General features: G+C 71.8%; 38 protein-coding genes (1 of these 38 only partly in view). 18 read left to right on the top strand and 20 right to left on the bottom strand.

The features are described 5' to 3' along the window. From ACZ6CV_RS29705 to ACZ6CV_RS29695, 3 genes are all read right to left on the bottom strand, one after another. The coding region (locus ACZ6CV_RS29705) for a TetR/AcrR family transcriptional regulator (protein WP_469253932.1) at nt 1-470 on the bottom strand (470 nt) is incomplete at its 3' end. Nucleotides 471-505: 35 nt separating this feature from the next. After that, on the bottom strand, nt 506-2,584 hold the full coding sequence (locus tag ACZ6CV_RS29700) for a YhgE/Pip family protein (protein WP_469253930.1): 2,079 nt from the start codon (nt 2,582-2,584) through the stop codon (nt 506-508). Next, nucleotides 2,556-3,332: an ATP-binding cassette domain-containing protein gene (locus ACZ6CV_RS29695; RefSeq protein ID WP_380934269.1), complete on the bottom strand. Its 777-nt coding sequence runs from the start codon at nt 3,330-3,332 to the stop codon at nt 2,556-2,558. The genes ACZ6CV_RS29700 and ACZ6CV_RS29695 overlap by 29 nt, the downstream gene beginning before the upstream one ends. 235 nt (nt 3,333-3,567) lie before the next feature. Here ACZ6CV_RS29695 and ACZ6CV_RS29690 point away from each other — a divergent pair, with 235 nt between their 5' ends. From ACZ6CV_RS29690 to ACZ6CV_RS29675, 4 genes are all read left to right on the top strand, one after another. Further along, the gene (locus ACZ6CV_RS29690; RefSeq protein WP_469253928.1) at nt 3,568-6,099 is read left to right on the top strand and encodes a discoidin domain-containing protein; all 2,532 of its coding nucleotides are present in this window, start codon (nt 3,568-3,570) and stop codon (nt 6,097-6,099) included. Between the two features lie 114 nt (nt 6,100-6,213). Beyond that, nucleotides 6,214-6,849: an ATP-binding cassette domain-containing protein gene (locus ACZ6CV_RS29685; RefSeq protein WP_469253926.1), complete on the top strand. Its 636-nt coding sequence runs from the start codon at nt 6,214-6,216 to the stop codon at nt 6,847-6,849. Beyond that, nucleotides 6,846-7,715 carry a metal ABC transporter permease gene (locus tag ACZ6CV_RS29680; protein ID WP_469253924.1) on the top strand — a complete coding sequence of 290 codons (870 nt, stop codon included), beginning with the start codon at nt 6,846-6,848 and terminating at the stop codon, nt 7,713-7,715. The genes ACZ6CV_RS29685 and ACZ6CV_RS29680 overlap by 4 nt, the downstream gene beginning before the upstream one ends. Further along, the gene (locus ACZ6CV_RS29675) at nt 7,673-8,488 is read left to right on the top strand and encodes a metal ABC transporter solute-binding protein, Zn/Mn family (protein ID WP_469253922.1); all 816 of its coding nucleotides are present in this window, start codon (nt 7,673-7,675) and stop codon (nt 8,486-8,488) included. Before ACZ6CV_RS29680 ends, ACZ6CV_RS29675 begins: the two co-directional genes overlap by 43 nt. A 127-nt stretch (nt 8,489-8,615) precedes the next feature. Here ACZ6CV_RS29675 and ACZ6CV_RS29670 read toward each other — a convergent pair whose 3' ends face one another. Beyond that, the gene (locus ACZ6CV_RS29670; protein ID WP_469253921.1) at nt 8,616-10,289 is read right to left on the bottom strand and encodes a class I adenylate-forming enzyme family protein; all 1,674 of its coding nucleotides are present in this window, start codon (nt 10,287-10,289) and stop codon (nt 8,616-8,618) included. After that, complete coding sequence (locus ACZ6CV_RS29665) at nt 10,286-12,184, bottom strand: CoA transferase (protein ID WP_469253919.1); 1,899 nt, start codon at nt 12,182-12,184, stop codon at nt 10,286-10,288. Before ACZ6CV_RS29665 ends, ACZ6CV_RS29670 begins: the two co-directional genes overlap by 4 nt. Before the next feature lie 125 nt (nt 12,185-12,309). Here ACZ6CV_RS29665 and ACZ6CV_RS29660 point away from each other — a divergent pair, with 125 nt between their 5' ends. The 3 genes from ACZ6CV_RS29660 (at nt 12,310) to ACZ6CV_RS29650 (ending at nt 14,682) form a co-directional block, all read left to right on the top strand. Then, nucleotides 12,310-13,488, top strand: coding sequence for an acyl-CoA dehydrogenase family protein (locus tag ACZ6CV_RS29660; RefSeq protein ID WP_469253917.1), 1,179 nt, complete (start codon nt 12,310-12,312; stop codon nt 13,486-13,488). A gap of 142 nt (nt 13,489-13,630) precedes the next feature. After that, the gene (locus ACZ6CV_RS29655) at nt 13,631-14,263 is read left to right on the top strand and encodes a TetR/AcrR family transcriptional regulator (protein WP_469253916.1); all 633 of its coding nucleotides are present in this window, start codon (nt 13,631-13,633) and stop codon (nt 14,261-14,263) included. Then, nucleotides 14,260-14,682: a Dabb family protein gene (locus tag ACZ6CV_RS29650; RefSeq protein WP_469253914.1), complete on the top strand. Its 423-nt coding sequence runs from the start codon at nt 14,260-14,262 to the stop codon at nt 14,680-14,682. The genes ACZ6CV_RS29655 and ACZ6CV_RS29650 overlap by 4 nt, the downstream gene beginning before the upstream one ends. A gap of 53 nt (nt 14,683-14,735) precedes the next feature. Here ACZ6CV_RS29650 and ACZ6CV_RS29645 read toward each other — a convergent pair whose 3' ends face one another. The 7 genes from ACZ6CV_RS29645 to ACZ6CV_RS29615 form a co-directional block, all read right to left on the bottom strand. Beyond that, nucleotides 14,736-15,644, bottom strand: coding sequence for a phosphatase domain-containing protein (locus tag ACZ6CV_RS29645; RefSeq protein ID WP_469253912.1), 909 nt, complete (start codon nt 15,642-15,644; stop codon nt 14,736-14,738). Next, nucleotides 15,644-16,732: an RNA ligase gene (locus tag ACZ6CV_RS29640; protein ID WP_469253911.1), complete on the bottom strand. Its 1,089-nt coding sequence runs from the start codon at nt 16,730-16,732 to the stop codon at nt 15,644-15,646. Before ACZ6CV_RS29640 ends, ACZ6CV_RS29645 begins: the two co-directional genes overlap by 1 nt. A gap of 127 nt (nt 16,733-16,859) precedes the next feature. After that, on the bottom strand, nt 16,860-17,924 hold the full coding sequence (locus tag ACZ6CV_RS29635) for a sugar ABC transporter permease (protein ID WP_469253910.1): 1,065 nt from the start codon (nt 17,922-17,924) through the stop codon (nt 16,860-16,862). 647 nt (nt 17,925-18,571) lie between these two features. After that, nucleotides 18,572-19,711 carry an MFS transporter gene (locus ACZ6CV_RS29630; RefSeq protein WP_469253974.1) on the bottom strand — a complete coding sequence of 380 codons (1,140 nt, stop codon included), beginning with the start codon at nt 19,709-19,711 and terminating at the stop codon, nt 18,572-18,574. Nucleotides 19,712-19,971: 260 nt separating this feature from the next. Continuing rightward, nucleotides 19,972-20,742, bottom strand: coding sequence for a hypothetical protein (locus tag ACZ6CV_RS29625; RefSeq protein ID WP_469253909.1), 771 nt, complete (start codon nt 20,740-20,742; stop codon nt 19,972-19,974). A gap of 233 nt (nt 20,743-20,975) precedes the next feature. Beyond that, a complete protein-coding gene (locus tag ACZ6CV_RS29620) occupies nt 20,976-22,097 on the bottom strand; it encodes a hypothetical protein (protein ID WP_469253907.1) in 1,122 nt (373 codons plus the stop codon). Nucleotides 22,098-22,182: 85 nt separating this feature from the next. Then, a complete protein-coding gene (locus ACZ6CV_RS29615) occupies nt 22,183-22,677 on the bottom strand; it encodes a hypothetical protein (RefSeq protein WP_469253905.1) in 495 nt (164 codons plus the stop codon). Between the two features lie 136 nt (nt 22,678-22,813). Here ACZ6CV_RS29615 and ACZ6CV_RS29610 point away from each other — a divergent pair, with 136 nt between their 5' ends. After that, complete coding sequence (locus tag ACZ6CV_RS29610; RefSeq protein WP_469253904.1) at nt 22,814-23,833, top strand: LysR family transcriptional regulator; 1,020 nt, start codon at nt 22,814-22,816, stop codon at nt 23,831-23,833. A 15-nt stretch (nt 23,834-23,848) separates the two neighbouring features. Here ACZ6CV_RS29610 and pgl read toward each other — a convergent pair whose 3' ends face one another. The 6 genes from pgl to ACZ6CV_RS29580 form a co-directional block, all read right to left on the bottom strand. Then, nucleotides 23,849-24,610 (bottom strand): 6-phosphogluconolactonase, encoded by a 762-nt coding sequence (pgl, locus tag ACZ6CV_RS29605; protein WP_469253972.1) that lies wholly within the window; start codon nt 24,608-24,610, stop codon nt 23,849-23,851. A 309-nt stretch (nt 24,611-24,919) separates the two neighbouring features. Next, nucleotides 24,920-25,582 (bottom strand): hypothetical protein, encoded by a 663-nt coding sequence (locus tag ACZ6CV_RS29600; protein ID WP_469253902.1) that lies wholly within the window; start codon nt 25,580-25,582, stop codon nt 24,920-24,922. Nucleotides 25,583-25,835: 253 nt separating this feature from the next. After that, nucleotides 25,836-26,438: a nitroreductase family protein gene (locus ACZ6CV_RS29595; RefSeq protein WP_469253900.1), complete on the bottom strand. Its 603-nt coding sequence runs from the start codon at nt 26,436-26,438 to the stop codon at nt 25,836-25,838. A gap of 101 nt (nt 26,439-26,539) precedes the next feature. Further along, nucleotides 26,540-27,097, bottom strand: coding sequence for a GNAT family N-acetyltransferase (locus tag ACZ6CV_RS29590; protein ID WP_469253898.1), 558 nt, complete (start codon nt 27,095-27,097; stop codon nt 26,540-26,542). A gap of 40 nt (nt 27,098-27,137) precedes the next feature. Then, the gene (locus ACZ6CV_RS29585) at nt 27,138-27,845 is read right to left on the bottom strand and encodes a TetR/AcrR family transcriptional regulator (protein WP_469253896.1); all 708 of its coding nucleotides are present in this window, start codon (nt 27,843-27,845) and stop codon (nt 27,138-27,140) included. 54 nt (nt 27,846-27,899) lie between these two features. Beyond that, on the bottom strand, nt 27,900-28,850 hold the full coding sequence (locus tag ACZ6CV_RS29580; RefSeq protein ID WP_469253894.1) for an alpha/beta fold hydrolase: 951 nt from the start codon (nt 28,848-28,850) through the stop codon (nt 27,900-27,902). A gap of 350 nt (nt 28,851-29,200) precedes the next feature. On the opposite strand from ACZ6CV_RS29580, the gene ACZ6CV_RS29575 reads away from it, so the two are divergent. Genes ACZ6CV_RS29575 through ACZ6CV_RS29565 form a run of 3 tightly spaced genes read left to right on the top strand, consistent with a single transcriptional unit; the run spans nt 29,201 to nt 31,840 of the window. Next, entirely contained in the window at nt 29,201-29,839 is a 639-nt protein-coding gene (locus ACZ6CV_RS29575; RefSeq protein WP_469253893.1) for an HAD family hydrolase, read from the top strand. Nucleotides 29,840-29,870: 31 nt separating this feature from the next. After that, the gene (locus tag ACZ6CV_RS29570) at nt 29,871-31,091 is read left to right on the top strand and encodes an acyl-CoA dehydrogenase family protein (protein ID WP_469253891.1); all 1,221 of its coding nucleotides are present in this window, start codon (nt 29,871-29,873) and stop codon (nt 31,089-31,091) included. Next, nucleotides 31,088-31,840, top strand: a complete 753-nt coding sequence (locus ACZ6CV_RS29565; RefSeq protein ID WP_469253890.1) for an SDR family oxidoreductase — start codon at nt 31,088-31,090, stop codon at nt 31,838-31,840. Before ACZ6CV_RS29570 ends, ACZ6CV_RS29565 begins: the two co-directional genes overlap by 4 nt. A 124-nt stretch (nt 31,841-31,964) precedes the next feature. On the opposite strand, the gene ACZ6CV_RS29560 is transcribed toward ACZ6CV_RS29565, so the two are convergent. Continuing rightward, nucleotides 31,965-33,218: an MFS transporter gene (locus tag ACZ6CV_RS29560; protein ID WP_469253888.1), complete on the bottom strand. Its 1,254-nt coding sequence runs from the start codon at nt 33,216-33,218 to the stop codon at nt 31,965-31,967. 452 nt (nt 33,219-33,670) lie between these two features. On the opposite strand from ACZ6CV_RS29560, the gene pstS reads away from it, so the two are divergent. Both pstS and ACZ6CV_RS29550 read left to right on the top strand, forming a co-directional pair. Then, nucleotides 33,671-34,756, top strand: a complete 1,086-nt coding sequence (gene pstS, locus ACZ6CV_RS29555; RefSeq protein WP_469253886.1) for a phosphate ABC transporter substrate-binding protein PstS — start codon at nt 33,671-33,673, stop codon at nt 34,754-34,756. Between the two features lie 185 nt (nt 34,757-34,941). After that, on the top strand, nt 34,942-35,223 hold the full coding sequence (locus ACZ6CV_RS29550; RefSeq protein WP_469253885.1) for an SCO0607 family lipoprotein: 282 nt from the start codon (nt 34,942-34,944) through the stop codon (nt 35,221-35,223). Nucleotides 35,224-35,763: 540 nt separating this feature from the next. On the opposite strand, the gene ACZ6CV_RS29545 is transcribed toward ACZ6CV_RS29550, so the two are convergent. After that, nucleotides 35,764-36,453: a YoaK family protein gene (locus tag ACZ6CV_RS29545; protein WP_469253883.1), complete on the bottom strand. Its 690-nt coding sequence runs from the start codon at nt 36,451-36,453 to the stop codon at nt 35,764-35,766. Between the two features lie 187 nt (nt 36,454-36,640). Here ACZ6CV_RS29545 and ACZ6CV_RS29540 point away from each other — a divergent pair, with 187 nt between their 5' ends. The 5 genes from ACZ6CV_RS29540 to ACZ6CV_RS29520 form a co-directional block, all read left to right on the top strand. Beyond that, nucleotides 36,641-37,099, top strand: a complete 459-nt coding sequence (locus tag ACZ6CV_RS29540; protein WP_469253882.1) for a four-helix bundle copper-binding protein — start codon at nt 36,641-36,643, stop codon at nt 37,097-37,099. A gap of 57 nt (nt 37,100-37,156) precedes the next feature. Beyond that, complete coding sequence (locus ACZ6CV_RS29535; protein WP_469253880.1) at nt 37,157-37,708, top strand: GNAT family N-acetyltransferase; 552 nt, start codon at nt 37,157-37,159, stop codon at nt 37,706-37,708. 209 nt (nt 37,709-37,917) lie between these two features. Beyond that, the gene (locus ACZ6CV_RS29530) at nt 37,918-39,117 is read left to right on the top strand and encodes an acyl-CoA dehydrogenase family protein (protein WP_362362135.1); all 1,200 of its coding nucleotides are present in this window, start codon (nt 37,918-37,920) and stop codon (nt 39,115-39,117) included. A 285-nt stretch (nt 39,118-39,402) separates the two neighbouring features. After that, nucleotides 39,403-40,050 (top strand): hypothetical protein, encoded by a 648-nt coding sequence (locus ACZ6CV_RS29525; RefSeq protein WP_469253878.1) that lies wholly within the window; start codon nt 39,403-39,405, stop codon nt 40,048-40,050. 126 nt (nt 40,051-40,176) lie between these two features. Beyond that, a protein-coding gene (locus ACZ6CV_RS29520; protein WP_469253876.1) for an oxygenase MpaB family protein crosses the window boundary here: on the top strand, nt 40,177-40,719 show its 5' portion. It continues 450 nt past the right edge of the window; only the first 543 of its 993 coding nucleotides appear in the window; its start codon is at nt 40,177-40,179; the stop codon falls past the right edge of the window.

Here is a 40,719-nt window from a genome sequence, read left to right as displayed (position 1 = left end):
ATGTCGATCTCCTCGCTCAGCTCCCCCTCCGCCACCGCCTCGCGCAGCACGTCCTCCACCACCGTGATGGCCCGCTCGCGCACCACCATCAGCGTCGACTGCCAGGCCCGGTTGGTGCGCCACAGCTCGGCGACGTAGAGCTGGGTGAGCGCCGGGTAACGGGAGATGAAGTCCAGCCCGGCCCGGATCATCGCGTCCAGTGCGTCGATCCTGCTGCCGCCCCGTCCGGTGACCTCCTCTGCGGCCGCCTGCAAGGAGGTCGCCAGCATCTCGATGCCGTGCCGCAGCAGCTCTTCGAAGAGAACGTTCTTGCTCGCGAAGTTGTAGTAGACGGTGCCCTTCGCGACGCCTGCCCGCTCGGCGATCTCGTCCACCGTGGTGGAGGAGAAGCCCTGTTCGGCGATGAGCGTGACCGCGGCCTCGAAGAGCTTGCGCCGGGTGGCGTCGCGGCGTGTGTTGGAGCTGTCCATGGGGGCGATTGTGCCGGTCCCCGGTGGGTGCGCGCTCACAGGCTCAGCTCGGGGTGAAGGTCCTTCATCCGCACCACCTGGCGGCCGCGCGCCGTCAGGGACGTCAGCGCGAGCGCCCCCGCGGTGAACGCCAGCAGCACCACACTGCCCTGCCATACGGGCGCGAGATCCCCTCCCGTGATGAGCCGGCGCAGCCCCTCCACGATGTAACTCATCGGCAGGTAGGGGTGGATGGCGGCGAAGAACCCGGGGCTGGTCTGCACCGGGTAGGTGCCGCCCGCCGAGGTCAGCTGGAGCATCAGGACGACCAGGGTCAGCACCCGGCCGGCCGGTCCGAAGAACGCGCCCAGCAGCTGGATGATGGCGGTGAAGCAGGCCGTGGCCAGCAGCAGGAAGCCGACGGTGCCCGCCGAGCGGGCCATCTCCAGGCCGAGGCCCCAGTGGAGGACGGCCATCAGCGCCAGCACCTGCACGACGCCGATGGCGTAGGCCGGCAGCCATGAACCGAGGGCGATCCGCCAGCCCGGGGCGCCCGCGGCCAGTGCGCGCTTGCCCAGCGGCTGGAGCAGCATGAAGGCGACCATCGCGCCGACCCAGAGGGAGAGCGGGATGAAGTACGGCGCCAGGCCGGTGCCGTAGTTGGGCGCCTTGTGCATCGACTTGGCGGCCAGCTCGACCGGGTCGGCCATCACCTCGGTGCGGGCGTCGCGGTCCTTCTTGTTGTAGTCGGGGATCTTGGTGACACCGTCGTGCAGGCCGTCGGCCAGCTGGTTGGTGCCGTCCTTGAGCTTGAAGAGACCGCCGGTGAGCTTGTCGGCACCGTCCTTGGCGACGCCCAGACCGCTGTGGAGCTTGTCGGCGCCGTCGGCGAGCGAGCCGATGCCGTCGGCGAACAGTCCGGCGCCCTGGGAGACCTTGTGGGCCCCGGCGTTGAGCTGGTTGATCTGGCCGATCGCCTTGTCCGCCCGGTTCGCGATGCCCGGTGCCTCGTTGGCGACCCGCACGGCGCCGTCGTGCAGCTCACGCACCTTGGTGCGCAGCTGTCCGAAGTCCGTGTGGGCGACGGTGTCGTTGACCTTCTCCGCCGCATCGGCGGCGAGGGCACTGCCGTCCGCGAGTGCCTTCAGCTTGGTGCAGTCGGGGTCGGTGGAGACCAGGCCGCCGCAGCGTTCCCGGTACAGGTCCGCGGCGTTGTCGGCGTTCTCGCGTGCCCGGGCGGCGGCCTTGGCGGAGTCCCCCGGCAGCTTGCCGAGGTCCTCGTCGAGCCGCTGGCTGAGGTCGGCGACGATCTGTGCCTTCTCGCCGATCTCCTTGCCGTGCTCCCTGAGGTAGGGGAGGTCCTTCTTGGCGATGCCGTGCACCTTGTCGGCGAGCATCTGCGTACCGTCCGCGACCTGGCCCGCGCCCTGGCTCAGCTGCCGGGCCTTCGCGGCGGCCTGCGCCGCGCCCTTGCTGACCTTGTCGGCGCCCTTGTTCAACTTGCCCAGACCGTCGGCCAGTTCACCGGTCTTGTCCTTGGCGGTGCCGAGCCCGTCATCGACCTTCCCGGCCCCGTCCGCCGCCTCGGCGGTCTTGTCGTGCAGATCGGAGAACGAGATGAAGATCTTGTCGAGCATGGCCCGCGCCGAGGTGGCGGAGGTCTTGGCCCGGACCTCGGAGAAGACCGTCTTGGAGATCGAGCCGACGACGTAGTTGTTGGCGTCGTTCGTACGGACCTTGAGCGCGCCCGTCTGCGGGGTGTCCCCGGAGCTGGAGACGATCCGCTTGCTGAAGTCCTTCGGGACGGTCAGCGAGAGGTAGTACGTGCCGTTCTCAAGTCCCTTGGCGGCGTCCGCGGAGCTGACGTCCTCCCAGTGGAACTTCTTGCTGTCCTTGAGGTTCTCGGACAGGTCGTCGCCCGCGGCGATCTTCTTGCCGTCGGAGGTGGCGCCCTGGTCCTCGTTGACGAGAGCCACCGGGATCTTGTCCAGACGGCTGTAGGGGTCCCAGAAGGAGCACAGGTACAGGGCTCCGTAGAGCAGCGGTATCAGCATCAGGGCGACCAGGCCCAGGCGGGGAAGCTTTCCCCTGCCGAAACGCTTGAGCTCAAGCGCGGCCAGTCTCGGCGAACGCATGCGCTGCCTCCTCCTCGGTGGTGTCGTCCTGGAGCGGGGTGGGGGCGGCGGCTTCGGTGTCCGGCTGCCTGGTCCGGACGGTCAGCACGTCCGCCGGTGCGTCACTGCCGGCCGCCACGACGGTGGTGCCCTCGCGCGCGAGGCCGCGCAGCAGCTGCCAGGCCTCGGTGCGCTCGGTCCCGGTCAGCTTGAGGTCCACGTCGTCGACGGCCAGCAGCTGCGGGCCGTGCATGACCCCGAGCGCGACGGAGAGCCGCAGCGCCTCGATCCGCTCCAGGTCGCGTACGGCCGTCCGCAGTCCCCTGGCCAGGGTGGCGGGGTCGAGCCGGACGGCCGCGAGGGCGGCGTCGATCCGGGCCCGGGTGGCCTCCTTGTGGCGCTTGCCCCAGGGGAGCGAGCCCTGGAGGCGGTGGCCCAGCAGGGCCTGTTCCTTGAGGTGTTCGCCGACCGTGAGGGCCGGTTCGAGGTCGGCGACGCCCGGTACGTGGGCGATGGCGGTACGGGCGCGCACCGAGCCCATCCGCTTGGGCAGCGGGAATCCGGCGACCTCCGCGTCGCCCTCGGTGATCCGCATCCGGCCGGTGAGGGCCAGCAGCAGACAGGTGCGGCCGGAGCCGGACGGACCCTGGACCGCGATCAGGGTGCCCGGTTCCGCGGCGATGTCGACGCCTCTGAAGGCCCACCCCCGCGGGCCCTCCACTCCGATTCCCCTGGCGTTGACCGCCGCCCCCTGGCGGGTGGTGTTCACCGACACCCCTCCCCTTTTGATCTGACTGGTCAGTCTAAAAGTGTGCCGTATGCGGGGCCTTCTTGGCCAATCGGGGTGGGGAGGTGAGCCCTCCGGGCAAGTTCGTACGGATCGACCCGTGACCCGGACGGGGGAATCGTCCTAGGGTGCCGTGCAGGCGGGGGCCTGATGATGTTCAAGGTGATGCCCGTGTCGCGAGGGTGCGGCACGGGCCGCGCACAGACGACGGAGAACCATGGAACATTCGGCACAGCACCCCGTGGACCCGCCCCCGCGGCAGCCCGCGGGGCAACGGACCGGGCCCGGCGCGCGCCGCTCCCGCAAGCTGGTCGCCCCACTGCTCGCCACGGCCCTGGTCGCGGTCCTCGCGCCCGTCTCGGCCTCGGCCTCCGCACCGGTGCCCGCGCCCCAACGGGCCGGCGGCGCGCAGGGCCCCTGCCTGAAGGGCGACGACCGCGACGGCTGGACCGCCACCGCCCACAAGATCGACCCCCAGGACAGCCACCACGCCTTCGTCGGCAGCGGCTACCTCGGGCAGCGGGTGCCGCCCAACGGCACCGGCTACGCCGCACCCGGCGGCGAGACCGGCTGGCCGCTGAAGACGCCCGAATACGACGGCTCCTTCGTCTCCGGCCTGTACGCCAAGGGACCCAAGAACGTGAAGGGCCGGCAGGCCATCGCCGCCATCCCCACCTGGACCACCCTCGATGTCGCCACCGGCGGCAAGGACACCGGAGGCAAGGAGTCCGGCGGCAAGGACACCGGCCGCACCATGGACGTCGGGTTCCGCACGGACGGGACGAAGACCGAGGGCGCGGTGGCCTCCACCCTGCGCACCGGCCCCGGCGTCCAGGCGCAGCAGCCCCGGCGGGAGCCGCAGAAGGAACAGCTGAGCAACCGGCAGCGGGTGTCCTTCCCGGTCCGCAGCGGCCGCTCGTACGAGCTGACCAAGTACGTCGGCGTGGACACCGCGCTCACCTCCCGCTCCCCGCGCGACGCCGCCGACGCCGCCTCGCGCCGGGCCGCAGGACGCGGCTGGGACGCCCTCTTCGCCCGGCACACCGCCGCCTGGCAGCGGCTGTGGCGCAGCGACATCGAGGTGAAGGGGCGGCGCGACCTCCAGTCCTGGGTGCGCTCGGCGCAGTACGGACTGCTGTCCTCCACCCGCGCCGGCAGCGGCAACAGCATCGGCCCCACCGGCCTGACCAGCGACAACTACGCCGGTGAGGTCTTCTGGGACGCCGAGACCTGGATGTACCCGGGCCTGCTCGCAAGCCACCCGGAGCTTGCCAAGTCGATCGTCGACTACCGCTACAAGACCCGGGACGGGGCCCGCGCCAACGCCCAGAAGCTGGGCTACAAGGGGCTGTTCTACCCCTGGACCAGCGGCAGCAAGGGCGATCTGTGGAACGAGTGCCACAGCTGGGACCCGCCGCACTGCAAGACCCAGAACCACCTCATGGGCGACATCTCCCTCGCCACCTGGCAGTACTACCTCGCCACCAAGGACACCGCCTGGCTGAAGTCCCGCGGCTGGCCGGTCCTCAAGGGCATCGCCGAGTTCTGGGCCTCCCGGGCCACCCGTAACGCCGACGGCAGCTACTCCGTCAAGAACGTCGCCGGTCCTGACGAGTACAGCAACGGCGTCAACGACGGGGTGTTCACCAACGCCGGCGCCGCCACCGCGCTGCGGCACGCCGCCCGCGTCGCCGCGATCCTCGGCGAGAAGGCACCGGCCTCCTGGAAGACCATCGCCGACAAGCTGCGCATCCCCTACGACAGCAAGAACAAGGTCTTCCAGCAGTACGACGGCTACAAGGGCAGCACCATCAAGCAGGCCGACACCGTGCTGCTGATGTACCCGCTGGAATGGCCGATGTCGCAGACACAGGCGGCCCGCACGCTGGACTTCTACGCCGGGCACACCGACCCGGACGGCCCGGCCATGACGGACTCGGTGCACGCGATCGACGCCGCCGGGATCGGTGAGGCGGGCTGCTCCACGTACACCTATCTGGAACGGTCCATCAAGCCGTTCGTGCGCGGGCCCTTCGCGCAGTTCTCGGAGGCGCGCGGTGACAAGGCCGGCGCCGAGGACCCGCTGGCGGGCTCGCCCGCGCACGACTTCCTGACTGGCAAGGGTGGCTTCCTGCAGGTCTTCACCAATGGCCTGACCGGCCTGCGGATGCGCGAGGACCGCGTTCGCCTCGACCCGATGCTGCCGCCGCAGCTCGGGCGCGGCGTCACTCTGCGCGGGCTGACCTGGCAGGGGCGTACGTACGACATCGAGCTCGGCGCGCACCGCACGACCGTGCGGCTCACCCACGGGGAGCCGATGACGATCGACACGCCGCAGGGCGAGCAGATCGTCAGCAAGGAGGCGCCCGCCGTCCTCAAGACCCGCCGCCCCGACCTCACCCCCACCACGAACAAGGCCCGCTGCACCAGTGCCGCGGCCTCCTCCCAGCAGCCGGGCATGTACGCGGGCGCGGCCGTGGACGGCAACACGGCCACGGCATGGGTCCCCGACGGCCCCACCGGCCAGCTGACGACGGACCTCGGCAAGCCGGTCCACATCACGAAGGTCACCCCGACCTGGACCGACACCAAGCCGACCGCGCACACCGTCGAACTCTCCCTGGACGGCCGGCACTGGCACCGCTCGCAGGCCGGCGACGACCGGTCGGCCCGCTTCGTACGGGTGACGGTGCGCGGTGACGCGGACGCGAAGAAGCACCCGGGAATCGCCGAGCTGAAGGTGAACTGACGTGCCCGGAGGCTCGTACGGCCTCCGGGGCGCACCGCGCCGCCCGCCGATCCGGAAATCTCCGGGAACCAACGCCCTCTCCTCCCCGACTGCTGAGGGGAACAGGGAGGTGGCATGGAGGGACTGGACGTCCGGATGCGCGACGTCGTCTGTCGGCACGGCCGGGTCGAGGCGGTGCACGACGTCGACCTCGACGTCGCGCCGGGCCAGCGGGTGGCGATGACCGGCACCAACGGGTCGGGCAAGACCACGCTGCTGCGCGCGGTCATCGGCCTGCACCGGCAGTTCGCCGGGCGCATCCTCGTCGGCGGGCGCAGCACCGGGAACGCGGCGGAGTGGGCCTGGCGCCGGCGGGCCTGTGCGTGGATCCCGCAGAAGCCCGCCGTGGGCCGGTTCCCGCTGCTCGCGGGCGAGTTGCTGCGCAGCAGCGGCGCACCCTCGGAAGCGGGTGAGGCGGCGCGGAAGCTGGGCGTGGGCCCCCTTGTCGACCGGCCGCTGCACACCCTCTCCGGCGGACAGCTCCAGCGCATGTATCTGGCGCGGGCCGTCGGGTGCGTGGCGGCGGGCGCCGGGGTACTGCTCGCCGACGAGCCCACCGCCGCGCTCGACTTCGCCGGCCAGGAGGAAGCCGCCGACGTGCTGCTCGGGCTTCCGGTGACCGTCGTGGTCGTCACCCACGACCGGGCGCTCGCCGACCGCTGCGACCGCCTCCTGGAGATGGCCGCGGGACGGCTGCGGGAGGTCCGGTGACCCCCCTGGCCGCCGCCGACGTCGGCGAGCTGCTGCAGCTCGTACCCGTCCAACGGGCCGGATTCGCTTTGCTGTTGGCCGCTGTCGGCCTGCCGGTGGTCGGTGTCGTCATCGTCGGGCTCGACATCATGCCGGTGCGGTTCGCGATGATGCACGTCGCGCTCCTCGGGATCGCGATCGGCCTGCTGACCGGTCTCGATCCGATGTTGTGCGCCCTGGTGGCCTGCGCGCTCGCCGGCGCGGGCGTCGCGCCGCTTGCCCGCACGCCGGACGGCCTCTCCGGCGCGATGGGCCTGGTGATGAGCCTGGCCATCGCCGCCGCGCTGCTCGTGCTCTCGGTCTCGGGGGTGAACGCGGCCGGCGCGTTCGCGCTGCTGTGGGGGTCCATCCTCTCGGTGGCCGCGGCCGACCTGTGGGTGCTCGCCGCGCTGGCCGTGGCCGTACCCGGCCTGTTCTGGTGGCGGCGGCGCGACATCGCGCTGCTGCTCCACGACCGGGAACTGGCCGTCTCCAGCGGAGTGCGGGTCGACGGGCTCACCTTCGTCCTGCTCGTCCTGGTCGCGGTGGCGGTCGCCGGAGCCATCAAGCTCACCGGCGCGCTGCTCGTCGACGCCCTGACGCTGCTGCCCGCCCTGGCGGCCCGTCGGCTCGGCACCTCCCTGACCTCCATCACCGCCTGGGCGGTCGGCATCGGCGTCGTCGTGAACCTCACCGGGTTCCTCGTCGCGCTCCGCTTCGACCTGCCGCCCGGCCCCGTCCTCGTCCTCACGGCCGGCGTGCTGGTCCTCGCCGTCCACCTCATACCCGAACGGAGCATCACCTCATGGCGCGCACCCGCGGCCGCATCACTCCCCTCCTCGCACTGACCCTCGCGGCCGGCCTGACCCTGACGGCCACCGCCTGCGGTGGTGACAGCGACGCTTCGGACGGCGCGAAGTCCTCGGGCGGAGCCGGGGGACCGGTCGTCGTCGCCACCACCACCTGGGAGGGCGCGTTCGCCAAGGCGGCGGGCGCGAAGGACGTCGAGGTCATCGTCCCGTCCTCGGCCCAGCACGCCCCGGACTACGACCCGAAACCCTCCGACCTGGCCGCGGTCGCCAAGGCCGACTTCGTGCTCTACGCCCCCTTCGAGCCGTACGCGGAGCAGATCAAGGAGGCGGCGGGCTCCGACGCGGAACTCGTCGAGGAGAAGCTCGACAACGATCCGGCCAAGGTGAAGGCCGAAGTGACCCGGCTGGGCAAGCTGTTCGGCACCGAGACGGCCGCGGCGAAATGGAACAAGTCCTTCGACGCCGAGTACGCCGCCCTCCGCGAGGACCTCGAAAAGGCGTGGCCCGACGGCAAGGCGCCGACCGTGGTCGCCCAGGTCTACTCGGCGTGGTCGGCGAAGATGGCGGGAGCGCGGATCGTCGGCACGTACGGTCCCGAAGCGGTGACGGCGAAGCAGCTGGCCGACCTGTCCAAGAAGAAGCCCGCCCTGGTCCTGGACAACGTGCACATGTCGACCGGCAAGGTGCTGCCCGACTCGGGCGCGCGCCAGGTGGGAATCGTCAACTACCCGGCTCAAGACCTGGACTTGCTGGCGGTCTACCGCGATGCGGCGGGGGTGGTGGAGAAGGCCATGAAGGCGTCCGCCTGAGCTGAGTTGAGCTGAACTGAACGGGTAGCGGGGGTGCCACCTCCGTCTGAAGCTTCGTCAAGAAACAAGTGGGCCCGCCCGGATACTCCAGGCGGGCCCTCGCTTGCGTCCCCTGTCACCCAGCGGATCAACCCGCCGTCGCGACAGGCTGCCGCTCTTCCGCCGGCCCCGCGACCCGCTCCCGCAACGCGGCGCGGTCCGGTTTGCCCGCCGGGGTGAGCGGCAACTCCGCGAGGAGGAGCAGCCGTTCGGGGTGCTTGCGCCGTTCCAGGCCGCGTGCGTCGAGGTGTGCTCCCAGTTCCTCCAGCGTGGGAGCGGCGTCGTCCCGCGCCACCACGCAGGCGGCGAGGCGTTCGCCCATGAGGGGGTCGGGCACCCCGACACACACCACGTCACGGACCGCCGGGTGCGCGGAGAGCTCGACCTCCACCTCGGCGGGGCTGATGTTGGCGCCGCCCCGGATCACGACGTCCTTGAGCCGTCCGACGATCCGCAGCGCGCCGTCCTGCGCGATCACCCCGAGGTCTCCGGTGCGCACCCAGCCGTCCGACGTGCGGTACCGGGCGTCGAGTTCGGGCGCGGCGACGTAGCACAGCGGCGTCATGGGGCCGCGGGCGACGATCTCGCCGACCGTGCCCGGTGCCGCCTCGACGAGCTGGGGCGTGCCGGGCACCGCTATGCGTATGTCGGCCACCCGCCGGTCGGGGTGCCCCGCGAGGATTCCAGGGCCCGCGCCGTCGGTCGCCTCGTGGTTCTCGAGCCCCGTATGGCAGTTGACGCCGTCCGCGGAGCCGTAGAGATTCACGACCGGGCAGCCGAAGGCCTCGCGCGCCTCCGCCGCCGTCGACGCGTCCAGCGGTGAGCCGCCGACGACCAGGGCGGTGGGCGGGGCCAGGTCGGGGTGGTCGCCCCGCGCGAGCCGGTCGAGGAGCATCCGGATCATCGTGGGTACGCCCAGAAGGTGGGTCGGCCGGTGCTCGGCGAGCGCCTCCAGTGCGGCCTCGGGGGTGAAGTGGTCGAGCAGGACCAGGGTTCCGCCGTGCCGGGCGAGCGTGACGGCGGTGCCGTTGCTGCCGAACGCGGAGGCCAGCGGCACCAGGAACAGACACCTCGGCGGCCGTCCGTCCGGCATGAGGGAGCCGAGGAAGTTGCCGCGGCCTCCGGCGAGCGCGTTGTGCGAGTACGCCACCATCTTCGGCTCGGACTCCGAGCCGGAGGAGACGAGGATGCGTGCCGCGGAGTCGGGGTCGGGCCGGGCCGGTACGAACGCCTTCGGGTCGGTGCGCAGCAGCCGGGCGAGCGGCACGCTCCCCTCGGGGGCGTCGCCCGCCGCGATCACCGTGCGTAGCGCGGGCAGTTCACCCGCGAGCGCCAGCAGGTCGGCGGCGTGCCGGCTGCCCCGGTGCTCGGCCACCGCGATCACCGCGACCGCTTCCGATCTGCGCAGCAGCGAGGCGGCCTCCCGGCCGCCCCGGCCGACCGGGAAGGGCAGGGCCACGGCGCCGACGGCGGCCAGCGCCAGGTCCGCGATGACGGCGGTACGCCCGTTGGGCAGTTGGACGCCCACCACGTCCCCCGCGCGCACGCCGAGCTCCGTGAGCCCGGCGGCCAGACATCGGACCTTGCGGTCCAGGGCGGTGTAACAGAGCTTCCCCTTGCGGTCGATCACGGCGGTGGCGTGCGGATCGGCGATCTGGCGTGCCCGGTAGAGGCTGTAGACGTCGAGGTCGGGGCAGGTGCCGTCGACGGCCCAGGCGCGGCGCAGCTCGGTGGGGAGGAGGTCGTGCAGGTCCACGGTCACAGGAAGCTCCAGGGGGCGGGCACGGCGGGGGCGCCGTGGCTGTCGCGGCTGATGGCGTCGGAGGAGAGCAGATCGGCGATGTCCGTGACGACGGGTACGGCGGACAGGCCGCGGTCGCGCAGCAGGTGCAGGGCCCGTTCGGTGGAGAGCTGTTCCAGGGCCGGGCCGGTGGGCGGCGGCTCTGGGGCCGGTCCGGGGGACGGTTCGGAGGACGGTTCCTGCACGTTGTACGGGAGCGTGCAGTGGTCGGCGAGGGCGATGATGCCGTCGGCTGTGGGCAGCGGCCGCCGGAAACCGGCCGGTCGTCGCGGTTCGAGCCCCTGCGCCGCCCTCGTCCGCGCCGGCGCGGTGAGCACGTCGGCGGCGCCGAGCAGGGAGGAGTCCACGCGAACGCCCACTCCGGTGCGCTCGCGCAGCAGCAGGCCCGCGAGGATGGCCTCGGCGCCGAGCAGGCCGCCGAGCACGTCGAGCAGGGTCATGAGGGACGGCGCGGGCAGTTCGTCGGCAGGACGCGCGGCGGCGCCCAGGCCGGCCCGGGCCTGCACCATGAAGTCGGTGCCCAGCGGGGCGCCGGGCAGCCGGTCGGCCCAGCCGCTCGTGTAGGCGTACACCAGGCCGGGATTGACGGCGGCCAAATCAGTGTCATCCAGGCCGAGTTGAGTGGCCTTTCCCGGCGCCCAATTGTGCAGGAACACATCGGCTTCGGCCGCCAGGGCGCGCAGCCGGTTGCGGTCCGCCGCCGACTTGATGTCCACCTCGACGGCGCGCTTGCCCCGGTTCAGGGCCAGCCAGCGTGCCGAGACGCCCGAGCAGGCGGGCGGCATGCCGCGCAGCGGATCACCGCCCGGCGGCTCCACGCGGACCACGTCGGCGCCGAGCAGCCCCAACAGGTGAGCGGCGAGCGGGGCTTGGATGCGGCGGCCCGCCTCCAGGACGGTGAGCCCGGCGAGCGGCGCACTCGCGGCAACGACGGGGGAGCGAGGTACGCCAGGTGCCTCGGGAGCCCCGGGGGAGCGAGGTACGCCAGATGACTCGGAAGCTCCGGGGGAGGCGGCACCGTACGACGACCCCGCTCGCGCGCTCACTTCCCACGGCGCCCGGCCGTCGAACTCGTCCGCCCGCTCCTGGAGTGACCACAGCCGGCACACGTCGGCACCGACCGCGCCCGCCGCCTGCCGCACCCGTTCCCACGCATGCCCCCGTGCCGCCTCGTGCAGTGCGTCAGGGAAGGGTGCACACGCCGTCGCGTACCGGAACTGAAAGGGCCGCCATCCGCGTCGCACGGCCTCCTCGGGCGCCCCCAGCGTGCGCCAGAAGACCGCCCACACCCCGGGATCGAGCGTCTCCAGCTCGAAGACGACTCCGTCGGACGACGTGAACGGCGGCCCCCCGGCGGCGAGTTCGGCGGCCTCGCCCTCCTCGGCCCCCGCGGCAGCCAGATACTGGGAGACGGCGAGCAGCCCCGCCCGCTCCGCCGTCACCTCGACCTCGGCGGCCTGTCCTCCGCGGGCCCGGGCGAGGAGCGCGGCCAACAGGCCCTGCACGGTGAGGATCCCGGTGGCGGTCGCCGCGTAATCCACGGCGAGGCCACGCGGTCCGCCGTCACGGCGCCCGTGCACCGCCATGATGCCGGTGACCGCTTGGACGGTCGCCTCGTCGACGACATCGGCTCGCGTGCTCCACGCCGAGCGTGCGCGGACCTCGCCCAACTCCCCGCCGCCCAGGGTGACCAGGCCGCCCGGCTGCCCGCCGACATCGGCGCCGAGCAGCCGCAGATGCTCCGCGACCAGGCCGTCGGCGGGGCCGGGCGGCCCCGAGTTCTCCGTGCGCAGACCGTCCAGCGGTGCCGCGGTCCGCGCGGGCGCCGGTATGGCCTGCGTGATCGGTGTCGCCATGTCTCTCCATTCGTTGCGCGCGGGAACTCGGGGGCCCGCGCCCCCGACCTGTTCCACAGAAGAGTCAGTCGGACAGCCGTTCGCGGGAGTTCCCGGGCGGCGCCAGAAATGCGAGGGAGCGGCAGATGTGGGACGTACGCGGCGGGCCTCCGTGTCCGCAGGACACCGCCGGGATACGAGACCGGGTCGCCGCCTTCGTGCGCGAGCGCGTCATGCCCTGCGAGCCCGCCCTGGACGCCGGCGGACCGGAAGCCGCGACGCTCATGTCCCGCCTCCAGAAGGAGGCGCGGGAGGCGGGGCTCTGGGCGCTGCCGCTCCCCGTGGAGTTCGGCGGACAGGGGCTGCCCCTCGCCTCGTACGCGCAGGTCGCCGAGGTGGAGGGGGCCAGCGAGCACGGTCCCGCGGCCCTCGGCTCGGCGCCGCTCCTCGACGTCCTGATGCTGGCCCGGCACGGCAGCCCGCGGGTGCGGGAGCGCTACCCGGCCCGCCTCACCGCCGGTGAAATCCGCACCTGCTACGCGATGACCGAGCCCGATACCCCCGGCACGGACCCGTTCCTCACCGAGACCCGCGCCGAGCCGCAGCAGGGCGGGGGATGGCGGGTGAGCGGGCGCAAGTGGTTCACCAGCGGCGCGGGCGACGCCGACCTCGTCACGGTGCTGGCCCGCACCGAAGGGCGGGCTCCGGACCGTACCGGTCTCTCCCTGCTGCTGGTGTCCACCGCCGCGCCCGGCTTCCGGGTGGTGCGCCCGCTGCCCGTCCTGGGCGCGGCCGGGCAGTGGGAGATCGCACTGGACGGCGTACGCGTCGACGCGGACCACGTGGTCGGCGAACCCGGCGCGGCCCTCGCGGTCGCGAGCGAACGCCTGCAACTCGGCCGTACCCTGCGCTGCCTGCGCTGGCTCGGACAGGCTCACCGCGCCTTCGAGTTGATGCGCGCACGCGCCGTCACCCGCAGCCGTTCCGGCGGCCCGCTGGGCGACCTCCAGCTCGTCCAGCGCCACGTCTTCGAGGCGCTGCTCGCCCTGCGCACCACCCGGCCGCTCGTCTACGAGGCCGTGGCCGAGGTCGCCGCGGGGCACGATGCCCACGTGGAGGTCGGCCTCGCGAAGGTCGCCGCCGCCCGCACCCTGCAACAGGTCACCGACGCGGCGATCCAGGTGTACGGGGCGGCGGGCCTCGGCCCGGACACCGCCCTGCCCGCGCTCTACCGCACGGCCCGCACCGCCCGGATCCTCGACGGCCCGGACGAACTCCACATCACCTCGGTCGCACGTCGGGTGCTGCGCGCCGAACTGCCGTAAGGGGAAGGGGCGGTGGCCGGATGCCGGCATCCGAGATCCGCTCCGAGAACTTCTGCCCCTCCCGACCATGACGGCTTGACAGATCCGGGAACACGCAAGATGCTAACGACGTTAGATTTACTAACGCCGTTAGGAGTTCCTGGTGGGGAAGCGGGAAGAGGTACGTCAGCGGACGTTCGCCGAGATCCTGGAGACCGCAGGCCGGATGGCCGAGGCCGAGGGCTGGCCGGCGGTGACCATCCGGCGGATCGCCGCCGAGATCGGCTACAGCGCGCCGGTGATCTACCAGCACTTTCCGAGCAAGGACGCCGTACTGCACACGCTCCTTGAGCGGGGCAACGGCGAGTTGGCAGAGCGGATGCGGGCCGCGGTGGCCGGTGAACCGGCGTCACGGGGACCGCACTTGGCGGCGGCCGCCTACCTGGAGTTCGCCCGGACGCGGCCCGCTCTGTACCAGCTCGTGTCGGGCGCGCCCGGCACGGACGTCGATGCCTCCGCCCGCCGCACGGCCGCCGACCCCGTGATCGCCTTCACCCGGCAGCTGATCGGCGCCTGGGCGGACGCGACCGCGGCCGACCTGCCCGACGCCGAGGACGCCGGCGACCTGCTCTGGGGAACGCTGCACGGTCTCGCGAGCATCGGGTCGATCGAAGACGTCGGCTTCGACCGCGCCCGGCGCCTGGCCGACCAGGCGGTGACCGCGCTGCTCGGCTACTGGCTTTCCCCGATCACGAACCCCGAAGACCGCCCGCAGACCACCGGAGGAGAGAAATGATCTACCACCACAACCGCTTCACCTTCAAGACCACCGTCACCGCCCAGCAGCGCGAGGAGGCCCTCGCGAGCCTGCGCAACCAGGGCGAGTCGATCGACGCGGTCGAACGGTACGTCGTCGGCAGGGACATCGGCGGCGAGTTCGAGTACGGCGCCGTCTTCCTCATCGAGGACCTCGACGGGTACTGGGAGTACCTGATGGCACCCTCGCACGCCCACACCGACCGGATCGGCCTGCCGCTGCTGGAGTCCTTCGTCTCCTACGACACCACCGACAGCGACGACCCCGACATAGCCGACAAGATCGCCGACCTGCACGCGCGACGCTACGCGGGCGACCCAGCCCTCACCAAGCTGGTCGCCGACCTCCCCTCGTACACCGGCAGCAGCGCGCCGACGCCCGTGGTCAAGTCCGACTGACACGGCGGAGTCGACACCGGCCCGGTAGCGCGCCGCGCTCCGGGCCGGTCATGTCAGAAGTTGCCTTCGGCGACCTGAAGTACGGTCAGGCCGATGGCCCGCCACGCCTGGACGACCTGGCTGCGGTCGTCGAGCACGCAGACGACGTCGTACGCGTCCCGCACATGGGCGTCGAAGAGCTCCACCTTGACGATCGAGTCCTTGCGGGAGTCCCCGGCCGGCCGCATGAACGGCCCGGAGTACGGGACGCCGACGTGCTCCGTCAGCCACGCCTCGGTCGCCTCGCGGCATCCCTCGGTGCGGCCGGAGAGGAACACGATGTGGTTGCCCGCCGCGTGCAGCGCCCGTACGACCTGGACGACCGGCGGGTTCGGCAGGTCCTCGTGCACCCGGGTCTCGTCGAACGGGCTGCGGCCCGTCATCTGGGCGACCGTGCCGTCGATGTCCACCAGAACCGCCTTGGGGCTGCCGGGCTTCGGCTCGTACGGCCGTCCCGTCGGCGTGGCGGTCCGGTTCTCCTCGGGCAGCGGCAGCGGGGAGGTCTTTCCCGCCAGGTAGCGCAGGTGGAGGTTGCGGATGGCGTCCTCGCCCACGGAGGACTCGCGGGCCGCGTCCCGCTCCAGGCAGGTGGCGAGCGGGACGTGCGTGAAGTCCCGCACGTGCAGCTTCGCGCCGGCCTGGTCCGCGAGCCGGGCCAGGTCGCGGGCGACGCGCTGCGGCAGGTTGGTGTCGTCGCAGACCACGTCGTACCCGCGGCGCAGCAGGTCGAGGATGGCCGCGTCGCGGACCGCCATGACGCGCTTCTCCGTCACACCCTTGACGTGCTCGCCGGAATCGAGCATGGCGCGCAGGTCGTCACGGTTGACGCGGGCCCGGTTGGCGCGGTCCTCGGCGGTCCAGGCGCGCGCCCAGGTGGTCTTGCCGCTGGCGGGCAGGCCACGGGTGAAGTGCAAGGAAGGCATCAGGAGTCGTCCTCGGTGGTGGAGTGGAAGGGGCGCGTGTCGCCCTCGGGCCGCAGGGTGTGCCAGATCCGGTCCGACGGGTCGCGGCCGTCCAGGAGCTGGAACAGCCAGGCGCGCAGCGGCGAACGGCCGGCGAGAGCGGCGTACTCCTTGCGCGTCCAGCCCTCGGGCAGGGCCGCGAGGACGCGCCGGTGCTCGGCGTGCGCCTCGGCGAGGATCGCGTCGCGCCGTGCGGTCAGGTCGGCCGCGACCTCCTTGACCCAGCCGTGGAACTCGTCGGGCAGCCCGTCACAGATCCGCGCGACGGTGTCGCCCGTGCCGAGGCGCTCCCAGACCACCCGGGCGTTGAGACCGGTGATGATCCGGTGCAGCGCCACGTAGTCGTCCTGCTTGATCTTGATCATGGTGTCGTCACGGCCGGGGAACCGCAGTACGAAGCCTTCGGCGCCCGGACGCGGTGCGGCGGCCAGGGCCTCGGCGAGCGTCGCGAAGTCGAAGGTGTCCACGCGGGGCCCCTCCCACGGCAGGTCGGCCGCGGGTATGGGCGCGCCGGTCGCGAGGTCGACGCCGCCGAGCAGCACGAGGTCGTCGAGGGCGCCGTAGTCGCAGACGATCCGGTTCTTCGGGAAGATGATCTCGAAGAGGTAGGTGACGCCGGGCGCGATCGTGGCGGTGGCGGCGTAGCGCTCCTGCCATATCTCCGTCGCGTGCAGGGCCTGGTCGGAGGCGAACGAGCCCCGGGTGGCTATCGCGTGGCCGCCGCCGGGGACCGGGTAGAGGATGCCGAGCGAACCGTCGAGCTTGTCGGTGACGACCACGGGGTCGTCCAGGCCGAAGGTGCCCTCGGGGTGTTCCGAGTAGTTGAAGAACTTGGCGAACGGCCGGGCGACGACGTGCCCTTGTCCGTCGACGACGAGCCCGCGACACTGCCGGGTGACCTGGTTCCACTCCCGCTCGAACTGCGCCTTCTCCGTGTAGTTGAGAATGCGCAGCGGCAGCGTGGGGTGGCTCTGCTCGCGGACGAAGCCTTCGTCGAGGCAGCGCGCGAGCAGGGCGGGGTCGAGCAGGTCAGCTATGGGGGCAAGCATCGTCGTCTCTCCTGACGAGCCGAGTGGTCGGAAGCCCCGATCATGCCCGAACGCCCGCGAGCTGCGCCTTCGGTTTTCTCCGCGCAGGTGAGGCGGACGGCGGCGGGGTCACCCGCGCGGGCCGGACCTAGACCTCCCCGGTGTCGATCACTCCGGTCAGCACTGCGAGGGCGCAGGCCAGGAAGAAGTCGCCCCAGACGAGTTCGTGCCGGACGGCGGTGCCGCTTGCGAGGTCGTAGCAGCCGTCAAGGAGCCTCCCGTCCCCCGTGACGTGGTCGCGGACGAGTTCCGCCAGGAGGGCGGTGGCCTGCTCCCGCCGACCGAGCTTCAGCAGCGCGAACGCCGTGAGCGCGGCGGCGGAGGTGTCGCGGGGGCCGTCCGGGGACGTTTCGTCGGCGGGCGGGACGCGGAGGAGGGTCGGCGCCAACATGCCTAGGAGATCTGCTGGTTCGTACGGGCCGCGCCAGGCGTCGTCGGGGTCCGCGAGGTGGTGCGCGGCGTCGGCGACGGCCAGGAGGAGCCAGGCCGGGCCTCGGGCCCAGCCGGGTGGCGGCGCGTCACGGGGCGTCCAACCGGCGTCCGTGTCGTACCGCAGGCACCAAGTGAACGGAGGCCCGGCGAGGCAGAGTTGGAGGTGGCGGCGCAGGTGGGCGGCTGCCGCTGCGGGTTCCACGGTGGCCAGCAGGGGCACGATGCCCGGCACACCGTCCACCCGGGCGAGGAGCCGCTCACCTCCGAAGGCCGACCCCCAGGGGACCAGGCCGAGTTCGGGCTCGTACGAGGCCAGCACGGCGTGGGCCGCGCGGTCGCGCAGCGCCTTCGCCGCGGGGTCGTCCGCGAGCGCGGTGCCGTACCAGAAGATGAGGCCGCGGGTGGCGGTGTCCGCGTCGATCATCGCCGCGAGCCGGCCGGTGCAGCGGGCGGCGGCCTCGCGGTCCGCCGGGTCGCCGGTGACGCGGGCGCGCAACCACAGCAGCCCGGCCCAGAACCCGCCCGTCCACGAACCGCGCCGGGACGTGGTCCACCGGCCGGTGTCCGGGTCCGCGAAGAGCGGGAAGCGGTCGCCGACTTGGGCGTGGGTGACGGCGGCCCGGTCGAGGAGGGCGGACAGGGCGGCTTGGGCCTCGGCGCGAGTCATCGACGGCTGGTCGCCGGGTGCGGTCCATGTCGGCGTATCGTCATGCGTGTTCATCGGTTGCCGTTCGTGTCGGCGGGTCGGCCCGCGTGGTCATCAGCTGCCCGCCACCCGTGACGGCGGGTCGCCCTACGTGCGCATCGGCTGCCCGCCACGTGTGACGGGGGTGCCGCCACACGTTCACCGGCTGCCCGCCATCCGCGCCGCCCCTCGTGTCCATCGGTCGCCCACCAGTCCGTGAGGGCACGTCGCCCCATGCGTCCACCGACCACTCAAACTCACACCGCCCCACGTGTTCACCGGTCGCCCGTCTATCCGCCGCGGCACGTCGCCCATTGCGTCCACCGGCCACTCGCCACTCGCGCCGTCCTACGTGTCCATCGGTCGTCCGTCCATCCGCGACGGCACGTCGCCCCACGGTTTCACCGACCATTCGCCACTCGCACCGCCCCACGTGCCCATCGGTCGCCCGTCCATCCGCGACGGCACGTCGCCCCACGGTTTCACCGGCCACTCGCCACTCGCGCCGTCCCACGTGTCCGTCGGTCGTCCGTCCATCCGCGACGGCACGTCGCCCCACGGTTTCACCGACCATTCGCCACTCGCACCGCCCCACGTGCCCATCGGCCTCCCACCCCCCCCTCGACCGCACCTCGCCCCACGCGCTCCCCGGCCACCCACCACCCGCGCCGCCCCCCCGGCACTCACCGACCCCCCACCACCCCAGCCACCGCACCCCGTTCGCGTACCGCCCACGTCAGAGCCACCGCGCCGGCCGCCGCGAATTCGCCCGCCACCACCAGCCACCCGGCCCCGTACCTTCCCGCCGACGCCAGCAGACCGAACAGCGGGGGGCCGACGGCGAAACCGGCGAAGAAGCCCGCCGAGACCAGGGCCGAGTCCTGGCCCGCCCGGCCGGGGGCGGCGCGCTGCATGACCAGGACCATGGAGACCGCGTTGGCCGACACCGCGAAGACACCCACGGCGATCGCCGCGAGCCACACCAGCGGATGCGCGTACGTCGACGCGGCGAGCAGCAACGCCGCCGCCACCGCCCCCGCGGAGAGCGCGGCGGGCAGCCGGCGCGCCCGGTCCGGGTCGCCCGCGACCTTCGACCAGCCCACCCGACCCGCGATCCCCGCTACACCGAGAACGGCCACGAGGGCGCCGGCCGCCGTGGGCCCCCACCCGAGCCGCTCGGCCCCGTACAGCGAGAGGTAGGTGTTGACGGATGCGATGCCGCACCCGAGGAGCAGCGAGAAGACCGCGAGCCACGCGATCGTGCCGCGTGGCCGCCAGACGGAGACGGCGGGAGGCGGGGACTTCGGGGCAGGGTCGACCGGCAGCGTACGCGCCGCCCACACCGCGGCTCCCACCGCCGCGGCCGCCGCCGTCCACACGGCCGCGCGCCAGCCCGCGAGCCCGGCGAGCGCGGTGAGCGGCAACCCCGCGGCGAACGCGCCGAGTTGTACCCCCGACTGCTTCATGCCCGTGACCGCGCCCCGGCGTTCCGCGGGCACGGCGGCCAGGATCGCCTTGTTGGTGGCCGGGTTGGCGAGCGCCTGCGGCAACCCGCCGAGCGCCACCGCCGCCAGCAGGAACCCGGCACCGGGCGCCGACCCGATCAGCGCGAGCGCCCCCGCCGCCACCGCGAGCAGCGCCACGAGACAGCGGCGCGGCCCCACCCGGTCGACCACCCGGCCGCCGAGCGGCGAGAGCACGGCCGCCGCCCCGAAACCGACCGTCGTCGTCAGACCGAGCACCGTCGGCGACACGTCCAAGTCCCGTACGAGACGTGGGCCGAGCGCGCCGAGCAGGAACAGCTGCATCATCGAGAAGGCCATCGCGCCGGTCAGCAGCGCGGTCAACGCGCCGTCGGAGCGCGGGCCGCCCCCGCCGCTGTCCGCGGCCGTCGGTTCCACGTTCCTCGGCTCGGCCGTCACAGGCACTCCTTCGCTCCCCGCTTCGTCAGGTCGTGAGGTCCTCAGGGCCTGCCCTCAGGTCCTCGACAGGAGTCGGCCCGTACGCGTCACGAGTTCCGGCCGACCGGTGTGAGCTGAACCACGGCCCGCACGCCCGGAGAACCCCCTGAACCGACGGCCGGTCACCCGCCGCACTCCCGCGCCCGGCGCACCGCCCCACTGAGCAGATCGACGCGTTGCCCGGCTCCTTCCTTGAGGACGTACAGGGTGCCGTCACCGGGCGACCAGTCGCGGGGGACGAGGAAGACGCGGTCTCCGGAGACGTGGAAGAGACGCAGCCCGGCGTACTCGTACGCGTACTGGCTGCCCTTGTCGGTGACGCGCCGGAAGCAGCTCCCGCCGCCCCGGATCATCAGGTCCCTCTCGCTGAAGACGACGACCGCGGGGAACTCGCTGCGAACGGTCCGCTCGGTCAGCTCCGCACGGCCCCGGCCCGCGATCGCCGCGTACGCCGACACGGCCCAGAAGAGCGAGAGGACGCAGATGAAGGCCGTGAGTGCCCAGAGCCGCAGGTCCTGGCGTTCCCGGGTGCGGGCGTACGCGCTGAGCGCGAAGCCGCCGATCGCGGTGAGCGGCAACAACAGGTCGAACAGCCAAGGCGAGAGCGGATACAGCGGTACGAGCGCGACCGGCACCGCCCAGGCGAACCGCAGGACCCGCACGGCGCGCGCGAGCCGTTCCGGCTCGGCCGCCACCCGGCGCAGCAGCCCGAGCGTGCCGAGCGCGACACCCGCCGCCAGCCAGGCGGGGAGATAGAGCGCGCTGACGCTGCGCAGCAGGTAGTCGCTGGTGGACAGGTGGAACACGGTGTCCCGTAGACCCAGCGCCTTGGTCTCGGCGTCGGTGCTCGCCCAGCCGAAGTAGAAGAGGACGGCGGTGAGGAGGGTGACCAAAGACCCGACGGCCCCGACGATCTCGACCCAGCCGACGCTGGAGGGGGAGGGCGCTGGTGTCGGGCTGGGGGTGGGGGAGGGGGTTGGTTCTGGGTCCGGGGTCGGGGGTGGTGCGGGGGCAGGGGCGGGCCCCGGGTCCGGAGCCGGATCCCGGCTCGGGTTCGGTCGTGGCCCCGGGACCGGAGCCGGGGCCGGATCCGGGTCCCGATCCGGATCCGGCGGAGTCGGCTCGCTCATCGAGCGAGCCCCTTCGGCAGGCTGCCACCCGCCACACGCATCGACCGTGACGCCAAGGAGGGCACGAGCACCGTAGACGGCGAGGGCGCCCCGGCGACCCCGCTCCAGTCGAAGGTGAACGCGGCCCGCTTGGCCACCCTGGCCCCGCTCTTCGTCACCAGCGTCACGTCGAACACCGTCGGGCGTCGCCCGCGGAACCCGTCCGGCCCCGGCAGGTCCACGGCGACCGTTGCGTCCTTGCAGCACCGCGCCTTGTCGTCCGCGTCGCCGAAGGGCCGCAGCACCAACGGCTGCGACAGTTCCGCCGCGCGCAGTTCCACGATGTCGGGCTCGTCCGGCCAGGTGCCGTGGAAGCCGGCGGTGGAGCCGGGCGCGAAGCTCGGGTCCGTGGCGGCGAGCTTGATGTCGCAGGCCGCGACACCCGCCGGAGCGGGGCGCAACGCCACCCGCTCACCGGGATGCTGCCGGTAGTAGGCGACGAAACGCTGGAGGACCGCGTAGGCGTCGCCGTCCTTGCACAAGTACGCGGTGTTCGCGGGCCGGTAGCCCGCGGCGCGCAGCCGCGCTTCGGCCCGGGTGGCGATGCCCAGGCCCGCGGCCTCACCGCGTGCGGCCTTGCAGATCCCGGCGAGTCCCTCGATCACCTTCCAGGACTGCGGGGACCCGGTGTTGCTGTTCCACTCGCCGGGTGACGTCGCGCTGCGGTACGCCTGCTCGCACTCGCCGCGCTGGAGCAGGTCGTACAGGCTGTCCGGCTCGAACTCCTCGTCGGTGTTGGGTGACTTGGGCCCCCAGGGCAGCCAGCCGGGCGCCGTCCCGCCACCGTGACCGCCGCCCCCGTCGGCGCTTCCGCCTCCGTGTCCGCTGCCGTCCCCACCGCCCGTCTGCCAGGCCCCGTCCGTCGTCCCGCCGGTCGTGGCGCCCCCGCCCGAGCCGCCGCTGCCGCCCGCGGCACCCGTACTCGTACTCCCCGCAGTACCCGCACTCGCACCCGTATCCGAGCCGCCACTCAGCGAGCCTCCACTGTCCCCGCTGCCCCCGCCGCCCTGCGCCCCGCCTCCCGGTGACGCGACTCCCCGTATGCCAAGGAAGAGCCCCACCACAAGAACGAACCCCATGACCGCATAAGCCCATACCGGGACTCGAACGGGCCCCGAACCGAAGCGAATAGCCATGACGGCACCCCCGTTTCGCCTCCTTACATCATGCTGCCGAGGGACGGCGCCCGGTATCCCTTTGGCCGATGGCGCGGGATTCCCGTTCCGCTGCCGTGCATTCGATCTTTATCGCCCCGTCCGCCGACCTGGTGAGAACGAACTGGCCGCCGTGCGAGGTGATCTGCTGTAGCGTTTCCAGGGTGCTCAATTGGGCGGTCTCCACGACCGAGTCGCGAGCGGCGCCGGCGGCCTCTTCGCACACGCGCACGGCGGCGTCCGTGCGGCGCATCAGGGTGTACGTGACGGCCGCCACGAGGGACGCGCTGACCGGGGCGCCGATGACCAGGGTCACGAGCAACCAGGCCGGACAGCCCGCCTGTTGGACGAGCAGGGCCGTCGCGGGCGAGGTCGCCCCGCAGCCGACGGCCACGAGTCCGGTGTTCAGGGCGCGGCGCTGCGGTACGGGATCCGTGGCGGAATTCCGTCCCCGTGCCGATGTCGACGACTGCCTTCCGCCTGCCGACTGCCTCCTGTTGGTCACCGCGGACTCCCGAATTCCACCGGACACCCCTGTGTGTCGTGGGCTCATGCACCATTATCCCGGCAGGGGTTGAGTGCCGGTCAATGGCACAAGTTCGTAAGAAGCCTATGTTCCGGCGGCATAGACGGGGGTCGTAATGACCATCGAACTGCAACAGCTGACCTACTTCACGGCCGTGGCCACATCGGGTTCCTATGTATTGGCCGCGGAGCGTCTGCATGTGTCCCAGCCGGCCCTGTGGCGGAAAGTGAAGAGCCTGCAGGGGGAGTTGGGAGTTCCTCTCTTCGAGAGGTCCGGCAACCGGGTGGTGCTGACGTCGGCGGGCACCCTTCTGCTGGCGGAGGCCCAGCGGGTCCTCAGTGCGAACGGCAGGCTCTGCGAGATCGCGGCCGACCTGAGCCAGGGCCGTACCGGCCTGGTGCGATTCGGCTGCTTCCCGGTGCACATCAGATACCTGCTGGCACCCGTCATCGGCGCCTTTCTCGCCGAACACCCCACCATCAGAATGGAGTTCACCGGACTCGCGGACAGCCGGCGGGCCGAGGTCGCGCGGCGGCTCTACGAGGACCTGCGCCTCGGCGCGCTCGACCTGGCCATGGCGCCGGGCCCCAGGAACGACTTCGACGGGTTCAAGGCGTACCGGGCGGACATCGTGGCCGTCCTGCCGGAGCACCACCCGGACCATGGCACCGCCGAGGTCGAACTGGCCGCGCTGCGGGGCTTCCCCCTGCTCGCCGCCCCGCTCGGCTACTTCTCCAGGGTCGAGCTCGAGCGGGGCGCCGCCAAGTGCGGGTTCAGCCCGCACGTCCTGGTCGAGAGTTCGAGTCCCCTGTCGCTCCTGGCCCTGGGGCGCGGCGGCGTGGGCATCCCGATCGTGGCCCGGGACAACATCGATCCCTCTGAAGTGGACCGTGGCAGCGTGCTCGTTGCGTCGGACGGCGCCATTTACACCGACGTGTGGCTGCACTGGAAACCGGACAGCCTTTCCTCCGCCGCCAGGATCTTCGCCGAGATGATCCGTGCCGCATCCCTCGGCAGAGAGAAGTCCCCGAGCGAGGAGAAGCTCACGGACGAGGGGAACCAGCAGCTCACGGACGAGGGGAATCAGCAGCTCACGGATGAGGGAAATCAGCAGCTGTCTGACGAGGAGAATTGAGTACGGGAATATCCCTCACCCGGCGAGTTTTCCGGCCGCGGCCTCGTCGAGCAGCCAGGTGACCCGTCCTCCCGCTGCCTCCACCGCTCGCGCCGCCCGCGCCACCGGGAGCTTCTCGTCCCCCTCCAGCGCGCCGGCGATCACCTCGGCCTTGCCTGCGCCGGCCGCGATGATGAGGCAGTCCTGAGCGCCCCGCAGCGCGTGCAGGGTCAGCGTGATGCGCTCCGGGGGAGGCTTCGGCGAGTCGTGCACCCCGACGACGAGGCGATCCGTCACCTCGACGGCATCCAGACCGGGGAACAGGGACAACGTATGGCCGTCCTCGCCGACGCCCAACCACACATGGTCCAGACGGGGCAGCCCGTCGGCGTCCTTGGGCAGCAGGGCGAGGGCGGCCTCGTAGTGCGAGGCGGCCTCCTCGGGCGGCAGGGTCCCCTCCGGCACCATCAGCCTGGCCGGCTCGACCGGGACCCGGTCCAGCAACGCCGTCGCGGCCTGTCCCCAGTTGGAGTCGGGGTGGTCGACGGGCACACAGCGCTCGTCGCCGACCAGGACGTGCAACCGGGACCAGTCGATGGCGGGAGCGGGCCGCCCTTCGGTGGACTGCCTGTCGGAGGATTGTTCCTCGGCGAGGAGACGGTATGCGGCCGCCGGGGTACTGCCGCCGGCGAGGACCCAGGTGGCGGCGCCCGCCCGGTCGACGGCCGCACCGAGGGAGCGGACCGCATGGTCCGCGACGGCGCGTGCGAGTTCGGCGGGGTTCGCGAAGACGCGCATTTCAGCCACTGAATCCTCCTGGCGGGATGGTGTTCAAGGTTTCTTGCGCGCCAGGCTACTGCGGCATTCGTACCCCGTGAACGGGTCAATTCGGCAACGTCTCTATGCCGCCACGGCATAGGGGGTCATGACGATCGGATTACCGACCGAAACGGATTGCGAAGGCGCAACGATCAATCATCGTGCGAGTGAATACGCATTCGCTCATTGACCCGAAGTGATGTATTCATGCCCGCTTTTAGCGGATTCACGCAACGGTCCCGTGTGCCTGGAGGCAGGCACACGGGACCGGTCGGAGCAGGCGTTCTTCTAGCGCACGGTGACCTGGAAGACCGGCGACAGGGTGGCGCCGCTCTTCATGCGGAGGTCGTTCTTGCCCTTCAGGCCGAGCTTGACGCGCAGGGAGTACGCGCCGGACTTGTTGACGCTCGTGGACGCGGGCAGCGTCTTCCACGAACCGCGCTGCTTCTGCTGCAGGCTCACCTTGCTGCCGGCGTTGATGCCCGTCGCCTTGCCGCTGACGCGCAGTTCCTGCCAGGCCTTCACGGTGGTGGCCGACGGCTTTGCGGTCAGCGAGGCCTTCGCGGTCGGGTTGGTCTTCTGCGTACCGATCGCCTTGCCGGTCTTGATGTCCCAGATCGTGTACGGCACACCGCCGCCCTGCGTCTTGCTGTACAGGCGCTTGCCGTCGGCGCTCAGGTGCACGTAGATGCCGTCGTCGACGGTCTGGCCCGGCTTGATGACCTTGCCGTCGTAGTACGGGTGGCCGTCCTTGACGGTGATGACGACACCGGCGCCGATGTCGATCTTCGTGGTGTGGGCGGCGGCCGCGGCGGGCTGCACGGCGGCGGGGCGTTCGGGGGCGGACGTGCTCGCCAGTGCCGCCGCGGCCGGAGCCAGCAGGGCGGTGCCGGCGATGACGGAGACGGTGGCGGTGCGCAGAGCGCTGCGGCGGTGGGTGTTGGTGCGCATAACGGCGGTGTTCCCCTTCACGATGCGGTGGTGTGCACCCGCCGACGCGGAACCACTGGTCGAATGGCTCCGCGCGGTGCAGACCTTTTGCTCTCTGCGGTCCGGCGAGTACGGAATAAGGGTAAATCGCCGCCCATTACAGACAGTCGTAGATCGTGTAACGGCGCCCCATAGATCACCGCACGGGTGTACGTCGGGACGCGGTGTACGTCGGGACGCGCCACGGAATGGACCCGAGGGGCGAGCTCGCAGCTCAGGCGTGGTGTCCCCAGTGTCCGCGGTGAATGACTTCGTCCGCCCCACGTCTGCGCTCCGCGATACGAGCACCCTGCGGGGGCATGTCGTCGGCCCGGTGGCCGACCGTGATCCCGCCGATGGGGTCGTACTCATCGGGTACCCCGAACTCTCCGCGGAAGGACGGCAGATGTTCCGGCATGATGCCGAAGAAGCAGGCCCCGAGGCCCTCGTCCACGGCGGTCAGGAGCATGAGCAGCGCGGCCATGCCTGTGTCGATGTGCCAGTACGGTGCGGGCCAGCGGGCTTCGGCGCGGTCCTCCCACCCCTTGTCCGGCTCCGCGTAACGTTCGAGATAGGCCGCCTTGTGGGCCATGGGCACCACGATCAGCGGAGCATTCTGCATGGTCGGCGTCTTGTCGACGCGACTGGGTACGAACGGCCAGAACCGAGCGCGGTCGGCCGGATCCGTCAGGACGAGGAACGCCCAGCCCTGGGAGAAGCCGGCTGAGGGGGCGCGCAGCGCGGAGGCAAGGACCCGTTCGACCACCTCCGGGGCCAACGGCTCGTCGGTGTAGTGCCGGACCATGCGTCGACGGCGGATCACCTCGGAGAATTCCATGTCGGCAGATCCTGCCACGAACCTTCGGGGGAAGCGCCTCGGACAGTTCCCGTGCCGGCCACCCGGTCACACCGTTCGGGACCGGGCGGCGCGGCGCGAGGTCAGGGGCGCCAGTACAGCGCCGGATCCGGATGGTCGACGAAGCCCAAGTCCCGGTAGAGCGGCTCGCCTTCGGGTGAGGCGTACAGGTCCACGCGGGAAGCTCCTCGGTCGCGGAACCAGTCCTGCAGCGCCCCCATGATCGCGCGGCTGTGGCCCCGCCGTCGGTACGCCGGATCGGTGACCACGCCGATCACGTGGCCGACCCGGCCGTTGTGGTTGTGCGGGCCCGGGAACCACTGGTCCACCGTGCCGATGCCGCACGCCGCGAGGCCCTCCCCGCCGTCCACGACCAGGATGCACGCGGAGTCCGACGTGAGCTTCTCGCGCAGTACGGAGGCGAGTTCGCGGCGCCACGCGCTCTCTTCCGGCGACGGGTTGAAGTAATCGCCGCCGAGCGTCTCGAAGAGCAGCGCCCGCAGACGCACGAGCTCCGGCAGGTCCGCCTCCACGGCCGGGCGGACGTGGGTCCGGAGGCGGGTGCGGGGCATGGTGAGCTGTCCGGTGCATGCCGGTTGCTGATCGCTCGTGGGATCGCCGTGATCTCCGTGATCTCTCATGACGATCAGCCTCGTGTAAGCACCTTGTGCACAACAACCCTTACAAGGTGCTGGCCCCTTGGCGGCCACCGCTCGTGGGCCGTGTCCCGGATTCCGCGGGATCCGCGGGATCCTTCAGCTGCAGCCCGTTCTCCCAGATCGTGTTGAGCGTCGTGACGAGCCGCTCGTACGGAATCCGCTGCCCGAGCACGAACACCATGTAGGCCATGCGGCTCACCATCACGGACAGGGCGTGCGCGGTGACCAGCGGGTCCAGGCTCGGGTCCGCGCGGCCGTCCTCCTGCAGGGTCCGGATCAGCTTGGCGTTGCGCCGCGCGAAGGCGTTGCCGCGCTCGATGCGCAGCGCCATGAACTGCTCGTCGACCTGGGCGACTTGCTCGAACAGCGCCATGAGGCGGGCGTTCTTCTTGTACGCCCGCAAGTACTCGCGGTTCGACGCGTCGATGAGTTCGCGCGGATCGGTGATCCCGGTGCGCTCGCGCAGGTGCGGGTGGAGCATCTCCTCCTGCACCTGCTCGACGAGCGCCTGGAAGATCTCTTCCTTGCTGTTGAAGTACGTGTAGAACGACCCGGAGGCGACATGTGCCGCCTTGGAGATGTCCGCGATGCGCGCGTCCAGGTACCCGTCGCGTTCGAAGACCTCGCGGGCGGCGGCGATCAAAGCGTTGCGCGTCCTGACGCCGCGGGCGCTGCGAGGTGTGATCGGTTGCTTCTGACCGCCGTCCGCGGCCGGGGCCTGGGCAGCCACCGCTATCCATTCACTGTCGGTCGAACCTGTACGTATCGGTGGCAGCGGATGGTATCAGCCGACCTCGGAGAGGAACTCCAGGAGAGCGGCGTTCACCTCGTCGGGCCGCTGCTGCTGGATCCAGTGGCCCGCGCCGTCGATCACGAGCGTGCCGCGCCGGTCGGTGAGCATCCGGTCCAGATCCTTCGCCGGCATGAACTGGGCGACCGGGTCCTTGGAGCCGGTCACGAACAGGGAGGGCTGCGTGATGCGGCGCTCGGCGAGATGCTCGGTGAGGGTCCAGTTGCGGTCCAGGTTGCGGTAGTAGTTGAGGCCGCCGCTGAAGCCGGTCGCCTCGAACGTGTCGACGTAGTAAGCGAGTTCGTCGGCGTCGAGCCACGGCGGGGGATTCAACTCGCCCTCTTCGATCTCGGTCCTCGCGGCCCACCGTGCGGAGTAGATCTCCTTCGTCACGAGGGTCCGGCGCACATCGCGCCGCAGGGCCTCGTCGGCGACTCCCTGCTCCTGGAACCACACCATGTAGAAGTCGTCGCCGAGCCGCTCGCGCAGGATCGGCAGCGGCGGCGCCGGGGCCCGCCGGCTCACCGGCACGCTCATCCCGGCCACCGCGCGCACCCGCTCCGGGTGGGCCAGGGCCATCTGCCACACCACGTTGGCGCCCCAGTCATGCCCCACGAACACCGCGTCGTCCGCGCCCACGTCGTCGAGGATCGCGGCCAGGTCGCCGCAGAGCGACAGGATGTCGTACGCGTCGACGTCGGCCGGCCGTGAGCTCCCGCCGTATCCCCGCATGTCCGGGACGAGGACGCGGTACCCCGCTTCCGCCAGCGCGAAGAGCTGGTGACGCCATGAGAAGGCCAGCTCCGGGAAGCCGTGGCAGAGCACCACCGGAGGCCGGCCCGGCCGCCCCTCCCCGTGGTCGAAGACCCGGAGCGTGACATCGCCCGAGGTCACCTCGCGGGTCGCGACCCGCTCCCACTCGGCGATGGAAATGTGCTGCCTCATATGCGGAGCTCCTCGGCTGGTCGCGTCAGGACGTACACCATGCCGGACACCCTGCCGACCAAGATCGTCGAACACAAGGTCCTGGCTCATCCGTGGTCCGAAGCGAAGAGATCAGGATGATGTCGGAAGCCGGGATCGTCCACTTCGACAGCCACATCCTGAGTCCGCCGGTGACCGACGCCGCTCAATGGCTCCGCCCTGCCGGCGGACCGGTTCCGCGCGGCGCGGCTCGACGCGGCGTTCGACAGCGGCGGTCCGGACCCCCGCGAGGACCGCCACCACGAACCCTTGAACCTGAACCCGGATTCAATTACGTTGACCGGACCCGAGGCGAGCAAAGGTGCGGTGCGATGACTGGCGTGCGGACGCGCGGTGCGGTCCTGTTCGACTTCGGCGGGGTGCTCACCGCGAGTGTCGTCGCCGCCTTCGAGGAGCTCGGCCGTGAACTCGCCGACGAACCACGCCTGTTGCTCCGCGTGCTCGCCAAGGACGAGGAGGGCGGCGCCCTGCTCGTGGCGCACGAAGAGGGCCGCATCGGCGAGCGGGAGTTCGAGGACGGCCTCGCCGTACGCCTGCGTGCGCACGGGGCCGCCGTCGAGGGACCTGGCCTGGTCCGGCGCCTCCAGGCCCGGCTCCGCCCGGACCCCGCCATGATCGCCCTGGTGGCCCGGGTCCGGGCCGGCGGCTACCGGGCCGGACTCCTCTCGAACTCCCTCGGCGACGACTGCTACGCGGGCTTCGACCTGCCCGCGATGTTCGACGCCGTGACCGTCTCCCGGGAGATCGGCGTGCGCAAACCCTCGCGGCGTGCGTACGCCCTCGCCTGCGAGCACCTCGGCGTACGCCCGCAGGACACCGTGATGGTCGACGACCTGCCCCAGAACATCGCGGCGGCGGAGCGGCTCGGCATCGCCGGAGTGGTGCACCGCGACGCCGCCACCACGACCGCCGAACTGGCACGGCTCCTCGGGCCCACGGCCCACCTGTGAGACTCATCCGACCAAGACCGCTGGAGGACCCGTGTTCGACGTGACCGACCGCGCCAAGGAATACCAGGAGAGGCTGCTCGCCTTCATGGACGAGCACGTCTACCCCGCAGAGGCGGTGTACGAGGAACAGATGGCGCAGGCGGGCGACCCGCACTTCCAGCCGCCGGTCCTCGAGGAGCTGAAGGCCGAGGCGAGGCGGCAGGGCCTGTGGAACCTCTTCCACCCGCACCCGGAGTGGGGTCCCGGCCTGACCAACCTGGAGTACGCGCCGCTCGCCGAGATCATGGGCCGCAGCGCGCACCTCGCCCCCGAGGCGACCAACTGCAACGCGCCGGACACCGGCAACATGGAGGTCCTCACGCTCTTCGGCACGGAGGAGCACAAGGAGAAGTGGCTCAAGCCGCTGCTCGCCGGCGAGATCGCCTCCGCGTTCGCGATGACCGAGCCCGCGGTCGCCAGCTCCGACGCCCGCAACATCGAGATGCGGATGGTCCGTGACGGCGACGAGTACGTCCTCAACGGCCGCAAGTGGTGGACCTCGAACGCCCTGCACCAGAACTGCCGCGTCCTGATCGTCATGGGCAAGACCGACCCGGACGGGCCCGGCCATCGCCAGCAGAGCATGATGGTGGTCCCGCTCGACACCCCGGGCGTCACCGTCCTGCGCGGGTTGCCGGTCTTCGGCTACCAGGACCGCGAAGGCCACGCCGAGGTGCTCTTCGAGGACGTACGGGTGCCGCGCACCGCCCTGCTCGCGGGCGAGGGCGACGGCTTCATGATCAGCCAGGCCCGGCTCGGTCCCGGCCGCATCCACCACTGCATGCGCACCATCGGGATGGCGGAACGCGCCCTGGACCTGATGATCGACCGCGCTCAGTCACGTACGACGTTCGGCGCACCCCTGTCCGACCGGGCCAACGTCCAGGACTGGATCGCCGAGTCCCGGGTCGAGATCGAGATGGTTCGCCTGCTCACGCTCAAGGCCGCCCACCTGATGGACACCGTCGGGAACAAGGAGGCCCGCACCGAGATCGCCGCGATCAAGGTGGCCGCCCCCGAGGTCGCCCTCAAGGTCGTCGACCGCGCCATCCAGGTGCACGGCGGCGCGGGCGTCAGCGACGACTTCCCGCTCGCCAGCATGTACGCCCACCTGCGCACGCTGCGCCTCGCCGACGGCCCCGACGAGGTGCACAAGCGCACCATCGCGGTACGTGAACTGCGGCGCCGCGAGGCCGAGCGGAGCGCACGATGAGCGACTCCCTGCAGGGAAAGGTCGCCGTCGTCACGGGCGCCTCGCGGGGCATCGGACTCGCCGCGGCCGCCGCCCTACGGGACCGGGGTGCGCAGGTCGTCATCACCTCGCGCAGCGAGGAGCGCGCCAAGGAAGCGGCCGCTGAACTCGGCGGCGGCGTCACGGGGTTCGGCGCCCACGCCACCGACGAGGACGCCGCCCGCGCCTGCGTCGACCACACCCTCGCGACGTACGGACGGCTCGACGTCCTGGTCAACAACGCCGGTACGAACCCGGCGTACGGCCCGGTCATCGACCAGGACCACGGGCGCTTCGCCAAGACGATGGACGTCAACCTGTGGGCGCCGATCCTCTGGACGTCGCTCGCGGTGAAGGCGTGGATGGGGGAGCACGGCGGTTCCGTCGTCAACACCGCGTCGATCGGCGGCCTTTCGGTGGCGCGGGACGTCGGCATCTACCACGTCTCCAAGGCCGCGCTCCTTCACCTCACCCGTCAACTCGCCCTGGAACTGGGCCCGAAGGTCCGCGTCAACGCCATCGCCCCCGGCGTCGTACGCACCAGGCTCGCCGAGGCGCTGTGGCAGGAGAACGAGGCGAAGGTCGCCGCGGCCACGCCACTGGGCCGCATCGGCGAACCGGAGGACCTGGGGGAGGCCGTGGCGTTCCTCGCGGGGGACGGCGCGCGCTGGATCACCGGGGAGACCCTGGTGGTCGACGGCGGACAGCTCCTGGGGTCGGGGCCGCTGTGACGGGCGACGGCGGGTGACGGAGTGACGCACGGCGGGTGACGCGGTGACGGGTGGCAGAGTGACGCACGGCGGGTGACGGGGTGACGGGTGACGGCGGGTGACGAACGGCGGGTGCTGGGCGGCGTCAGACCGGCAGTCGCCGCCCCAGGCGCGCCAGCGGGGACAGGGCCATGCACACCGGGGACAGCGCGAGCCCGGCGGCGGCCACCAGTAGGCCGCGCCGCAGACCCCACGCGTCGGCCAGCACGCCGCCGAGCAGCGACCCGAGCGGAGTCAACCCCATGCCGACGAGGTTGATGGTCGCGACCACCCGGCCCTGGAGCCGGACCGGCGTGACGGCCTGGCGCACGGCCATCAGGGCGACGTTGACCAACTGACCGCAGGCGCCGAAGACGAAGTTGACGCCCACGAGCAGCCAGACCGTCGTCGCGGTGGAGCCGTGCGCGAGGGGGACACAGAGCATCACGCCGTCGGCGAGCACGGCCGCGACCACCAGGACCCGCCCGTAGCCGTACCGACCGGGTAGCCGGGCGGCGAGCAGCGAACCCAGGATCGCGCCCGGCCCCGCCGCCGCGAGCGTCAGACCCACGACGGCGCCCGGCAGCCGCAGTTCGCGCGGCAGGAAGAGCAGATACACGGTCATCAGGGCGGCGAACGAGAACTGGAAGACGGCCGAGGCCAACCCCACCGCCCGCAGCGCGCGATGCCGGACGACGAAGCGGAGCCCTTCGCGTATCTGCCGCCGGACGGTGACCGACGGTTGCGGGGGAGTGGGCACGGCTTCCTCGCGGCGGATGCGCCCCAGGGACAGCGCGGACAGCGCGAAGAAGAGACCGCTCGCCGCCGCCGCGGCCGGCGCCGACAGCAGCGATACCAGCGTGCCGCCGAGCGCGGGCCCACCGATCTGCGCGGCGGACCTGCTGCCCTCGAGGGCACTGTTGCCCCGCGCCAACTCCGCGCGAGGCAACAGGCGTACGAGGCTCGCCTGGTACGCCACGTCGAAGAACACCCCGAACACGCCCACCAAGAACACGGCGACGAACAGCACCGGCAGCCCTGGCGTGCCCAACAGATACGCGAGGGCGACGGCGGCCGGTACCAGTACGCGCCCGATGTCGGCCAGCACCATCACGTCACGGGCGCGGCGACGGTCCACCCACGCGCCGGCGAAGAGGGAGAAGAGCAGGATCGGCGCCTGCTCCACCGCACGCAGCGCGCCGAGCCGGCCGGTGGAGGCGTCGAGGGAGAGGACGGCGATGAGCGGCAGGACGATCCGGGTGGCCTGCGCGCCGAGCTGCGAGGCGGTCTGACCGGCCCAGAGCCGACGGAAGTCGGGATCGCGCAGCAGGGCATGGGAGGGACGGGAACGGGACGGCACGACAACCCCTTGCGGGAGCCGGGAGTAGCGGAGAAGGCTCGCTGTGCCGCCGTGGGTACGGGTCCGGGCAGGTGCCGCGCGGGTCTGCGCGGGTGCCACGGGTGCCGCGGGTGAAGGGCAGCACGCGGTGACGGGTCGAACGACCTGAACGTCAGCGCGTGCTCGGGCGACCGGGCATTTCTACTCCTCGCCGGGCTCGACTCCTCGCAGGGGCGGTGCTGCCGTGAGACTACCCGGGTGGGTGGCGCGGGCGAAGCGGATAACGCCCCCCGTACGAGAGGGCGTCGCCCGCTGTTCGCCCGGGTGTCACCTGCCGTCACCCCGGATCGGCGACCATTCATTCCGGTTGATCCATGTCGCGGTACCCCGAGGGGACAACGTTGCAACGCCCACGTCCAGGACGTACATACCAAAGAGGGAGAGCGCGCACGGCCGCCCTCTCCCTGACGGCCGTGCTGTCGCTCTCCCTGACGGGGTGCGGTGTCGCGGGACTCGGGGGCGACGACGGTGACGGCGAGGGGCGGGCCGCTGCCGGGGCGCCCGCCGTCGCGGGGATCGACTGCGCCGACACGGGCAGGGTGCAGGGGACCGGTTCGAGCGCCCAGCAGAACGCGATGCAGCACTGGATCAAGCAGTACCAGGGCGCGTGCCCGAGCGTGCGGATCGCGTACAACCCGATCGGGTCCGGGGCGGGCGGCGCCCAGTTCCTGCGCGGCGCCACCGCGTTCGGCGGCTCCGACAGCGCGCTGAAGTCCGAGGAGGCCGCGCTCTCGAAGGACGTATGCCGGGGCGGGCGGGCGATCGACCTGCCGATGGTCGGCGGACCCATCGCCATCGGGTACGACGTCCCCGGCGTCGACGACCTGGTTCTCGACGCGCCCACGCTCGCGAGGATCTTCGACCGGAAGATCACCACCTGGGACGACCCGGAGATCCGGCGCCTCAACCCCGGCACCGACCTGCCGTCGATGCCCGTACGCCCTGTCCACCGGTCCGACGACTCCGGGACCACCCAGAACTTCCAGGCCTACCTCGCGGGTGCGGCCCCCAAGGAGTGGCCGCACCCGGCGGGCAAGGCCTGGCAGGGGACGGGTGGCGCCTCGGCGAGCGGGTCGAGCGGCGTGGCGTCGGAAGTGACGTCGGGGTTCGGCGCCATCGGCTACTTCGAGCTGTCCTTCGCGCGGGCCCGCGAGATCAAGACCGTCGCCCTCGACACGGGCGCGCCCGCCCCGGTCGAGCCCACGCCCGCGACGGCGTCGACCGGGATCGCCCAGGCACGGGTCGCGGGCCGCGGCAACGACATGACGCTGAAGTTCCGTTACGGCGCCTCGACGCCGAATGCGTACCCCCTCGTCCAGGTCACCTACGAGATCGTCTGCGACAAGGGCAACCAGCGGCAGACCCTGCCCGCGCTGAAGTCGTTCCTCACGTACACGGCGAGCGAGGAGGGGCAGAAGGACCTGGCCCGGCTACACTACGCACCGCTGCCGGAGTCCGTCGCGGGGCAGGTGCGCGATGTGGTGGGCACGCTTTCCTGACTGGTGAGGACGCACGGGTGCGTTTGAGTACCCGTACTCATGATCGGCTCGCCCGGTTCACGCAGGCTGGGGTCACAAGCCGAAGTCGAGGAAGGGAGCCAACCGTGACCAGGGCAGTGAACAGGGGCAATCGAATTCGTCCGGTCTCGCGCGTGATCGGAAGCCGTCCGGTGCGATCCCGCCAGGTGCGATCCGTCGTGGGGCTCGCGCTGGCGGGCGTGACGGCCGCGGTGCTCACCGGCTGTTCCACGGAGGACGCGATCTGCGGCGGCGGGGAGTATCCGGTCCTGAGGGTGGGAAGCAGCGGATCCGCGTGCGCCCCCAAGGGGGAGGAGCCGCCCAAGGGGTACGCACGCTATCCGGAGGGCAAGGTCCCGGAGCATGTCGGGGACAAGTGGGATACGTACTGGGAGACGCACACGGTCGACAAGGACGGGAAGATCGTCAAGCTCAAGGACGGCCAGTGAGTGTCGGACGGCGGGCCGGAGTGGGGCCGGCCGTTCAGCCCTGACGGGGTGCGGGAGCGGTGATCTTTTCGGCGTGCTATCGGTGCGCGGTGCGGCGTCGGCCCGTCGATGCCGCGAGGTCGAAGTCCCCAGCACCTGGACTCTTCGGGGAGCGCAGGACGACAGCGGCAAGGAGGAGCCCGAGCACCTCCACTCCTGCGGCGACGACGAAGGACACCTGGTAGCGCCCGTGGCGGCTTCGACGGGGTCCCGGCCCTCGCGCGCGTCGAGTACGACCGGGGTGGGGGCGAGTCGGCCGCGTGAGTGGGTGAGCGAACGAGGGCGTGCCTACCGTCTGCCCGCGGTGCAGAGGCCTCGACCGTCGGCTCGGCGGCTGGCCTGAAGCACTCGCCGAGCGCTGCGGTTCGCAACTCAGTGCGACTCGTGGGTGTGAGCGTCTCCTCAGCGGGCACTCGACTGGTGGGTCCCGCCGTGTCTCCCCCGTCGCGGCGGGGCCTGCTGCGTGTCGTGGCGGGGCAGGACGGTGGGGTCAGACCGCCGTCAGGCGCGTTCGCGGTACGTCGACGCGGTCGCCGCGACGATCAGCGTGGTGGCCAGCAGGGGCCAGCAGATGCCATGGTGCAGGACGAGCCACGCGCCCGGGACGGCGCCCACGATCATCGCGCTCACGGCGATGCTCCGGCGCGCCGCCCGCCGGTCGACGCCGCCCGCGAGCCGGGAGTCGGCGGCGAGCCCCGCCAGCGTGCGCGTCACGACCGTCGTACTCATGCCAGGCACGGCCAGCCGGCCCATCGTGCCGTTCCGCATCCCCATCGCGACGGCGATCAGGGCGATCACCGGATACGGCGGTGTGCCCCCGGCCGCGAAGGCGACGGTCGTCGCGACGCCGAGGAGGGCGGCCTCGCACCACACCGCCGCGCGGACCCACGGCACCCGATGCCGGCCCCGGAACGCGTTGGCGAGCCGGCCCGCTGCCACCGCGCCGACGAGGAAAGCCGCCAGGGAGACGACGGAGCCCGTGACGGAGAAGCCGGGCGCACCGGCCAGGGCGAAGCCGACGATGACGATGTTGCCCGTCATGTTGGCCGTGAAGACCCGGCCGAGCCCCAGGTAGCAGAGGGCGTCGACGAGCCCGCTGACCACCGTCAGGGCGATGAGCACCAGCGACAAGGGGTGGCCGTCGCCGTTCTCTGCGGTCGGTACGTCGCGGTTGCCGCGGTGAGTCGTCATGTCGACGTTCTACCTCGACGGTCCGCGGCGGCTCCGGTGCGCCGCACCGAGTTCACGGTGGTTCCGGCGGGACGGCGCGCCTTTGTTCCGACCCGCCACACCTCGCTGCCGCGCGCCGCACCCTCGACTCGGTGGGTTTGGCCCAACGCGCGTCGGCTACCCGTGCGGGACCGAAGGGAGGGGTTCCGTGACCGCCACGACACCCTCACCGGCCGTCGGCGCGGCGCCGGGCGCGGTGCATGACGCGGTGCGCGACGCGTCCGTCACCATGCCCGTCGCCCCGCCGCAGCCGCGGGAGGAGCTCAGCCGGCAGGATCTCGTCCGCTACCTGGAGGACCGCTTCGCCTGCGCGCAGGCCTGCGACGACTGCGTACGCGCGTGCCTCGGCCGCAGGGGCCCCGCGGAGTGGGGAGACGAGCCGCGCCTCAACACCGCCTGCGCGGACGTGTGCGAGGCGACGTCCCGTGTCCTCGCCGAACAGAGCGACCAGGACGAACAGCGGGTCCGGATGCAGGTCGAGTGGTGCCGCACGATCTGTCTCCAGTGCGCGGCCCTCAGCGCCCTCCGCCCCGCCTCCGCCCTCTGCGCGGAAGCCTGCCGCCGCTGCGCGCAGGCCTGCGACGACTTGCTGACGACCCTGGGCTGACGACGATTCCCCGCACATTCGGACACGGGGCGGGGGCGGGGCGTGCTCGAATGAAGGATGACTTCGTTCTGGACGGGCGGGCGGATACGCCTGCGGGGGATCGAGCCCGACGACTGGACCGCGTTCATGGGCTTCACCGCGGACGAGGAGGGGCTCGGAGACGTGATCCAGCCTCCGCGCTCCGCCGAGAGCTTTCGCGCATGGGTGAGGGAACAGGCCGTGGCCGGCTCCGACGGTGACTGCTTCGGGCTGGCCGTCGAAGCCGTCGATACGGGGGAGGCGGTCGGCGTCATCGGCTCGCGCATGGCCGACCCGCGCTCGGGCTGGTTCGAGTACGGCATCACGTTGGGCGCGGAACACCGGCGCAAGGGCTACGCGACGGAAGCGGTGGTGACCCTGCTGCGCTACATGTTCGCCGAGCGGCGTTACCACCGCTGTCAGGTGCGGATCTTCGCCCACAACGAGGCGTCGCTGGCCCTGCACCGCCGGCTCGGCTTCGTCGAGGAGGGGCGTCTGCGCGATCACGTGTTCTTCGCCGGCGAGTACCACGACCTCGTGATGATGGGCACGCTCGCCGACGAGTTCGCCGCCCGGCACGCCCTGCGCTGACTCCGCGAGCCGCGAGCCGCGAGCCGCGAGCCGGGGGCGGGGGACAACTCGGCTCGACCGGCCATTCCCTATTTCTGGAACGGGTTCTACTGTGTGCGCCGTCGGATCCGGACCGCGCGGCGAGCATCCAGCCGGACGAACCGGCGGCCGGCAGGGGCTGGTCGCCGGACGCGCCAGTGGTCGGAGACACCAGGAGACCTGGAGGGGCCGTGCACCTCGAATACACGCCTGAGCAGCAGCAGTTGCGCACCGAGCTGCGTGCGTACTTCGCCGAGCTGGTGCCCGACAACGCCTACGCGCGGTACGGGGAGCCGGCCGCCCAGAAGCGTTTCTACCGGGAGACCATCCGGCGTCTCGGGTCGGACGGCTGGCTCGGGGTGGGCTGGCCCAAGGAGTACGGCGGGCGCGGGCTCACGCCGATGGAGCAGTTCATCTTCTTCGACGAGGCGGCCCAGGCGGGCGTCCCGTTGCCGCTGATGGCCCTGAACACCGTCGGCCCGACGATCATGCAGTTCGGTACGGACGAGCAGAAGGCGTACTTCCTGCCGCGCGTCCTCTCCGGCGAACTCGACTTCGCCATCGGCTACAGCGAGCCCGACGCCGGCACCGACCTCGCGTCCCTCAAGACGAAGGCCGTCCGGGAGGGCGACGAGGAGACCGGCCACTACATCGTCAACGGGCAGAAGATCTGGACCACCAACGGCGACACCGCCGACTGGGTCTGGCTCGCCGTCCGCACCACCGTGCCCGAAGAGGGCGTACCGCCGCACAAGGGCATCACCATGCTCCTGGTCCCGACGAGCGACCCCGGCTACTCCTGCACCGTCATCAACACCCTTGCCTCGCACGACACCACCGCCAGCTACTACGAGAACGTCCGCGTCCCCGCCTCCCGGCGCGTGGGCGAGGAGAACAAGGGCTGGCGCCTGATCACCAACCAGCTCAACCACGAGCGCGTCACCCTCGCCGCCCACGGCACCATGGCGATCCGCGCCTGCCACGACGTGCAGCGCTGGGCCATGGACACGAAGCTCGCCGACGGCCGCCGCGTCATCGACCTCGGCTGGGTCCGCCAGCGCCTCGCGCGCACCCACACCAAGCTCGACGCGATGAAGCTCCTCAACTGGCAGATGGTGAACGCCGTCCACGAGGGCACCCTCACCCCCCAGGACGCCTCCGCCGTCAAGGTCTACGGCTCCGAGGCGCGCCGTGACGCGTACGCCTGGCTCATGGAGATCGTGGCCGCGGCCGGCGCCCTGAAGGAGGGCTCGGCGGGCGCGGTCCTCCACGGCGAGTTGGAGCGCGGCTACCGCTCGGCCGTGATCTTCACCTTCGGCGGCGGCAACAACGAGATCCAGCGCGAGATCATCTCGTGGATCGGGCTGGGGATGCCGAGGGTCCGCCGCTGAGAGCTCGCGCGTGGCTGGCACCTCCTGAGGGCTCCAGCCCTGGGTGCCCCTGGGAAGCCTTCGTCGCAGCCTGCCCCGTCGCGCCACCGTCGCCGGCAACTCCCGGCCCGCCGGGGGTGGTTGCTTCCGGTGGACGCGGCTCCCCGCCACCCCCGGTCACCACCGCCTCCCTCCGCCCCACTAATCTTCGTACGCATGACCGAATCCTCAACGGCTGAGAGACGCGCGACCGAGAGCGCGAGACCGCCGGCCCGCCGCGTCTTATGGTTCGCCGCCGGCATCACCGTGTCTCTGCTCGTCGCCGACCTCGCCACCCGCGCGTACAACCACTACGACTCCATCCCGACCATCCGCCGACTGGTGAACGTCGACGTCGAGGCCAATCTGGCCACCTGGTGGAACAGCACGCTGCTGCTGGCCGTGGCGGGCATGGCGCTGATCGCCGCCCTGCTCAGCGGGGGCGCGGCGCGGCCGGGGCGGCTGTCCTGGCTGGGGCTCACCGCCGCGACCGCACTGCTCAGCGTCGACGAGACCGTCTCGCTGCACGAGCGCCTCGGTGAGGTCGGCCGGTCGTGGAAGCGGTGGGCCGGAGGTTCGCTCCCCACGCACGCCTGGATCCTGCCGGGCGCGGTCCTCGCGGCGGTGGGCACCGTGTGTGCCGTGCTGTGGGCGCGGAGGCTGCCGCGCACCCTGCGGCGCGGGATCCTGGGCGCACTTGCCGTGTATCTGGGAGGCGCCCTCCTGGCCGAGGCGTTCAACGGCTGGGCGAACGAACACAGTTACAACACCGTGCTCATGCTGGGCACGATCGTGGAGGAGGGGCTGGAGATGGGCGGCTGCCTCGTGGCCCTCGCCGTACTCGGCCGGTACGTGGTGCTGGAGCGCGACCCCGCGTCGGGGCGGGCGGCGGTACGGCTGCGGGACAGCGGCTAGCCGAGCAGCCGGAGCCCCGTAGGGCCGGCCCCAGGGAGTGGGGCGCGACCTGGAACCGAGGGGGAAACCTCGCCACACTTGAAGCCCTGCCCCGAGCACCGCCGCGCGTCAGGAGATGGCCTCACCATGCCCGAGCACATACCCCCTCCCGAGCCGGGCCCCGACTCCCACTCCGCCCCCGCTCCCGCCCCTGCCCCCGATCCCGACCCGGGGCTTTTTGGGCCGGACTCCGTGACGTGGCACATCCACTCCGACCCGATGATGTGGATCGCCGGCATCCGAGCCCTCTACCTGCAGGCCCTGCACCCCCGCGCGGTCCGCGGCGTCATGGAGAACTCCGACTTCCGCAAGGACGCCTGGGGACGTCTGATGCGGACCGCCGGCTTCGTGGGCACGACGACCTACGGCACGACCGAGGCGGCCGAGAAGGCGGGCGCCCGGGTGCGGAAGATCCACACCATGCTCAAGGCCACCGACCCGGCGACGGGGGAGCGCTACGGGGTGGACGACCCCGAGCTGCTCCTCTGGGTGCACTGCGCGGAGATCGACTCCTACCTTCACGTCGTACGCCGCTCGGGGATCCGCCTCACCGACGCGCAGGCCGACCGTTACGTCCACGAACACCGGCAGAGCGCCCGGCTCGTGGGCCTCGACCCGGACGACGTACCC

The organism is Streptomyces sp. NPDC041713, from assembly GCF_055591085.1.
Note: the sequence above shows the minus strand (reverse complement) of the source record. Positions and strands in the feature narration are given on the sequence as shown.

Bases quoted from the DNA above. Each gene is read 5' to 3' on its own strand.
- ACZ6CV_RS29700 (WP_469253930.1), bottom strand. From the start codon at position 2,584: ATGCGTTCGCCGAGACTGGCCGCGCTTGAGCTCAAGCGTTTCGGCAGG.
- ACZ6CV_RS29690 (WP_469253928.1), top strand. From the start codon at position 3,568: ATGGAACATTCGGCACAGCACCCCGTGGACCCGCCCCCGCGGCAGCCC.
- ACZ6CV_RS29685 (WP_469253926.1), top strand. From the start codon at position 6,214: ATGGAGGGACTGGACGTCCGGATGCGCGACGTCGTCTGTCGGCACGGC.
- ACZ6CV_RS29675 (WP_469253922.1), top strand. From the start codon at position 7,673: ATGGCGCGCACCCGCGGCCGCATCACTCCCCTCCTCGCACTGACCCTC.
- ACZ6CV_RS29665 (WP_469253919.1), bottom strand. From the start codon at position 12,184: ATGGCGACACCGATCACGCAGGCCATACCGGCGCCCGCGCGGACCGCG.
- ACZ6CV_RS29660 (WP_469253917.1), top strand. From the start codon at position 12,310: ATGTGGGACGTACGCGGCGGGCCTCCGTGTCCGCAGGACACCGCCGGG.
- ACZ6CV_RS29650 (WP_469253914.1), top strand. From the start codon at position 14,260: ATGATCTACCACCACAACCGCTTCACCTTCAAGACCACCGTCACCGCC.
- ACZ6CV_RS29645 (WP_469253912.1), bottom strand. From the start codon at position 15,644: ATGCCTTCCTTGCACTTCACCCGTGGCCTGCCCGCCAGCGGCAAGACC.
- ACZ6CV_RS29640 (WP_469253911.1), bottom strand. From the start codon at position 16,732: ATGCTTGCCCCCATAGCTGACCTGCTCGACCCCGCCCTGCTCGCGCGC.
- ACZ6CV_RS29635 (WP_469253910.1), bottom strand. From the start codon at position 17,924: ATGAACACGCATGACGATACGCCGACATGGACCGCACCCGGCGACCAG.
- ACZ6CV_RS29630 (WP_469253974.1), bottom strand. From the start codon at position 19,711: ATGGCCTTCTCGATGATGCAGCTGTTCCTGCTCGGCGCGCTCGGCCCA.
- ACZ6CV_RS29620 (WP_469253907.1), bottom strand. From the start codon at position 22,097: ATGGGGTTCGTTCTTGTGGTGGGGCTCTTCCTTGGCATACGGGGAGTC.
- ACZ6CV_RS29610 (WP_469253904.1), top strand. From the start codon at position 22,814: ATGACCATCGAACTGCAACAGCTGACCTACTTCACGGCCGTGGCCACA.
- pgl (WP_469253972.1), bottom strand. From the start codon at position 24,610: ATGCGCGTCTTCGCGAACCCCGCCGAACTCGCACGCGCCGTCGCGGAC.
- ACZ6CV_RS29600 (WP_469253902.1), bottom strand. From the start codon at position 25,582: ATGCGCACCAACACCCACCGCCGCAGCGCTCTGCGCACCGCCACCGTC.
- ACZ6CV_RS29595 (WP_469253900.1), bottom strand. From the start codon at position 26,438: ATGGAATTCTCCGAGGTGATCCGCCGTCGACGCATGGTCCGGCACTAC.
- ACZ6CV_RS29590 (WP_469253898.1), bottom strand. From the start codon at position 27,097: ATGAGAGATCACGGAGATCACGGCGATCCCACGAGCGATCAGCAACCG.
- ACZ6CV_RS29580 (WP_469253894.1), bottom strand. From the start codon at position 28,850: ATGAGGCAGCACATTTCCATCGCCGAGTGGGAGCGGGTCGCGACCCGC.
- ACZ6CV_RS29575 (WP_469253893.1), top strand. From the start codon at position 29,201: ATGACTGGCGTGCGGACGCGCGGTGCGGTCCTGTTCGACTTCGGCGGG.
- ACZ6CV_RS29565 (WP_469253890.1), top strand. From the start codon at position 31,088: ATGAGCGACTCCCTGCAGGGAAAGGTCGCCGTCGTCACGGGCGCCTCG.
- ACZ6CV_RS29545 (WP_469253883.1), bottom strand. From the start codon at position 36,453: ATGACGACTCACCGCGGCAACCGCGACGTACCGACCGCAGAGAACGGC.
- ACZ6CV_RS29535 (WP_469253880.1), top strand. From the start codon at position 37,157: ATGACTTCGTTCTGGACGGGCGGGCGGATACGCCTGCGGGGGATCGAG.